This window comes from Rossellomorea pakistanensis, assembly GCF_016908495.1.
Classification (GTDB): Bacteria; Bacillota; Bacilli; order Bacillales; family Bacillaceae_B; genus Rossellomorea; species Rossellomorea pakistanensis.
Genome location: NZ_JAFBDZ010000002.1, coordinates 230,687 through 288,357 on the forward strand (window position 1 = coordinate 230,687; position 57,671 = coordinate 288,357).

57 protein-coding genes and 2 riboswitches (1 of these 59 cut by a window edge) are annotated in these 57,671 nt (G+C 38.7%); of the genes, 40 read left to right on the forward strand and 17 right to left on the reverse strand.

Annotated features, from left to right (window positions below):
* Positions 1–41: 41 nt before the first annotated feature.
* The 6 genes from tapA to JOC86_RS08935 all read left to right on the forward strand — a co-directional run bounded on the left by tapA (position 42) and on the right by JOC86_RS08935 (position 4,530).
* The gene (gene tapA, locus JOC86_RS08910) at positions 42–953 is read left to right on the forward strand and encodes an amyloid fiber anchoring/assembly protein TapA (protein WP_205170902.1); all 912 of its coding nucleotides are present in this window, start codon (positions 42–44) and stop codon (positions 951–953) included.
* A 34-nt stretch (positions 954–987) separates the two neighbouring features.
* Entirely contained in the window at positions 988–1,560 is a 573-nt protein-coding gene (gene sipW, locus JOC86_RS08915; RefSeq protein WP_205170904.1) for a signal peptidase I SipW, read from the forward strand.
* A gap of 86 nt (positions 1,561–1,646) precedes the next feature.
* On the forward strand, positions 1,647–2,243 hold the full coding sequence (locus tag JOC86_RS08920) for a CalY family protein (protein WP_205170906.1): 597 nt from the start codon (positions 1,647–1,649) through the stop codon (positions 2,241–2,243).
* 96 nt (positions 2,244–2,339) lie between these two features.
* A complete protein-coding gene (locus JOC86_RS08925; RefSeq protein WP_205170908.1) occupies positions 2,340–3,011 on the forward strand; it encodes an LPXTG cell wall anchor domain-containing protein in 672 nt (223 codons plus the stop codon).
* Positions 3,012–3,211: 200 nt separating this feature from the next.
* The gene (locus JOC86_RS08930) at positions 3,212–3,550 is read left to right on the forward strand and encodes a helix-turn-helix domain-containing protein (protein ID WP_205170910.1); all 339 of its coding nucleotides are present in this window, start codon (positions 3,212–3,214) and stop codon (positions 3,548–3,550) included.
* A gap of 717 nt (positions 3,551–4,267) precedes the next feature.
* A riboswitch (cyclic di-GMP riboswitch) is annotated at positions 4,268–4,361 on the forward strand.
* 34 nt (positions 4,362–4,395) lie between these two features.
* On the forward strand, positions 4,396–4,530 hold the full coding sequence (locus tag JOC86_RS08935) for a DNA-binding anti-repressor SinI (protein ID WP_205170913.1): 135 nt from the start codon (positions 4,396–4,398) through the stop codon (positions 4,528–4,530).
* A gap of 105 nt (positions 4,531–4,635) precedes the next feature.
* Here the strand turns inward: JOC86_RS08935 and JOC86_RS08940 are convergent, their stop codons facing one another.
* Together JOC86_RS08940 and JOC86_RS08945 are read right to left on the reverse strand one after the other, a co-directional pair.
* Positions 4,636–4,956, reverse strand: coding sequence for a helix-turn-helix domain-containing protein (locus tag JOC86_RS08940; protein WP_205170915.1), 321 nt, complete (start codon positions 4,954–4,956; stop codon positions 4,636–4,638).
* Between the two features lie 83 nt (positions 4,957–5,039).
* Positions 5,040–5,480, reverse strand: coding sequence for a YwpF-like family protein (locus tag JOC86_RS08945; protein WP_205170917.1), 441 nt, complete (start codon positions 5,478–5,480; stop codon positions 5,040–5,042).
* A gap of 261 nt (positions 5,481–5,741) precedes the next feature.
* On the opposite strand from JOC86_RS08945, the gene ssb reads away from it, so the two are divergent.
* Together ssb and JOC86_RS08955 are read left to right on the forward strand one after the other, a co-directional pair.
* Positions 5,742–6,110: a single-stranded DNA-binding protein gene (gene ssb / locus JOC86_RS08950; RefSeq protein WP_205170919.1), complete on the forward strand. Its 369-nt coding sequence runs from the start codon at positions 5,742–5,744 to the stop codon at positions 6,108–6,110.
* 17 nt (positions 6,111–6,127) lie between these two features.
* Complete coding sequence (locus tag JOC86_RS08955; RefSeq protein WP_205170922.1) at positions 6,128–6,316, forward strand: hypothetical protein; 189 nt, start codon at positions 6,128–6,130, stop codon at positions 6,314–6,316.
* Between the two features lie 185 nt (positions 6,317–6,501).
* On the opposite strand, the gene JOC86_RS08960 is transcribed toward JOC86_RS08955, so the two are convergent.
* Complete coding sequence (locus tag JOC86_RS08960) at positions 6,502–7,134, reverse strand: GGDEF domain-containing protein (protein ID WP_205170925.1); 633 nt, start codon at positions 7,132–7,134, stop codon at positions 6,502–6,504.
* 354 nt (positions 7,135–7,488) lie between these two features.
* Between JOC86_RS08960 and JOC86_RS08965 the strand changes: the two genes are divergently transcribed.
* Complete coding sequence (locus tag JOC86_RS08965; RefSeq protein ID WP_205173456.1) at positions 7,489–8,784, forward strand: glycosyltransferase family 2 protein; 1,296 nt, start codon at positions 7,489–7,491, stop codon at positions 8,782–8,784.
* 490 nt (positions 8,785–9,274) lie between these two features.
* On the opposite strand, the gene JOC86_RS08970 is transcribed toward JOC86_RS08965, so the two are convergent.
* The 4 genes from JOC86_RS08970 to JOC86_RS08985 form a co-directional block, all read right to left on the reverse strand.
* Positions 9,275–9,727, reverse strand: a complete 453-nt coding sequence (locus JOC86_RS08970) for an SRPBCC family protein (protein ID WP_205170928.1) — start codon at positions 9,725–9,727, stop codon at positions 9,275–9,277.
* Positions 9,728–9,867: 140 nt separating this feature from the next.
* Positions 9,868–12,696: a DEAD/DEAH box helicase gene (locus JOC86_RS08975; RefSeq protein WP_205170931.1), complete on the reverse strand. Its 2,829-nt coding sequence runs from the start codon at positions 12,694–12,696 to the stop codon at positions 9,868–9,870.
* Positions 12,689–14,332 (reverse strand): SWIM zinc finger family protein, encoded by a 1,644-nt coding sequence (locus tag JOC86_RS08980; protein ID WP_205170934.1) that lies wholly within the window; start codon positions 14,330–14,332, stop codon positions 12,689–12,691. Before JOC86_RS08980 ends, JOC86_RS08975 begins: the two co-directional genes overlap by 8 nt.
* A 264-nt stretch (positions 14,333–14,596) precedes the next feature.
* Positions 14,597–16,213: an alkaline phosphatase gene (locus tag JOC86_RS08985; protein ID WP_239587497.1), complete on the reverse strand. Its 1,617-nt coding sequence runs from the start codon at positions 16,211–16,213 to the stop codon at positions 14,597–14,599.
* A gap of 352 nt (positions 16,214–16,565) precedes the next feature.
* Between JOC86_RS08985 and JOC86_RS08990 the strand changes: the two genes are divergently transcribed.
* Positions 16,566–17,024 carry a GyrI-like domain-containing protein gene (locus JOC86_RS08990; RefSeq protein ID WP_205173458.1) on the forward strand — a complete coding sequence of 153 codons (459 nt, stop codon included), beginning with the start codon at positions 16,566–16,568 and terminating at the stop codon, positions 17,022–17,024.
* A 566-nt stretch (positions 17,025–17,590) separates the two neighbouring features.
* Here the strand turns inward: JOC86_RS08990 and JOC86_RS08995 are convergent.
* From JOC86_RS08995 to JOC86_RS24970, 4 genes are all read right to left on the reverse strand, one after another.
* Complete coding sequence (locus JOC86_RS08995; RefSeq protein ID WP_205170935.1) at positions 17,591–18,607, reverse strand: C40 family peptidase; 1,017 nt, start codon at positions 18,605–18,607, stop codon at positions 17,591–17,593.
* A 142-nt stretch (positions 18,608–18,749) separates the two neighbouring features.
* Positions 18,750–19,985, reverse strand: coding sequence for an efflux RND transporter periplasmic adaptor subunit (locus JOC86_RS09000; protein ID WP_205170938.1), 1,236 nt, complete (start codon positions 19,983–19,985; stop codon positions 18,750–18,752).
* Positions 19,986–20,009: 24 nt separating this feature from the next.
* Positions 20,010–20,672: a hypothetical protein gene (locus JOC86_RS09005; RefSeq protein WP_205170941.1), complete on the reverse strand. Its 663-nt coding sequence runs from the start codon at positions 20,670–20,672 to the stop codon at positions 20,010–20,012.
* A 287-nt stretch (positions 20,673–20,959) separates the two neighbouring features.
* Positions 20,960–21,088, reverse strand: coding sequence for a hypothetical protein (locus JOC86_RS24970; RefSeq protein WP_275583387.1), 129 nt, complete (start codon positions 21,086–21,088; stop codon positions 20,960–20,962).
* A 20-nt stretch (positions 21,089–21,108) separates the two neighbouring features.
* Positions 21,109–21,196: riboswitch (cyclic di-GMP riboswitch) on the reverse strand.
* A gap of 284 nt (positions 21,197–21,480) precedes the next feature.
* Between JOC86_RS24970 and JOC86_RS09010 the strand changes: the two genes are divergently transcribed.
* The 8 genes from JOC86_RS09010 to hutG all read left to right on the forward strand — a co-directional run bounded on the left by JOC86_RS09010 (position 21,481) and on the right by hutG (position 29,390).
* The gene (locus JOC86_RS09010) at positions 21,481–21,642 is read left to right on the forward strand and encodes a YwzD family small protein (protein ID WP_205170944.1); all 162 of its coding nucleotides are present in this window, start codon (positions 21,481–21,483) and stop codon (positions 21,640–21,642) included.
* Positions 21,643–21,896: 254 nt separating this feature from the next.
* Complete coding sequence (locus JOC86_RS09015) at positions 21,897–22,472, forward strand: transposase (RefSeq protein ID WP_205170954.1); 576 nt, start codon at positions 21,897–21,899, stop codon at positions 22,470–22,472.
* A gap of 134 nt (positions 22,473–22,606) precedes the next feature.
* Entirely contained in the window at positions 22,607–23,116 is a 510-nt protein-coding gene (locus JOC86_RS09020) for a hypothetical protein (protein WP_205170956.1), read from the forward strand.
* Positions 23,117–23,414: 298 nt separating this feature from the next.
* Positions 23,415–23,861, forward strand: a complete 447-nt coding sequence (gene hutP / locus JOC86_RS09025) for a hut operon transcriptional regulator HutP (RefSeq protein WP_275583388.1) — start codon at positions 23,415–23,417, stop codon at positions 23,859–23,861.
* 101 nt (positions 23,862–23,962) lie between these two features.
* Positions 23,963–25,501, forward strand: a complete 1,539-nt coding sequence (hutH, locus tag JOC86_RS09030) for a histidine ammonia-lyase (protein WP_205173459.1) — start codon at positions 23,963–23,965, stop codon at positions 25,499–25,501.
* Entirely contained in the window at positions 25,473–27,143 is a 1,671-nt protein-coding gene (gene hutU / locus JOC86_RS09035) for a urocanate hydratase (protein ID WP_205170969.1), read from the forward strand. The genes hutH and hutU overlap by 29 nt, the downstream gene beginning before the upstream one ends.
* Positions 27,140–28,420, forward strand: coding sequence for an imidazolonepropionase (gene hutI / locus JOC86_RS09040; protein WP_205170971.1), 1,281 nt, complete (start codon positions 27,140–27,142; stop codon positions 28,418–28,420). The genes hutU and hutI overlap by 4 nt, the downstream gene beginning before the upstream one ends.
* Positions 28,398–29,390, forward strand: coding sequence for a formimidoylglutamase (gene hutG / locus JOC86_RS09045; RefSeq protein WP_205170974.1), 993 nt, complete (start codon positions 28,398–28,400; stop codon positions 29,388–29,390). The genes hutI and hutG overlap by 23 nt, the downstream gene beginning before the upstream one ends.
* A gap of 128 nt (positions 29,391–29,518) precedes the next feature.
* On the opposite strand, the gene JOC86_RS09050 is transcribed toward hutG, so the two are convergent.
* Entirely contained in the window at positions 29,519–29,836 is a 318-nt protein-coding gene (locus JOC86_RS09050) for a hypothetical protein (protein ID WP_205170977.1), read from the reverse strand.
* Between the two features lie 589 nt (positions 29,837–30,425).
* Here JOC86_RS09050 and JOC86_RS09055 point away from each other — a divergent pair.
* From JOC86_RS09055 to JOC86_RS09115, 13 genes are all read left to right on the forward strand, one after another.
* Positions 30,426–31,298, forward strand: coding sequence for a helix-turn-helix domain-containing protein (locus JOC86_RS09055; protein ID WP_205170980.1), 873 nt, complete (start codon positions 30,426–30,428; stop codon positions 31,296–31,298).
* 295 nt (positions 31,299–31,593) lie between these two features.
* Positions 31,594–32,514 (forward strand): UTP--glucose-1-phosphate uridylyltransferase GalU, encoded by a 921-nt coding sequence (gene galU / locus JOC86_RS09060; protein ID WP_205173460.1) that lies wholly within the window; start codon positions 31,594–31,596, stop codon positions 32,512–32,514.
* Between the two features lie 15 nt (positions 32,515–32,529).
* Positions 32,530–33,894, forward strand: a complete 1,365-nt coding sequence (locus JOC86_RS09065; RefSeq protein ID WP_205170983.1) for a UDP-glucose dehydrogenase family protein — start codon at positions 32,530–32,532, stop codon at positions 33,892–33,894.
* A 162-nt stretch (positions 33,895–34,056) separates the two neighbouring features.
* Entirely contained in the window at positions 34,057–34,287 is a 231-nt protein-coding gene (locus JOC86_RS09070) for a DUF3953 domain-containing protein (RefSeq protein WP_205170986.1), read from the forward strand.
* Between the two features lie 84 nt (positions 34,288–34,371).
* Positions 34,372–34,761, forward strand: coding sequence for a DUF4181 domain-containing protein (locus JOC86_RS25310; RefSeq protein WP_205170990.1), 390 nt, complete (start codon positions 34,372–34,374; stop codon positions 34,759–34,761).
* A 47-nt stretch (positions 34,762–34,808) separates the two neighbouring features.
* Positions 34,809–35,462, forward strand: a complete 654-nt coding sequence (locus tag JOC86_RS09080) for a hypothetical protein (RefSeq protein ID WP_205170993.1) — start codon at positions 34,809–34,811, stop codon at positions 35,460–35,462.
* Between the two features lie 444 nt (positions 35,463–35,906).
* Positions 35,907–36,497, forward strand: a complete 591-nt coding sequence (locus JOC86_RS09085) for a TetR/AcrR family transcriptional regulator (RefSeq protein WP_205170997.1) — start codon at positions 35,907–35,909, stop codon at positions 36,495–36,497.
* A gap of 63 nt (positions 36,498–36,560) precedes the next feature.
* Positions 36,561–37,940 carry an MFS transporter gene (locus JOC86_RS09090; RefSeq protein WP_205171000.1) on the forward strand — a complete coding sequence of 460 codons (1,380 nt, stop codon included), beginning with the start codon at positions 36,561–36,563 and terminating at the stop codon, positions 37,938–37,940.
* 28 nt (positions 37,941–37,968) lie between these two features.
* The gene (locus tag JOC86_RS09095) at positions 37,969–38,583 is read left to right on the forward strand and encodes an FMN-dependent NADH-azoreductase (RefSeq protein WP_205171003.1); all 615 of its coding nucleotides are present in this window, start codon (positions 37,969–37,971) and stop codon (positions 38,581–38,583) included.
* 79 nt (positions 38,584–38,662) lie between these two features.
* Entirely contained in the window at positions 38,663–39,157 is a 495-nt protein-coding gene (locus tag JOC86_RS09100; RefSeq protein ID WP_205171004.1) for a DinB family protein, read from the forward strand.
* A gap of 83 nt (positions 39,158–39,240) precedes the next feature.
* Positions 39,241–39,381 carry a hypothetical protein gene (locus JOC86_RS09105; protein ID WP_205171008.1) on the forward strand — a complete coding sequence of 47 codons (141 nt, stop codon included), beginning with the start codon at positions 39,241–39,243 and terminating at the stop codon, positions 39,379–39,381.
* A gap of 231 nt (positions 39,382–39,612) precedes the next feature.
* Positions 39,613–41,031, forward strand: coding sequence for an alkaline phosphatase family protein (locus JOC86_RS09110; protein ID WP_205171011.1), 1,419 nt, complete (start codon positions 39,613–39,615; stop codon positions 41,029–41,031).
* An 82-nt stretch (positions 41,032–41,113) separates the two neighbouring features.
* Positions 41,114–41,833, forward strand: a complete 720-nt coding sequence (locus JOC86_RS09115; protein WP_205171014.1) for a DUF4352 domain-containing protein — start codon at positions 41,114–41,116, stop codon at positions 41,831–41,833.
* 162 nt (positions 41,834–41,995) lie between these two features.
* Here the strand turns inward: JOC86_RS09115 and JOC86_RS09120 are convergent, their stop codons facing one another.
* Together JOC86_RS09120 and JOC86_RS09125 are read right to left on the reverse strand one after the other, a co-directional pair.
* A complete protein-coding gene (locus JOC86_RS09120; protein WP_205171016.1) occupies positions 41,996–42,175 on the reverse strand; it encodes a hypothetical protein in 180 nt (59 codons plus the stop codon).
* Between the two features lie 81 nt (positions 42,176–42,256).
* Positions 42,257–42,463: a hypothetical protein gene (locus JOC86_RS09125; RefSeq protein ID WP_205171019.1), complete on the reverse strand. Its 207-nt coding sequence runs from the start codon at positions 42,461–42,463 to the stop codon at positions 42,257–42,259.
* Positions 42,464–42,519: 56 nt separating this feature from the next.
* Here JOC86_RS09125 and JOC86_RS09130 point away from each other — a divergent pair, with 56 nt between their 5' ends.
* Entirely contained in the window at positions 42,520–43,239 is a 720-nt protein-coding gene (locus JOC86_RS09130; RefSeq protein ID WP_205171022.1) for a YebC/PmpR family DNA-binding transcriptional regulator, read from the forward strand.
* Positions 43,240–43,990: 751 nt separating this feature from the next.
* Complete coding sequence (locus JOC86_RS09135; RefSeq protein WP_205171025.1) at positions 43,991–45,286, forward strand: hypothetical protein; 1,296 nt, start codon at positions 43,991–43,993, stop codon at positions 45,284–45,286.
* Positions 45,287–46,222: 936 nt separating this feature from the next.
* Here JOC86_RS09135 and JOC86_RS09140 read toward each other — a convergent pair.
* On the reverse strand, positions 46,223–47,557 hold the full coding sequence (locus tag JOC86_RS09140; protein ID WP_205171028.1) for an FAD-dependent oxidoreductase: 1,335 nt from the start codon (positions 47,555–47,557) through the stop codon (positions 46,223–46,225).
* Positions 47,558–47,767: 210 nt separating this feature from the next.
* On the opposite strand from JOC86_RS09140, the gene JOC86_RS09145 reads away from it, so the two are divergent.
* The 4 genes from JOC86_RS09145 (at position 47,768) to JOC86_RS09160 (ending at position 52,933) form a co-directional block, all read left to right on the forward strand.
* Positions 47,768–49,396, forward strand: a complete 1,629-nt coding sequence (locus tag JOC86_RS09145; protein ID WP_205171031.1) for a PTS transporter subunit EIIC — start codon at positions 47,768–47,770, stop codon at positions 49,394–49,396.
* 24 nt (positions 49,397–49,420) lie between these two features.
* Entirely contained in the window at positions 49,421–50,743 is a 1,323-nt protein-coding gene (locus tag JOC86_RS09150) for a 6-phospho-alpha-glucosidase (RefSeq protein WP_205171033.1), read from the forward strand.
* Positions 50,744–50,855: 112 nt separating this feature from the next.
* The gene (locus JOC86_RS09155) at positions 50,856–51,659 is read left to right on the forward strand and encodes a MurR/RpiR family transcriptional regulator (protein WP_205171035.1); all 804 of its coding nucleotides are present in this window, start codon (positions 50,856–50,858) and stop codon (positions 51,657–51,659) included.
* Between the two features lie 95 nt (positions 51,660–51,754).
* Complete coding sequence (locus tag JOC86_RS09160; protein ID WP_205171037.1) at positions 51,755–52,933, forward strand: hypothetical protein; 1,179 nt, start codon at positions 51,755–51,757, stop codon at positions 52,931–52,933.
* 920 nt (positions 52,934–53,853) lie between these two features.
* Here the strand turns inward: JOC86_RS09160 and hxlB are convergent.
* Both hxlB and hxlA read right to left on the reverse strand, forming a co-directional pair.
* Complete coding sequence (hxlB, locus tag JOC86_RS09165) at positions 53,854–54,411, reverse strand: 6-phospho-3-hexuloisomerase (RefSeq protein WP_205171039.1); 558 nt, start codon at positions 54,409–54,411, stop codon at positions 53,854–53,856.
* A 7-nt stretch (positions 54,412–54,418) separates the two neighbouring features.
* Positions 54,419–55,051: a 3-hexulose-6-phosphate synthase gene (gene hxlA, locus JOC86_RS09170; RefSeq protein WP_205171066.1), complete on the reverse strand. Its 633-nt coding sequence runs from the start codon at positions 55,049–55,051 to the stop codon at positions 54,419–54,421.
* A 172-nt stretch (positions 55,052–55,223) separates the two neighbouring features.
* Between hxlA and JOC86_RS09175 the strand changes: the two genes are divergently transcribed.
* The 3 genes from JOC86_RS09175 to gnd form a co-directional block, all read left to right on the forward strand.
* A complete protein-coding gene (locus tag JOC86_RS09175) occupies positions 55,224–55,586 on the forward strand; it encodes a winged helix-turn-helix transcriptional regulator (protein WP_205171069.1) in 363 nt (120 codons plus the stop codon).
* A 480-nt stretch (positions 55,587–56,066) separates the two neighbouring features.
* Positions 56,067–57,521, forward strand: coding sequence for a glucose-6-phosphate dehydrogenase (gene zwf, locus JOC86_RS09180; RefSeq protein WP_205171072.1), 1,455 nt, complete (start codon positions 56,067–56,069; stop codon positions 57,519–57,521).
* 67 nt (positions 57,522–57,588) lie between these two features.
* Positions 57,589–57,671, forward strand: the 5' end (the start) of a protein-coding gene (gene gnd, locus JOC86_RS09185) for a phosphogluconate dehydrogenase (NAD(+)-dependent, decarboxylating) (RefSeq protein ID WP_205171075.1). It continues 811 nt past the right edge of the window; the window shows 83 of its 894 coding nt (coding positions 1–83); it begins with the start codon at positions 57,589–57,591; its stop codon lies off the right edge, out of view.

Sequence of the window (57,671 nt, forward strand, 5' to 3'; positions counted from 1 at the left end):
GTTTTCATATAAAGTAGTCCGTTCTATAATAACAAATGTAGATGTTCTCAAAAAAGAACAAAACAATCAGTAAAAAGAACGTTTTAATCCTAATCTTCCTAGAAGGAGGGATCAACATTAGAACGAAACGCTTAAGGAAATTTAAGAACCATCATTGGCTTTACCTAATAACAATGAAAGTGGCCATTATTTTATATGCTTTATCGTTTACCTTAATGAACATACTGGGAAGTACGAATGCGTATTTCAGCGATAGCGACAGTGGAACAGGGAGGATCCAAGCTGGAACTTGGGAAGTGGATCCACCACCAGAAGAAGAATGGGACAGAAGCTCTTTATCCTTTACGGGTCCTATTTTAAATAACAAAGGCACGATTTCATCAACAATCATCAACAATGGAAGTGATATGGCGGGAACAGTCACTTATGAGGTGTGGTGGATCGAGAGGGGAAATCCGAAAAAAGGGGAAAAGCTTGCAGATGGAATTGTCCCTGCTCTAAAAAGTGGGCAATCAACAAATCTAAATTATAAAACTACTAAACCAGGAAACTATATGTTTAAAGCCTACCAACGTCCAAATCACGGCGACCCTAATAATAAAAAAGGCAATGGAAATGAAGAAGGGGCACTTTGGAGTGAATCCATCACTGTAACGGCTCAGGCACCTGCTCAAAAAATCGAAGAGGAAAAAGATCAAAAAGCTCCAGAGATGAAGAGTAGTCCTTCTGAAACCAAAGAAGAAACTCCAAAACCTCCAGTACAAAAAACGGAGCCAACCCTTGCACCTAAAGAAGAAGCACCAAAAGAAGAGACCAATCCTCCTGTAGAGGAACCACCACCTGCTTCACCACCAAAAGAAGAACCTAATCCAAAGGTGGAACCTAAGAAGCAACAGGCCGTTCAGGAATCAAACCAAGAGGAGCCCGAAAAGGACACTAATGAAACGAACTAATCCCTAAAAAGAACAAATCATTGAGGTGAATATTTTGATAAAAGCAAAAGTTTGGATAAGTAGAATTGTCAGCTTTATCCTACTCATTACTTTACTATTTATGCTATTCATTGTCATATCATCAAAAGCATCTGGCGGAGAACCAACCGTCTTTGGATACCAGCTTAAAACCGTTTTATCTGGATCAATGGAACCAGGGATTCAAACAGGCTCCATCATCGCCATTAAACCTGGCGGGGATATGACCCGCTTTGAAAAAGGTGATGTCATTACCTTCATGGAATCTGATGATAAGTTAATTACCCATAGAATTACAGAAGTAAAAGGTGAAGGTCAAAAAGTGCAATACATTACCAAAGGTGACAATAATGATGCGGCAGATTTAAATCCCGTTTTGCCGACAAATGTAGTCGGTGAATATAAAGACTTTACGGTCCCTTATCTCGGTTATTTCATGAATTTTGCTCAATCCAAAGAGGGAGCGACACTACTATTAATTCTCCCTGGCATTCTACTGCTTCTATACTCTGGATTTACGATTTGGAAGGCGATTCGAGAAATTGAAGATATCAAGAAAGAAGATACGAGCAACAAACAACTAACCTGATTGTGCTCTGCATGGGAATACCTGTGCAGGTTCAATATATAAAAAAATTACATACCCAATAGGCGGGGTACTGAGGAGGAAGCAAAATGAATTTGAAGAAGAAATTAGGTATGGGAGTAGCATCAGCAGCTTTAGGTTTATCTTTAGTGGGTGGAGGAACATATGCGTATTTTAGTGATACAGCAACATCTACTAATACGTTTGCAGCAGGGACACTTGATTTATCAGTTGATCCACAGGAAATTATCAATGTTGATAACATTAAACCTGGTGATACTATGCTTCGTTCCTTTGAACTAGTAAATGGTGGCACATTGGATATTAAGGATGTTGTTATAAATACTGATTACGCTGTAACTGACGCTAAAGGCGATAATGTAGGAGATTTCGGAGAACATATTAGAGTAAACTTTATGTTTAATGTGGATAAACTTGATGTTCCGGTTTGGTCAACTACTCTAGCGGATTTAAAAGGGATGTCTCCAGAAGCAGTAAAAGACCAATTTGAACATTTATTTGGAGATGAGTGGGGATCTGAAGGGCTTGTAGCTGGATCTAGTGATCTGCTATACGTTCAATTTGAATTTGATGATAACGGTGCAGACCAAAATGAATTCCAAGGTGACTCTTTAGAGCTTACGTGGAACTTCGTTGGTAGCCAAACTGAAGGCGAAGAAAGATAATCAATCATTCCAAGTACTAACACTTGAGGTGGGAATCACGGCTCCCACCTTTTTTTATAAAAAACCTCTAAAACTATCGATCATGAGAGGTGACTTATGAAACAGAGCTCAAAGCGTAAGATGTTAATGGGGATCTATTGTATGTTGCTGCTCACTACTGTGATTTTCTTTCCTATTGGAAAAACAGGTGCAGATACAAGTACTCCAGAAATTGATCTTTCCTTATCGCCAGGCAATTATCTTTTTACTATTGATCAGTTAAAACCAGGAGATTGGGCTAATAGAACCTTAACCATCCAGAATAAAGGAAATCAAAATTTCACATACAAAATGAACGCGAAACATGAATCAGGGTCAAAGAAGCTTTATGAAAACTTAAGGCTCATTGTGAAAAATTCAAAGGAGACATTATATAGTGGAACTTTAAGTGATTTTAAAGGAGTAGCTCCAAGGTACCTATCGCATTTTACTGAGGAAGACCTTAAATTTACGATCGAATTTCCGGCTCAATTGGGAAATGAATTTCAAGGGCTTGAGACAGAGGTAGCCTTTCAGTTTACAACCATTGGCACTGGGGTTGGAGCGGATGATCCCATCATTCCGAATGATTCACCAGGACAGTCCACTGGTAAACTCACAGGTTCACTGCCGAATACAGGGGAAGCATATCCACTACTGATAACAGTCATTGGATTCCTTATCATGACTACAGGTGTCATATTGATTGTTCGACATACAAAAATGAAATATCAGCTGAAAAGGGGTTAACCCATCAAGTTTACCTCTTTTCTTTTGAGTATAAATGGAATATATTAACTTCTGGATAAAACTGCGATGAACTGAAACAAGAAGGTTATTAGGGCATCAATATACCTTAGATTTCTAATCACTACGACTTAACCTATAAAACGTACCAATCAAGTAATCTAGAATAGTAACGACTGTTACACGAAAAGGATGTTAGAGCCATGTGTCAGGAACTTGGAAAACGAATTAAGAAGTTAAGAGAAGACAGTGGGTTAAGTATTACAAAACTAGCGGAAATGGCTGGAATATCGAAAGGCTTTTTAAGTAATATTGAAAGTTTAAAAACAAATCCCTCCATACAAGCAGTAGAAAAGATTTCTAGGGCTTTACAAGTCCCGATAGAGAATATCATAAATATGAAAGCGATTTCACAAGAGCTGGATAAAGAGTGGATCGAATTAATGATGAAGGCAAAAAGGATAGGCATCCAGAAGGAAGAAATTCGTGAATTTTTTCATTATGAGTTGTGGAAGCAGTCAAATAAAAACGATCTCTATTAAGTTTATAAACTTTTAACATTTAAATAGCCTACTTTTTTATGTTACATTATACTACCTCCTTAAACTCCAAATGCTTGATCCATATACCCCTACATAGTTATTTCATTATATGGAACAAAAAATTCCTTATTAAAAACAAAATAGTTAGATATTGTAAGAAAAACAGAGAGAATAGAAGTAAAATGTTCTTAATTACGAAGTTAATAAGAATTATAAGGTTTTAAAGTAAAGGGATATTAGCATATACTCAAATTAGACGTTCTTAAAAAAGAACAAATAACGTGTTATTTTACCTATTCCAGAATTCGATCGATTAAGTAAGGAGGACCTCCCATGTACAAAAAAACCTGTACCCGCTGCACCCGCTCATCATTCAGTAGCACCGAAATCGGAAAATGGCATTGTCCAATATGTGGAAATGACCTCACTGAAGCACCATTTTACCAGGCCAATAGTTATAAACAGATCAATGAGCTTGTGATTCCTCTAAAGAAAAAACTCAATACATATAATCGTAATCTTAAATAAAATTTGTTTTGTTTTTCGACAAAGTACGATAAAAATCTGGGTTGAAATCGTTTATACTGAATAATAAGTGTCACAAGTTGGATATATTTGTTAGAAAAAGCGGAAAAAATAATTACCAAAATAGACATATACTAACAAATATTGGTTTGCCAACTTAGTATAATAGGTATAGGACAAAGGAATAAAACAATCAGACAAAGGCAAACTTACTGAAAAGTGGGGACGCAAAGTCACGGGTCTACGGTATATCACTACATAATACTATGACGGCTGGATTGCCTAAAAAATACTGATGAGTATTTTGGGAGGTATTGTTTGTGGGAGAAAAGGAACTAGATCTAGAATGGGTGGCACTAATCAAGGAAGCATTACTAGAAGGAATTACGAAGGAAGAGATTAGAGAATATTTAGAGACTAAAAACCTACCAGAATATAAAATGGCATACAAATAAAAAAATAAGGCATTCCAAAACAAGGTGTCAGGAACCATTTTAAATAGTTAGAAGAAGCCTAAAATCATCTTCTGATATTTAAAATCCATGCGGTTCCAGGACCCTTTATTTTTTTTCTAAACGCCATTTATTAAATTCAATAAATTCACGGAATTGTTCTTTGGAAATGCCTGAATCCATTGCTTCTTCCACGATTTTGATCCATTCAGAGTCGATATGTTGTTCATCCGCGGAATCATGAAGCAGTGCATCTACTGGTACAGAAAGAGCCCCTGCAATTTTCTCAAGAAATAGAACAGACGGATTTTGTTGAAGGTTTCTTTCGATTGAGCTTAAATAGGACTTAGCTACTCCGGCTTTGTCCGCAAGTTCTGTCATGGACATCTTTCTTTCCTGTCTAAGCTTTTTCACTCTTTCCCCGATCATGTTTCACACACCCTTATAAAAAACAATAATAATGTTAACCTAAGTATATCATATGTTCACATTCGTTTCGTATTAAGAACAATTTAGGATCTGGATTTTGGAGCGGCAGCCAACCGAGGTTTTGATTTCATTTTTTTACGGAACTCTTGTGAAAGTGTTTCACCAATAAAGCCTTGTTGAATAAGATCATCCAATAAAAGCTCAGCGTATTCATTCCGTTGCTTTTTTAATTTTCCTTCAAATAGGATACTTAGATGCTCATCCATTTGTTTAATACATCGAATACTCGTCATAAAAGCAGCCGGGTCATTGGCTTTTTGAGAAATAACGACTTGAACTTCAATGTCATTCTCACTTTGTTGTGACTCACGGAAAAAGTCGTAGTAGGATTTTGGCATTAATGCTTCAATCAACCATGTACTTTTTTCATCTTCTTTATTAATAATTAAACCGTCCAGAATCTCAATGTCTTTTAATTCCTCATGATTTACAATTTGAAGAGTAATGACCTTAAATGTTTTCATGAACGATCCTCCATTTAATAGGTTATCAAAATTATACCATAGCCTGTCTATATGGCATAATAAGCGTTTTTATTTTTGCCGAAAAAAATTCATTTTGTTTAAAAAAAGTTATTCCTATCTTTAACAGAATGAAAATTTGGTTTTCACCAATAGACAAAGAAGTTTTAGGAGGGGGGGCAGGTGGGATAATATCATTCCCTTAATTTTACATCGTGGTTTTGAGCTATTAAGATAGGGTTAAGAAAGGAGGAGATACATTCATTGATTAATCAAGTCACTATCGTTGGACGTTTAACGAGAGATCCTGATCTGCGTCATACAACGGATGGAAAGCCCGTTCTTAATGTCACCCTTGCATTGAACCGCCGTTTTAAGAATCAAAATGGTCAATTTGATGCAGATTTTATTCTTTGTACATTATGGAGTAAGGCTGCTGAAAATACGGCAAAATTTTGCCAAAAGGGATCTGTCCTTGGAATCGTAGGTCGTATTCAGACACGCAACTATGATAACGAACAGGGAAAACGTGTTTACATCACAGAAGTTGTAGCAGAATCGGTTCGGTTCTTAGATGGAAAACCGCCGGAACAGCAAAAGAAGGAAAAAGAAATGGAAATTCCAATCTTCTAGTACATAGGAGGTGAACCATGTCATCTGTAGAAGAGCGTCTCGACCGTTTAGAGCGGTTAGGAGAAGATTTAATCAGAAAGCTGGCAAGAGCAAACGTTGAACTCTTATTTTTAGCTGAACGTGTTAAGCTCCTCGAAGAATCTTCGTCGTCCAATACCACTCACGGCTTAAAAAAAAGCCCAACCTTGAAACTTATTAATCATTAATTCCGTCAATGCTCGAATTACTCACACTTTTTGTACCAGCCTCGCTTTTGCCTCTGAAACCATTTATAAAAATAGAGTATGAATCCTCACATTTGACCTCGTAAGATTAACCTCTGCTTTCCGGCCGTTCCTTAGGCCGGAATTTTTTATTGGTAGGAGCTTTCATTTATTTTCGGATTTATTTCTTATCCCTTGTGTTTATACATATTTTCATCAGCAAGTTTTAACAATTCCTCCAGCTGCTGCCCTTCATCAGGATACCTGGAAAACCCGATAGAAATACTGATATTTTCCGTGCTGGTCTTATTTTGATCCTCCATGGCAACAAACATGTTCCGGACCATTTGTTCTACGTCTTTATGGTTACCAACCGATGGAGATAAAATGATGAACTCATCTCCACCCCATCTCGCAATAATATCCTCTTTCCCCGTTTTTTCTTTTAATACATTTGTAAGTACTTTTAAGGCTTTGTCCCCGTAAGCATGACCATAGGTATCATTGATATATTTGAAGTGATCAATATCAATCACCAGAAAATAGATAAACGCGTATCTCTTTTTTAATTTAGGAAAAATCGTATAAACATATCGTCTATTATATACTTCAGTTAAAAAATCTTGTTCTGCATAGAACTTCACTTTGTCATATTGATATCCTATAAACCAAGTAAGCAACAGGAATGGGATAAGGAGCAAACATTTTAGTGAAAATTCTTGGACATAGACTTCTCCAATAAAATAAAAACCGCCTAACTGAAAAATGAAAAATGAACTGAACCCAAATAGTATACAAAACCATCTGCCCTTATATTTCATGAGCTCCCACCTTACTTTTTTCCTATAAGTGAATCAATTATAACGTTATAAATCATTAAAAGTACAATGTTGTATTCATTATGCCCGAATTAGAAGGAGTCTTAATAGTTTTCCTATTTCTTTCGTAAAGGTGATTGTATAGCATGAATCAATGGCCCATTCCCTTATAAAAGAGTAGGGAAAACGGAGCCAATTCATATAGTAAAAAATATTCCAATATTTGATATAGACAATGAATCATTGGTATTAATATAATTTTCCTAGTAGCCATTATGTTAATAAGGAGATTAAAATTTGAAATTGGTATCCAGACATGTTCGTAGAATTCCTATACCACCAAGTCCAGAAAAATCAATGTATGTTTCCGTTCACCAAAAATTTTGGCTTAGCCATGGCGTGGCTATTCTTTGGTCACTGATAGCGATCTATTTATCGATTCCATGGGTGAACGATTTAAATAATATCGTGACGACACCAGGTGCCATTTTCATAATAGGAGGAATTTCTTATGTACCTGGTTACCTTAATGCTTTTTTAGTCATTAGTTTAATTTTTGACCGACAGCCAGAGTTTAAAAATAAGTGGCCGGAAATCCCGGTTTCAATCTTAATTGCCTGCCGTAATGAGGCTGATAATATTGCGAATACCTTAAAATATATATATCACCAAGATTACACTGTTCCTATTAAGGTTGTAGTTGTCGATAATGGTTCAACGGATGATACGGTTGAGGCTGCCTTAAGAGCAGGAGAGGAGCTAATGCTTGATCTCCGGGTGATACATGAAGGGAATCCCGGGAAATTCAATGCTTTAAACACAGGGATTAAACATGTGAGTACTGATTTCGTCATTACTTTAGATGCCGATACCCTACTACATCGATCAGCCGTTCGTTATCTGGTCGCACGAATGGAAAGTGCTCCCGAACAAGTATGTGCAGTCGCTGGCTCAGTACTGGTACGAAATAGTCGTCAAAATCTCCTCACAAGGATACAAGAATGGGACTATTTTTTAGGCATTGCATCGATTAAACGATTACAAGGGCTTTACCAAGGAACACTTGTCGCTCAAGGAGCTTATAGCATTTATAAAGTGCAGGCAGTTGAAGAGGTTGGAGGCTGGCCTGATGCTATTGGAGAGGATATTGTTCTAACATGGAAATTTCTTCAGAAAAATTGGAAGGTCTATTTCGAACCTTTGGCCGTAGCCTTTACAGATGTCCCAACGACACTGCCACATTTTATTAAGCAGCGATCAAGATGGGCAAGGGGGATGATAGAAGCGCTGAAACAAACAAAACCATGGCAGCAACCTGCTATTTTCTCCAAATATTTAACAGGGATCAATTTGATCATGCCTTATATGGATTTAACATACACATTTTCTTGGCTGCCGGGTCTGATTCTAGCGTTCTTTGGCTTTTACTGGATTGTCGGACCGATGACTTTGCTTGTGCTGCCATTAACTCTAATCAGCTACGGCATCCTTTACCGGTACCAAAAAAGCGTATTTAATGACCTCGATTTGCGAGTGCGGAAGAATACCATTGGTTTTTTTCTCTTTGTTCTTTGCTATCAAATGCTGATGGCACCTGTCTCGGTTTGGGGGTACCTGCAAGAAGCATTTAAGCTTCAACGAATATGGAAATAGGAAATATTTTAAAGAGGCCGTCCCAAAAGGGAACTGGAATCTTCATTGAGAGAAGATACGCCTTCTAGGACAGCCCTGGTTATTAGTAATATCATATGATATGTTCCTCAATCATTAACATGTTCATAAATTTGGAATCTTGTGCATTTTTTTCTAGAAGTTATGCATAAAATCAGATTCTCGTGCGTTTACTAGTCATTCTGATGCATATAATCAAAATGTTGTGCATTCCCCATTCAATTCAAGGAAAATGCTGAGCTGGGCTTAGCAGGAATGACTAATCGTATGAACAATAAAGGAAATCCAAAAAAGGAATAACAAATTCGCCGAAAACTATCGCAAAATACATTAATTAGGGTGATTTTTTTTTGGTGAAGTGCCGTCCGAATAGATTTGGAATTTGAATAATTTAAAAAAGAAACCTTATTTATAAGTAGAAATAGCCATCTGATAGTAAAAAATTTACTTATCAGACAGCCCTTTGGTTAAGTTATGAACCTTCAGCTATCTTCTTTAATTCTTTTGAACGAAATATAATAAACCTTTCCATATACTTCTCTAAAAACAGTTTATCAGCTAAAACCCCAATGGGTCCAAGTGGAGACTTATAATGGAAAATATCGACCATTAACGTACCATCCTGTTTTTTTACGAATTGATGGGTATGATGAAAAGAGTGGAAAGCTCCCTTCACCATAACATCAACAAAATAATCTGGCTTCTTCATCTCAATAATTTGAGCCGTCAGTCTCTGCTTAATCCCAAAATGTACAGCTTCCCAAGTAACGGTCTCTCTTTCCTCAATGAGTCCTGAAGTAACTCCGCCAATTGCTTTTTCCTTTGTATGCTGAACAGTCTGAGTATGAATATCGATATTTCTAGCAAGATCAAAACAATGTTCGATGGGGGCGTTAATGTAGATTTGATACTTAATTGTAGGCATTAGTATTCTCCTTTTAATGAGAAAAAGAGGCTGTTCCAACCAAGTTGTTCGGAAACACGGCTTCCATATATAGAAGAAACACTAAAACATCTTCTATATCATAGTGATTCCTGCCCCCTGGTGGGACTGCCCCTTAATCTTTACTCTAACGTCAACAAATGATGAAGCTCCTGATTCGAAAGCTCTGTTAGCCATTGGTCACTTTGAATGATTTCGTCGTTTAAGGCTTGTTTCTTCTCAAGCATAGCGTCAATTTTTTCTTCTAAAGTGCCAGAGGCGATGAGTTTATGCACATGAACAAAGCGTTTTTGCCCGATTCGGTATGCTCGATCTGTTGCTTGATTTTCAACTGCTGGATTCCACCAGCGGTCATAATGGATGACATGATTAGCGGCTGTGAGGTTTAGTCCCGTTCCACCCGCTTTCAAGGAAAGAAGGAAAACAGGGAACTCCCCAGCTTGGAATTGATCGACAAGTTCATCGCGCTTTTGCTTGGGCATACTACCGTTAAGAAATGGGACTTCGATGCCGAACTGTTCGCCAATAACCTTTTGAATCATTTCGCCCATTGAAAGGTATTGCGTGAAAATAAGACATGCTTCGTTTTCGGTTGTGACGGTATTCATAATCTCTAGAAGCTTTTTCATTTTCTCTGAACGCAGGGCGATATTAGGTGGCTCTGGTTCTTTTAAATAAAGAGCAGGGTGATTACAGAGCTGCTTTAATTTGTTTAACATTTGCAGGACTAATCCTTTTCGTTCAAAACCGGAAAGTTCTTCGATTTTTTCAAAGGTATCCATGATAAGCTGTTCGTATAGAGAAGCCTGCTCGGATGTTAACGCACAGTATTCTTTTTGTTCGATTTTATCAGGAAGATTCAGCTCAACTTCAGGGTCTTTTTTCGTTCTCCTTAAAAGAAATGGACGAATCTTGGCCTGAAGTTCTTTCACTTTATATTCCATTTCTTCTTTTTCAATTGGCACAATAAAATTCTTCTGAAACTGTGTAAAGCCACCAAGATAACCGTGATTTAAGAAATCAAAAATCGCCCATAGCTCGGATAGCCGGTTTTCCATCGGAGTCCCGGTTAAGGCGAGGTGATGTTGTCCTTTCAATTTCCGAATCGCCCGTGATTGTTTCGTATTTGCATTTTTGATGTTTTGCGCTTCATCTAAAGCAATCGTGCTCCATGTGACTTCTGAGAGGTCGTCAAAATCAATATGAGAAAGACCATAGGAAGTGAGAACAATATCGACTCCTTTATAGGCGTGATCAAAATGATTTCCTTTGCTTCGATTTGCCCCATAGTGGAGAGCGACCGTTAGCTCCGGTGCAAATTTTTCAATCTCCCGCTGCCAGTTTCCGAGAACAGAGGTCGGAGCAATAATAAGGGCAGGCTGACTAGGTTTTTCTTGTTTCTTTACATGAAGTAAATAGGTTATCAGCTGGATCGTTTTCCCTAAACCCATATCATCTGCCAGGCAGCCGCCAAAACCGTATTTTCTTAAAAACAGCATCCAGCTCATCCCTTGAAGCTGATAGGGTCTGAGTTCTCCAATAAATCCATCTGGTGCAGACCTCATGGGAATCTCCGATAGATTGGTTAACTGGTGGATAAATTTTTTCAAGGAACGATTAAGTTCAATTTGAATTTTTACATATGAAAACGGATCGTGATCTTCTTCAGAACCTTCTTGCTCCTCTTCGTTTGGAGGTGTGAGTTCTTGTTCGAGTAGATCCCTTAGGGAAAGACCTTCTTCTTTTGCTTGGTTCATTAATGCTTGCATTCGGCGAACCATAGCGGGGTCAAGCTTCATCCATTGACCACGGATTTTTACAAGTCGCCTTTGTTCATCCACTAATCGCTGAAAATCTTCCTCAGATAGTTCAGCCCCATTCATCGTTAGCCGCCAATCAAAATCGAGCATCGCATTTAACCCGACAAACGATGGGCGATAGCTTGTGTCATGAGATTTCACTTTTGCTTTCACTGTTAATTGGGCATCCTTCATCGCCTGCCACCATGTTGGTAAGTAGATATCAATATCGAGATCTACGAGCTTTTCACTCAGAATAGTCAGGAAATCCCAAGCATCATTTTCATTAAGTGATGTCCGAAAGCTTCCATCAACATCCTTAAAGAAAGGCATCATCTTCATAAGTCGCACTTGCTCATCTTCAACAGCAGTAAGGTGCTTTTTCCATTTAGGCGGAATCGTATCTTCTTGAAGAGAGTAGTAGTCAGAAGACCTTTTATCTCGTAAAATCGTTTCGAGCTTCCATGGTTCAGCATCATCCTGTGGTTCGGTGATACGCAATCCAACAGAAAAAGGCACATGACTTTCTTCAAGACCCGTCCATTTGCGCCAATGCTCCTCATCAAAGTATTCATGAAGTTCTTCTGATGTAAGGGAGCTGTTTTGAAGCTTCTGCAATTTTTTAAAGGTTTCATTGGATTCATTTGAACCTAAAAATTGATAGATGGCCGATTGAAACCAGCTATTAACAAAAGAGTGAAGAGATTCACCCGTATCAATGTTCTCACTCCAAAATTCGCTGTTAAAATTGTCCCAGACTTCATCAGGGACTTGAAAGGACATTCCACGATCGGTCAGGTCATCAAACCTTGGGATCCAGTTGCCTGAAAGGATACTGTCATGAAGAATGGGGGAAAGGGCAAAGCAATGCTGTGCCGCATCGTCCCATGACCATTCAATTAAATGACTGAAGGATTCTTTAGAAAAAAGAGTGACAAGCTCCCAGCTAGTCACGATGACTCCAGGGATGCGATCGATGTTTTTGACACTTGTGACAGTTGTTCCATAGTAACTTTCTTCATGCCAAATAAAGAGATGCTTGATCCACTCACTAGGAGGAGCGACATCCCCATTCTCATGTTCCCCCCACAGGAAAAAGGTAGTATCATCATTTTTTTTTACATGGATGGTTAAGGTTCTTGTCTTAAGCATCGATTAACTTACCCTTTCTGCACTCTTCGTGAAAGGCACGAAGACGCTTTGTTTTCTCAAGAATATGATTAAAGTACATTTCCCAACGTTCTTGTTTTTTTAGTTTTCGGTAGATGGTACGAAGTTTTTTGAGATACTTTACCGCATGTTTGTAGCTTTCTCGATTTTTTTGAGACAGGTAATGATCAATCCCTACATGATAGAGGGGAAGGGTATATTCTGGTGCTACTTTTGTTACCTCTTTTAACCCGAGACCATCTAAATCACGAAGATCGTACCCAATAAACTGCTGGAGCTCGACCCATTCTGCATAGGATTTCGAATCTAACAGCATTTCATTGAATGTATAGAAACTGAATGGCAAGAGGGCTAATAGGATTTCTTTTAATAAACGATTTTCATGCTCAATCATCCAATGTAGCGGGATGATTCTAAGGAACCATCGATTAAAGAGAGATTGCTCGTATTCGGATTGTTTGCTTAAATATCTCTTTAAGTGGGGAAGCAGCTGTTGAAGGAGCCACTTGCCCGTATCATTTCGTTTTGTTGAAAAAAGCTGTTCAATCCAAAAATCTGAATAGGAAATAAGCTTCTCGCCATGTGCTTTAATGATCGATTGAGCTGGTTCAAGCTGATCAAGCATGAGATATTGATGAAGAAGTGCGACATGATGGAATAGGTCATCCTGTGCTGCTTCTTCCAGACGTTTCATTTCCTCAAGTCTCCAAGCTTTCTTTTTAAAAAGATAGAACCAGAGAAAGCGATACATTTCTGCTTTTACATATGTACTGTTTTCTTCTGATGTAGAAAGGTCGCTGGTTTTATTTTTTAAGAAATCGACATAGGGGTCAAAGCTGAAAGGAAGCGCGTGAACAGAAAGCTGCTTCACCCCATCATAAATTTCATCGACCAATAGCTCATAAGCACCTTGTTGTTCTTTATTTAATGATCCTTGAAGGGAAAGCAGCAAACGATCAATTTCGACTAATAAAAAGAAGGACGCAAAAATCTGATAAAGAGGCTTCCATTCACGTTCAAAAGGGGCTTCTTTCATTAGCCGGCGATAAAAATTTTGAATATGTAGATCTAATAGGTTCGATTGACGATAGAAGTAGTCCTTATCCCACTCTTCAAAAAGCTGATGAAGAAAGCTCCACCACTCTTCCGGGGAATTCCCACGGCTTTTTTGGGTTTTTAGAAGATCACTGGCTTTTTTTAATGCACCGGTTTTAGTGTGTTTTTTTAATAGCTCTTGAAGATCATTGGGTTGTGTTGAATGGTCGTCAAGATTTTTTCGGCTGCGCCAGTCCTGTACCCAGTTACTGACACGATTAACCCGCTGATATAATGAGAAAAAGGTGGCCATTCGATGACGACACCATGGTATCCCTGGACAAGAACATTTGCTTAGGAGAGGAAAATGAAGATCAATTTTAACCTTCACTGTCGTCACATCCTGTACTTCAGCAAGTACGAGATCATCCTTGACCTTGACATTCCGGACTAGATTTTGACGAAAGAGAAGTAATCCCTTTTGAACAATCCTTTGGCCGTCCTCATCGCCAGGCATTTCCTTCATTAAATATTGATTAACCGGTTCAAGCTTACTCTCAAACTCTCTCATCATAGTCGTCATTTCATAACCCCCCTCTTCGGTAACCGTACTAAAAATGCTCATTCTATTATTATAACCCAAAACACAACCCAAGAGGAGAGCACCACCCATATCGACAAAAATCACCAAATTCCGGGTCGTGCCTGGCACGACCCGGAATTTGTCGAATGTTGACAAAGTGGAGGGTGTCCCGAACCACACCTTACATATTTAGAAGAGGCACTAAAACGCTACTTTATATATCGTATTCAACGTGATTCCGGACTCCGTCTAGGACGATCTTAACTAGTTTTCGATGATCCAGAAGGTGTCGCCGTTGAAAACGTTGACACCAGAAAGCTTGATTTTTTCTCCATTACGGAGCATGTAGTTTTTGTTCTCTGGGAATTCGAGTTTTTCGCCTTGTCGTTTTGCAATCAGGACAGGGTTGTGTGGATTTCGTTTATTGATTGCGACATGGTATCCTCGGGCTTTGTAGAGCTTCTTGCCATCAACATACTTTTTCTGTTCGGAAGGTATCTCTAAATACCTCTCGACCACTTTTGCAAGCTCAGTATTTTCCATAAGTCCTGTAGGTTTTCCTGGTCCATATGCATACAAAAATACATCCTCTCCAGTATGTCCATGTGTAGTGAAACCGAGATGTGCTCTCTCTGCCATCATCTGGACCATTTTGTTTTCTAAGTCCACTTTGTCCTTCTCATCTCTTAACGTGCAATAATCTTTATGTGAAATGTCCGCTAACCCATAGCTTTTCAAGACTTCTTTAAGATTGGAACGATCCTTTTTGAGCTGAGAAGTTGCTCCTTTAACTGTAAACTCAGCTTTTTTCAAAGGATCAATAATCTTTTTTACTGGCAGATCATAATATTTTTTGTTTGTGTTTTGACTTCCGATCGTCAGACCGCTGTTACCATGATCTGTCACTGCTACTACCATCGTATGGCCATCTTTTTTGGCAAAATCAACGGCTTCTTTCACGGCTTCATCAAAGCTTAACACTTCACTAATCATTCCAATGGGATCATTTTTGTGTGCTGCCCAATCAACTTTACTTCCTTCAACAAACAGGAAAAAACCGTTTTCTTTTTCTGACAGCTCCCCGATCGCTGCTTTAGTCATGTCAGCAAGGGAAGGTTCTTCAGGCTTTAAGACCTTGCGATCAAATTCAAATTCAATATCTTCTTCGGCAAAACTACCCCAAAGCTTTCCTGGAGCCTCTCGACCATTAGTGAGCTCTTCTTTCGTATTCACAAACCGATACCCTTCATCTTCAATGACCTTTAGCAAATTTTCACCGTCTTCACGACTTAACTCTTTCGTTTTCAGCATTCCATCATCATTTTTTACCCTTTCCTCATCCTTTGGTCGAAGCCACGCTTTCCCGCCACCTAGGATAACGTCCATTCCTTGATACACCTGCTGCTCAGCGATATCACTAAACTCATCACGATTCTTTACATGAGAAGAAAAGGCTGCAGGGGTCGCATGCTGAACAGGAGAGGTCGAGACAATCCCAGTCAACAACCCTTGCATTAGTGCCTTTTCTAAAACAGACAGTACAGGTCTTGAGCTTTTTCTTTCATGTGAAACCATTCCAATGAAATCAGCCATTGTTTTATGTCCTGTGGCCATCGCCGTTCCTGCAGCAGCAGAATCAGTAATTGACGACTGAGAGGAATAGGTTTTAACACCTCCAACGAGGATTTCATCAAGAGCAAGCGGCTGTCCTTTGTACCAACGAGACAATGTAACGACGTCTGAATTTGTTCCGTCCATGATCATGAATATGACATTTCTCGGCGTTCTGTTCTCAGCAAAAGTACAGGGCGTTTCTGTGAAGAGAAAGGAAACAACCACTCCGATTATAAGAAGGATGCCAAGCTTTTTTACAGATTTCAATTTGTTCACCTCACTCATTTGTTTCTTATTGTTCCAAGAGGAGGGGAGAACATAACAAAAAAACCTCTCTTCAATATGATAAAGTGTTCCGTCTTGAGGTGCTTTTCTAAAAAGTTGTGCTGAAGAGACAGTTGTTTTGACATTATTATTGGTAGATAAAAAAGCAAAACTCGCCACAGTATGGGCGAGTTTTCTTAATAAGTAATATCGGATCTATAATTGAACAAAAGCTACCCTTCGCCTGAAGAAGGGAAATTATTATGAAAATTTCAAAAATTAAATGTATATATTTTTAAAGCGTGTTACATTCCAAATGTAACGAACAACTATAAAGGAAGAAGGGATAAAAAGAATCTATGAAATTAAAGTCGAAATCCTTCCAAACTATCGCATTGCTTATGTGCGACGAGTTGGTCGATATGGTCCTGCAAATATTAAAGTAATGGAGAAGTTAAAAAAATGGGCTAAGGAGAAAAATCTTCTTAAATCGGCAATCCTATTTGAAATACCGCAAGATAACCCTAAGACGACACTTTCAGAAAACTGTAGATTTGATGATGCTTGTATTGTGATTTCAAAGGATGATCAATTGGACGATTCAATTTGCGAAAGTGAACTTTCTGGTGGAAAACACCTTATTTACGAATTCAAACATACAACAGATGATATTCAAAAAGCATACACTGACATTTTTTCATCTCTACAAAGTAATGGATATCAAATTGATAACAAACCCATTTTGGAAAGATACAATGGTGATAGAATTAACAACCCTTATTGCGAAATATGTGTACCTGTAAAACCGCTATAGTTGAATTAGCATTTTTACTTGTTTAATACGTGATCATCAACAAAAAATAGAAAAAGAAGAACAAGTGTCATATCAATCCTGATAACTTCTTGTTCTTCTTTCATTAATCTGCCCGAAGAAGGATTTCATAATACCGGCATACCAAACGACACTAAAATTGACAGTAGTTTTGGCCTTCTTTCTTAATAGAACAATACTTATTGTCCAACATAAAAATGATGTCGATTGATAGGTCAAAATCCATATAACCTACAAAAAGTCTTGATAAATAAAAAAAATGACGTATGCCAATTCATACGTCATTTCTTAAGAAAGCACCAGAAAACGGAAGCTTTATCAATATAAAGATAGGTTTTTGTTATGTATAAAAACTCTATTTACCTGTAGTCAAAAAGACCAATCATCCTTTATAGGAAGACGATCATTCATAAAGTTTTTTTCGCATAGTTTGTTGCTTTTCGAACAAAAATAGAACCCCTTAATGAAATTTCGTCAAAGAAAGGTTTCATTAGTATGATTTAAGATGTTTATGGTTGACTAAAAGCAACAAATTGCGGAAAGAACCCTTAATAAAAACGCTTGTATCCGTCAAATTTTGATTTCCAGTAAGAGTTGCTTAAACTTGAAATCTGAACGCCATCATTTCCAGAATGGATAAATTGTCCTCCGCCTAAGTAGATACCCATATGGGAGATTCCACGTTTATATGTATTTTCGAAAAACACTAAGTCTCCAGGTTTTGGGGAGTTAACATAGAATGAACGGTTATAATAGCCTTCGCTGCTTGTACGTGTAATGGATTTACCGGCTTTATTGAATACATAATAGATGTATCCACTACAATCAAACCCAGAAGGGGAACTACCGCCCCATGCATAAGGCACACCCAAATGTTTTTTCGCTTCTGTGACGACATTTCCAGAAGATGTTCCTTCATCAGGATTCGTAACTTCAGGAGTAGATTCGTTTGGAGTTGAGCTTCCTTTCTTAACAGAAAGCTTTTGTCCAATATAAATCAAGTCACTTTTTAATGAGTTCCACTGCTTTAATTCTCTTACTGAAACGCCGAATTGGACCCCAATACCAGATAAGGTATCACCTGGCTTCACAGTATAGCTTGTTGCTGACGGACTTGGGTCAGGGGTTGGAGCTGGATTATTCTCAACTGGATTGTTTGAGGACCCTTTAGAAACGATAAATTTTTGACCAGGATAGATCAAGTAGCTGTTAATATTGTTCCAAGACTTTAATTCGCCAAGGGTGATATTATGTGCATTAGCAATTCCGATTAAAGTATCCCCAGATTTAACTATGTAGGTTTTTGAACTGGAACTTGGCTTGGAGGTTTCAGGCTTAGGCTGTGTACCAGTATTCCCGCCGACTTGGAGAATTTGGTTTGGATAAATCACATCACTTGTTAAGTTATTCCATTCCTTAAGCTTGCTGACTTGGGTGTTATATTGATTAGCGATTAACCAAAGAGAATCTCCTCGTTCAACCTTATATGTATTAGCAGATGCTTCTGCAACAAAAACAGTAGACAAAGCGGCAGTTGCGACAACAGAAACCATCGTTTTCTTCATAAATAGTGTTCTCCTATCAAATTAATTTATAAAATACAAAGAATTTACTTTATTCTACCAAAATAGGTAATAAAAAAGTAGAATAATAGACAAAAAATTAGGTAAAAAATATTACATTTATATTACAAAAGAATTATAGGAGCTATTCTAAAATACCTAATAGAAGATTTTCTAGGACTATGGGCTTATCTACTTTGTTCATGTTTTTTTTGTTCACAACATCCGGATCGAGGGGAGTGATGAATCTAGATCCACTTTCACTAACTTGATAAGGCTTTTCGATAATCGTATCTCCAAGCTTCAATCCTTTCTTTATCTCATGCTGACCATTCGCTTTAATACCGAGACTTAGTTCTCTCTTTTCAATTTCACCTGAAGAGTTAATCACCCAAACATAAGGCTTGTCTCCACTTTTGCTAATATATTCAATAGGAAGTGCTAGAACATCTTTCACTTCTTCGGTAATGATTGAAACAGATACATGATAACCATTCATGAGATTTTGTTTGGCATCGTTCAACTTAATTTGAATTGGGTAAAGGCTTTCCTCGTCAAGATTTACTTCCTTTTCCGGCAATGGAGAGATTTTAAGGACTTCTCCTTGTATGGATTTATCCTGAACATCAGTGAAAACCTTAGCATTAAGGCCTTCTTTTACCTGCGTTGTCTCTTTTTCTGTAAGGTTACTGTTAACGATTGGCGTATCAGAGGAAATCGTCACGATCGGGTTGCCTAAATCTTTCGAAATGTCCTTAACAATTCCAGATATTTCGCTTTTAACTGTTACGGTTTCGGAGAGGGAAGACAAGCTGGATAATTGCTCTTCAAGATTGGATTGTCTACTTTCAAGTCTGCTAATTTCTAACTCCGAATTATAGATGTTTTGATCAATCGAATATTCAATTCCAAGAGTATTATAGCTTTGCTTCTCTTTATCCGTATCTTTATCAATGATTAGAGATGGTGTTGGCTTAACCGAACTCTTCATTTTTTCCAGGTTGCTGATATAATCTTCAAGACTGTTTATTTCATCTTCAATTTGATCGATCTCTGCTTGGAGGGCCACTTTTTGCTCTTCAATATTTTCTGCCTTATACTCGAAAAGCGGTGTCCCTTCTTCAACAGTATCACCTTCTCCTACAAGGAACTTTTGAAAAATCCCATTTTCTTCATGAAAATAGACAGAGTGTTCCTCAGAAGAGCCAACAACTCCTTGTTTCTCAATGGTTTTCTTTAGATCCTTTTGTTTGGCTTGGGACCATTCATCTATATAGGAGATTCTTTGAATTTTACTATCTGCTTTTTCAATAAGGAATATATTGATAGAAACAAAAATGGCACAAAAAACTAGAAATAAATAGAATAATTTCTTTTTCAAAATGGATCAGTCCTTATCGCTGTCTTAGATTAGTTTTGAAAAATCAATGAAAATAAGTGTTGCGTAAATACACCAATAAACTATGTTAACGCTTAACACAATGATCAAGAGGTTTCTCGTCCTTATTTCTGTAAGTCGTTTTAGGCCTTTAATTTGGATAACGATCGCCCAAATTTTAAACAAGCTGACACAACCGAAGAAGTAAATCATCCATTTCTTAGTCGTTAGGAGTTGAGTGATGACTCCAAGGGACAATGGCGATGAATACCAGTCTAGTGAATAGTTTATTGCTAAAATCGTGAACAGCAATTTCTCTACCAATAGAATGATGAGTGTGACTCCTTGAAGTAGGACTAATTTCGGATAGTCGGCTTCAGAAATAGTCCAAAATATAAGTGAAGGAAGAAAGAGTATAACAGCTGCATATAGAAGCCCCTGCACCATTCTACCAAGTAAGAAAAATAGCTTATTTAATTCAAACTCAGTCGGATTTAGAGTTGTTAATTCTTTAGAAATCGGAAATGTGCCTACGCCAAAGAAAGCGGAGATGGCAAATATGAGGATAGAAAGAGCAATCAGCATGAAAATTTTTCTTTTAAACCCTCTAAGAGTCTCTGACTGTTGGACTTGATAAAAGTAGGTTGATGGCTGTTGCATACCTTTGATGAACTTGACTTCATTATACATAGATGAGTCCTCCGAATTTTTTGACAAAATATCTTATTCTATTCTATCGAATATTGAAACAGATTTCCATTAATTGTCGAACAGTAGTAAAAAAATTAGGAGAATTGAATTAGTGGGGGGGAGAGGCGAGAAAAAATGTCCAGAAAAGTGTCCAAAACTAAGGTTTTAGAAGCCACAATAGTAATTAAAACATAGCAGAAACTTCAAATATCTCTACTATATTTTGATAAAAATGTAGTTCTGAATTCCTTATTGGACAGCCATTCTGGACATTTTTTGGGTGAATTTTAAAAAGTATACACTAAGTAGGTTATTCCAACTGAAACCGCTACAGTGACAATGAAGAATAACCCATACATTAATTTCTTTTGTTGTTCTTTACGATCTCTCATTTCTTCTGGAGTTAAAAATCTCATAAAATTGATCCTCCTTGGTATTGGATAGCTGGCTGGCATGATGCATGCAAACACTTAGCCCCTCTAGCTTTGCGTAGTTATCTTTCAATAACTTTGCCTTTTTCATACTACTTCCGTACATAATATCGTAATAAATAATAGAATATACATAGGTCTAAAGTCGTGTATTGTCGAAATGTGTTGAAAAATAGTTTATTTTCATATTTTTGTAAACAAAACCTGATATTACAAGGTTTGTTCCACTTTAAAATAAGGTATAAACCTTCTATAATGGTGGGAAAGCATTTACAACATTTGTAAGAGTGGGGTAAAATGAGTTTATTAATAAATGAAGAACGTAAAAACATATGCGTAATATACTATAGTAGAATGGAAGTTTAGGAGGTTTTGAATTGCAACGAAATCAGAAAAGTGAGCAGCAGGAATTGCTGGCACTCATGAAAAAAGCGCATGACCGCGCAAACCATGGTAACATGGACGCATCCAAAATGGTCGCTTGGCTAACAAATGAAATGAAATCACAATATAAAAATAAACAATCAAAAGCACTGTAGACCCAAGGTCTAGAGTGCTTTTTTAATCCAAGCTCAGAGTGCCAGCAAGTGGCATCCCGCATAAAAACATCCACCACTTTAACACGTCACCCCCCTCGGGGACGGTTCTCGACCGCGGTAATACGTTAAAGCATCGCGGGACGGTTCTCGAGTCATTTAAAGCGCTAAAGCATAAAAAATTCAAATAATGCAGGATTCTATCAATAATTGTCGAAGTTAGATAGTGAGTGTCAAAATTGAAAAGGAGTGATGGAATGCCAAGAAAGTCTAGATATTGGTTCCCTGGTGCCACTTACCACGTTTATGCTCGAGGGAATCGAAAGGAAGATATCTTCAGGGATGATCATGACAGAAGGAAATACTTATATTATTTAAATGATACTCGCCACAAACTCCCCTTTATTCTTCATGCGTACTGTCTCATGTCTAACCATGTTCATTTACTACTTCAAACAGAAAAAGTCCCAACCGAACAGATTTTTCGACTCCTTCACACACGTTATGCCATGTATTTTAACAATCGGCATGAGCTAGTAGGCCACGTTTTTCAAGATCGCTATAATGCTATTCTTCTAGATACACCTTCAGCGTTCATTAAACTCAGTCGATACATTCATTTCAATCCAGTGGAAGCAAACCTTGTCGAATCCCCAGAACAATATCCGTGGAGTAGTTTTTCCTCAATCATTGCTTCAAAAAATGATCCCTATATATCAAAAGAAAGAACCTTGTCCTTTTTTACGGAAGCCAAATTATCTCCAGAAAAACAATATAAAAATTATGTAGAACAATGGAATGAACAGAAAGAAATAAAAGAAAGCATAAGGTAAAAATGATCATTTTTATAAAGCTCTTACCTTGATATATTAAGAAAATGTAAATTTTTGGTTTAAATATACAATTATAATAAAAATTGTCGTATTATGGAAATAGTAAAAATATAATAGGTACTAAGGAGGAAATAATGAAGAATATTTCTTTAGTTTTTGAAAAAACAAATGAAATATCAGAATACTCAGCGATTCAAAGAACCCCATTGTTAGTGTTCCAAGGAGAACTAGAGGGTAACGAAATGCATGTCAATTCAATGGCCGATTTTGGAATTTCTCTTCAGACCCTCATGTTATCAGACTGGATGTTGAGGATCAGTGGCTACCCAAAATTATTTGCCATTCCTCTCACTCCTAATAAAGTGATTCCATTTACCCTCGTTTATAAAAAAATCTATAAAGAAAAGCTTCTGATGTATTATCAAAGCGAATCGCATGGTCTTGATATTGTATCAAATCTATCCCTCAACTCTGAAATGACAACAAAAATAAAAGAAAGAATTCTATCTCATTTTATAGTGAAACCCTACGTGAACCAGAGTAAATTCATAAGTATTAAACCTAAACCTAATCGAAAACTTCCAAAACCTAATGATACGAAAAAAAGAACTACAAACAATAACAAAAACAATAAAGATAAATAACCCTTCAATCAATTAAAACATCACCTCACTAGGGGACGGTTCTCGACATTGGTACTGCGTTAAAGCATTACCTAGTTCGAGAACCGTCCCCTTCGTCTTACCGCGGTAAAGCGGTCGAGAACCGTCCCGCAGGACTTCACCGCATCACAGCGACCTAGAACCGTCCCGCAGTGCTTTACTACACTAATTCGTTACCTCTATAAGTTTTTAAAGGGTTTCGGTTTTTGTTTGACCTCTTTGATGAAAACCCATACAATGATAATAGTTATTAGTATTTTTAGAATATTAGGTGTTAATGATGCTACAGATTGATCAACAGCGAATTGGAAAAAGTGCTCTCATGCTTCTCCTAATTGAAAGAGAAGAAGAGGAGTGGAATCGTCAATTTAATGAGTTGAATTGGCAGTATTGTACAGGGAAAGTCGGATCAATGGATACGCAGAAAATCGTTTCTTCCATTGAAACCGCCGCAAAGAGAAGCGGGATCGTGGATGAGAAACTTTACCGTGATATGCACGCACTCTACCACGCTATCATGGAAGCTATCACAGGTGTCACAAGAGGTCAAACACAGCTAGGTGAAATTTTAAGAACCGTTGGCCTAAGATTCTCAGTTGTTAGAGGAACGCCGTACGAAAATCCTGATGAAGGTGAATGGGTTGCCGTTGCCCTTTACGGCACGATTGGTGCACCCATCAAAGGCCTTGAGCATGAAACCATTGGCCTTGGCATAAACCATATGTAATAAGAGCCTAAAGCCATTAGTGAATAGGAGGCTCGATGACAAAGCTTATTTGTCGTCGAGTCTCCTTTTTATATGGAAAAAACAGAAGAGGTGAAGACGAAATGATTGAATTAACAGGGCATACCCTAAGTCTCCAAGAAATTCAAAAAGTTTTATACGATAACGAAAAAGTTACGATATCGAAAGAGAGCTTAGCAAAAGCAACACAAAGCCGTGCAGCAGTAGAAAATATCGTAAAGCAAAATAAAGTTGTCTACGGAATTAACACAGGTTTTGGAAAATTCAGCGATGTCCTCATTGAACAAGAGGATGTTGAAGAATTACAACTCAATCTCATCCATTCCCATGCATGTGGAGTAGGCGATCCTTTCCCAGAAAAAGTCTCAAGAGCGATGCTTCTACTCAGAGCAAACGCGCTATTAAAAGGATTCAGCGGCATCCGTCCCTTGGTTATTGAAAAATTAATCGAGCTACTTAACCGCCAAATCCACCCAGTCATTCCACAACAAGGATCACTGGGCGCTAGCGGAGATCTCGCCCCTTTATCCCATCTTGCCCTAGCACTCATGGGGGAAGGAGAAGTATTTTACAACGGGAAAATTGAACAAACACCGATCATCTTTAGTCAACAAAATATTGATCCTATTCAACTCCAGGCTAAAGAAGGACTTGCGCTGATCAACGGAACTCAAGCCATGACAGCCATGGGTGTTGTTGGCTATCTTGAAGCAGAAAATCTTGCTTATCAAAGTGAAATGATCGCATCGCTAACCATTGAAGGATTAAACGGAATCATGGACGCTTTTGATGAAGACATCCACCTTGCTCGAGGCTACTCACAGCAAGTGGATACCGCAAGACGCCTGAGAGAATACCTTGAAGGCAGCCAGCTCACAACGACTCAAGGTGAGATCAGAGTTCAGGATGCTTACTCCCTTCGTTGCATCCCGCAGGTTCACGGTGCATCCTGGCAAGCTCTAGATTATGTAAAAGAAAAACTTGAAATCGAAATGAATGCAGCTACAGATAATCCGCTCATTTTTGATAATGGCAACAAGGTGATTTCAGGAGGAAACTTCCACGGCCAGCCTATCGCATTTGCCATGGATTTTATGAAAATTGCCGTAGCAGAACTAGCGAATATTTCAGAGCGCCGCGTTGAACGATTGGTGAATCCGCAGCTAAATGATCTCCCAGCATTCTTAAGCCCACAACCGGGATTACAATCAGGTGCGATGATCATGCAGTATGCAGCCGCATCACTCGTTTCAGAAAATAAAACACTCGCTCACCCAGCAAGTGTCGATTCGATTCCTTCCTCTGCCAACCAGGAAGATCACGTAAGTATGGGAACAATTGGTTCAAGACATGCTTATCAAATTTTACAAAATACTAGACGCGTGTTAGCAATCGAATTGATTTGTGCTCTTCAAGCTGTTGAACACAGAGGAATTGAAAAAATGGCACCGAAGACGAAGGAATTTTATGAAGAAGCAAGAACTGTAGTACCAAGTATTAAAAAAGATCGCGTATTTGCTAAAGACATTGAAAGATTGTCTTCTTGGCTTACATCATACAACTTTTCAAACAAACAAAAGGGAGGAAACACGAATGCAAAAAGCACAACCACGTCAAATTAATGCGAAAAAAGGTCTTGAATTGGAATGTAAAGGATGGGAGCAAGAGGCAGTCCTAAGAATGCTCTACAACAACCTCGACCCGAAAGTTGCAGAAATACCGGAAGACCTAGTCGTTTACGGCGGTATCGGAAAAGCGGCACGTAACTGGGAATCCTTTGATGCAATTGTGAAAACACTAAGAAACCTTGAAAAAGATGAAACCATGCTTGTCCAATCTGGTAAGCCAGTCGGTGTTTTCAAAACTCACGAAGCAGCACCACGAGTCCTGCTATCAAATTCAGTCCTTGTACCAAAATGGGCGAACTGGGAGCATTTCCATGAGCTTGATAAACAAGGCCTGATGATGTACGGGCAAATGACGGCTGGAAGCTGGATCTATATTGGAACACAAGGTATTTTACAAGGAACCTATGAAACGTTCGCGGCGCTTGCGAAAAAACACTACAATGGCACCCTTAAAGGAACGATCACGCTTACAGCAGGTCTAGGCGGAATGGGTGGCGCTCAGCCACTAGCCGTTACAATGAACGAAGGGGTTGTCATTGCAGTTGATGTAGACCCAGAACGAATTGAAAAACGACTTCAGACAAGATATTGTGATGTGAAAACAGACTCCATCGACGAAGCACTCATGATGGCAACAGACGCTAAGGAAAAAGGGAAACCACTTTCGATCGCACTTCTTGGAAACGCAGCAGAAGTTCATCATGAACTTTTACAAAGAGGAGTTAAAATCGATATCGTGACAGACCAAACATCGGCACATGACCCATTAAACGGCTATGTTCCAGACGGCTACACACTTGAACAAGCGGATCAATTACGAAAAGAAAACCCAGATCAATATACGACTTTATCTAAGAAAAGCATGGCAAAGCATGTGGAAGCTATGCTTGAGTTCCAAGCGCGCGGTTCGATTGTGTTTGACTACGGAAACAATATCCGTCAGGTAGCAAAGGATGAAGGCGTAGACAACGCATTCGATTTCCCTGGCTTTGTTCCAGCTTACATCAGACCACTATTCTGTGAAGGAAAAGGACCGTTCCGCTGGGCAGCACTTTCTGGTGACCCTGAGGACATCTACCGTACAGATCGTTTAATTAAAGAGCTTTTCCCTGAAAATGAAGCGTTAAATCGCTGGATTGACATGGCTCAGGAAAAAATCGCGTTCCAAGGTCTGCCATCACGTATTTGCTGGTTAGGATATGGCGAGCGTGTCAAAATGGGTCTTGCCATCAATGAACTTGTGAAGAACGGCGAGCTAAAGGCACCGATCGTCATCGGGCGTGACCATCTTGACTGCGGTTCTGTTGCTTCTCCAAACCGCGAAACAGAAGCCATGAAGGATGGAAGTGACGCAGTAGGGGATTGGGCGATTCTAAACGCTCTCGTTAACACGGCAGCAGGCGGCTCATGGATTTCCTTCCATCACGGTGGCGGTGTAGGAATGGGCTACTCCCTACATGCAGGAATGGTGGCCGTTGCAGATGGAACAGATTTGGCTAAAGAGCGCTTAAATCGTGTATTAACAACGGATCCAGGAATGGGTGTTATCCGCCATGTTGATGCAGGATATGATATTGCAGAAGAAACAGCAGATAAATGGGGAATTCATGTCCCAATGAAAGGAGAAGGAAAATGAGTCAGACATTTGACATCATCATCGAGAATATCGGACAGCTACTGACCATGGACCACGAAGAAGGCCCGTTAAAAGGCGAAAAAATGAAAGAGCTGCCGCTGATTGAGAATGCGGCAGTGGGAATAAAAAACGGAATAGTCGAATGGGTTGGAAAGCATGAGGAAGCAACGAACTTTTCCGCAGGCGAACGAGTAGATGCTAAAGGTCAACTCGTTTCACCTGGCCTTGTCGACCCGCACACACACCTTGTTTTTGGAGGATCACGTGAACACGAAATGGCGTTGAAGCAGCAAGGTGTTCCGTATCTAGAAATTTTAAAACAAGGTGGCGGGATTCTGTCCACGGTTAAATCAACGCGTGAAACATCCGAAGAAGATTTATACCAAAAGGCTAAATTCCATCTCGATCGAATTTTATCGTACGGTGTAACCACTGTCGAAGCGAAAAGCGGCTACGGATTGGATCGTGAAACAGAGCTAAAGCAGCTGCGTGTAGCCAAAAAATTAAACGAAAATCACGTTGCTGATGTTGTCTCCACATTCCTTGGCGCACATGCGATTCCGCCAGAATTCAAAGGACGTTCAGATGAATTTTTACAAGAAATGCTTGGCATGCTTGATCAGATTGAAAAAGAAGAATTAGCCGAGTTTGTCGATATTTTCTGTGAAACAGGTGTCTTCACGGTTGAACAGTCTCGTCAATTTTTACTAAAAGCAAAAGAAAAAGGTTTTGACGTCAAAATTCATGCCGATGAAATCGATCCACTTGGTGGAACAGAGATGGCAGCAGAAATCGGGGCCGTAAGTGGGGAGCATCTTGTAGGGGCTTCTGACGAAGGAATTAAAAAGCTTTCTCAATCCGATACAATCGCAGTTTTACTTCCAGGTACTTGTTTTTATCTAGCGAAAGGAAAATACGCGAAAGCACGACAAATGTTAGAAGAAGGGGTAGCCGTTGCCCTTTCAACAGATTTCAACCCAGGAAGCTCACCGACAGAAAACATTCAGCTCATTATGAATCTAGCGGCACTACAATTAAAAATGACACCTGAGGAAATTTGGAACAGTGTCACTGTTAACTCTGCGTACGCGATTAATCGTGGAGACGTTGCAGGTAAAATCGCTGTTGGCCGTAAAGCAGATCTTGTTCTATGGGATGCTCCAAACTATCACTATCTTCCATATCATTATGGGGTCAACCATGTGAACACGGTCTGGAAAGCTGGAAAAGTGGCATTCCGAAAGGGGAAAGAGCATGAACAACTCTTTACATCTTAAACCTGCAGGAAAAGCTATTTTCCAAGATCGCTATACCAAAAAAGCTGGAGAACTGCTGACGCCTTGGGAAGAGGGGGTAAAAGGGGAGGTCGCCATTATGGGGGCGCCCCTTTCAAAGTCCTCTATCAGTCATTCTGGGGCATTATTTGCTCCCGATGTCATTAGGAAATGTCTTCAATCCTATACAACGTATTCAATTGAACAAGATGAAGACTATCGTGACATGACATTTGTGGACTTTGGCGATGTTTTAATGCATCCAACAAGCATCGTAGAATCACAGAATCGAATCTATGAGTCTGTGAAAACAGTGGTAGATACAGGAGCAGCACCTTTTACAATCGTATTAGGGGGCGATCACTCCATCAGTACGTCTTCTATTGAGGCTTTTGCGGAGTCAAAAGGGAAAATAGGCGTCATCCAATTTGATGCCCACCACGACCTTCGTAATGTCGAGGATGGTGGACCGACCAATGGTACGCCGTTTCGCAGATTGCTAGAGCGAGGTGTGATCGACGGAGAGAACCTAGTACAAATCGGTATTCGTGACTATTCAAATAGTCGCACTTATTATGAGTATGCAGTCGAGCAGGGTGTCACCGTTCATACGATGAAAGACGTGAGGGAAAAGGGAATGAGCACCCTTATAGACGAGGCTATACAATGGCTAGAGGACAAAGTAGATCTAATCTATTTATCCGTTGATATGGACGTCCTGGACCAAGCCTTTGCTCCTGGGTGTCCAGCCATCGGACCTGGAGGCATGGACAGCTACACCCTAATGGATGCCGTCTACACAGCCAGCAAGCACCCGAAAGTCCAAGCCATGGACATCGTCGAAATCGACCCAACCCTAGACATCCGTGACATGACCAGCAGAATCGCCGCACACCTGCTGCTAAAGGTACTCAACTCGGTACCTGCACTCGTGCCAGGCACCACCCGAAACATATCGAATCAACAAGAATAACTTTAACACACTAAACCACCGCGGGACGGTTCTCGAGCGCAGTAATGCGTTAAACAATTAGGGGACGGTTCTCGACCGCTTTAAAGCGGTCGAGAACCGTCCCCTAGTACATTACAGTGATAAAGCCCTTAAAGGGCAGATACGTTCGAAAGTTTCGTTGCTTGATCTATGTTTGAGATTCCGATTATTTTTAAGAAGTGGCGCATTTTGTTCATTGTGATTTGTGAGTATTCTTCGATGACATTGAATTCTTTAAGAACTCCATATTTCTGGTTAGCTGAGCCTGCTGCCGTTCGAGAAGAGCTTTCTCCCACTTTGCCATGGTTATAGGTGTAAACCTTGGCTTCTCCGATCTTCTGAGAATACTGGGTGAACTCAATATGGAACACAATCGCTAGCTCATCATCTACATAAGAAGGGACGATATTCATTTCAATATTATTCATTTTCCACTACCTCCCTTAACTATTGTACTTTTATACTATCAGAAGAATAAAAAAGGGGTATTTGGTCTTGTGAAAGATATTGACGTGATTTTCTTTAATTAGGGGTTAAAATCCCTTTGTTTTGGGGTATTATATAACTTCGTGAATATTCTCAAAAGAATAACTCCAGTATTAACCAGAGTACATAAAAATACGGTATAATAGAAGAAAGCACTTCCAAAATAGAAGTGCTTAATAAAGGTAATGTTTTAAGTAAGGTAGACTCAAAAAATTAATGAATATCTGGAAGTTCACTTTGAAGTGAAGGAGAGCTGGTTGCTACACCAAATGCTCCAACTAGACCAAATACTAGAAAGGATGCTGCAATTACTGCATATAATTTCTTCTTCATAGGTATTTCCTCCCTTTATTCGATTACTAATAACTAGATATGATAAATGTATCATTATTACTAATATTAAATCATATTTAAAAAATATTAACATTCATTTTCTCAGGGAATTTTCAGAAAGATTTATTAATTTATATTAGCCAAGCTAACTATTTCATAAAAAAATATAATTATAGGAATATTTTTAGGGGGAACACAATGGATTTCTCTGCTGTAGGTAAAAAAATTAAAGAGCTTAGAAAAAATGTTGGCCTTTCACAAGAGGATTTAGCAGAAGGTATTTGTACACAAGCACAAATCAGTAAAATTGAAAAGGGCATTGTTTACCCATATGCATCAACACTTTATTTAATTTCGCAAAAATTAGGAGTCGATGTTAACTATTTCTTTGATATAGGGATGACACCAAGATTGGACTATGTGCAAGAAGTCGAGTACCAATTAAAGGTAGCTCGCAGGACTTTTGACTATCAAGGTTTAAAACAAATTGTCCAAGCAGAGGAAAATAATCCTTTATTCTTTCAAAATAAAGTAAATTTACAACTGCTATTATGGCACAAAGGAATTTATATTTATGAATTAGAAAAAGACATTGAAAAAACTATAAAAACCTTAAAATCAGCTGTTGAACTTACAAGGCAAAAAACGAAAGTATTTTCAGAGCGTGAAATAGAAATTCAAATTTCTTTAGGCATAATTTATTTTAGATACGATATCGAAAAAGCAGTAGAAACTTACATGAAAATTAACGACGAACTTCAAATGCTTCCTACTTTAAATGATTACACCATAAAAACACGTCTCTACTACAATTATGCTAGAGCTCTAACTAGATTAAGTAAGTTAGAAGAATCCATAAGATACTGTGAGCAAGCAATCAATTGGTGTATCGAAAAGGAGAACATGTTTTTACTTGGAGAACTACATTATCACATTGGATATAACTATGAGCTGCAAGGGGATTTAGATAAAGCGATAACATACATGAAGAAAGCACTAACTGTTTTCGAGCTTCAGAGAGATGATAAATATATCAAATTTATAAGTGAAAAAATAAAAGAGATGAGTTAGAAGGAGTGTTTCGAGAGAGGCGCTCCTTTTGTATTTCCAATCCATGCAATTATACAAAAGCAACATAAACTAAATAAACCTTTAAATAAGGAAACGTCTCTCTACTGCTTTAAAGCACCCAAGAACCGTCCCGCACCACTTCACCGCGTTACCCTGAATGTAAATAATTTCTAAAGTTTTTGTGGATTTTGTGATAACCGCCAATTCCCTTTGATAAAATGACAGTAGAAGAAAGATTTTATCGGAGGTGGACGTTTTGTCGGAGTCTCAAATTTCGTTAAAATTCTCTCGTTTCTTGCATCCTTTAGACGCCCCAAAAAAAGTGAAGAAAGCCATTATTCCTGCAGCCGGATTGGGCACTCGTTTCTTGCCAGCGACAAAAGCTCAGCCAAAGGAAATGCTTCCCATCGTAGACAAACCAACCATCCAGTACATTATTGAAGAAGCGGTCTCATCAGGCATCGAAGATATCATTATCGTGACAGGCCGTGGGAAACGGGCCATCGAGGATCACTTTGACAAATCCTACGAGCTTGAAGAAGTCCTAGCGAAAAAAGAAAAATGGTCTGCCCTTGAAGAAGTGCAGGACATTACCAATCTCGCAAACATCCATTACATCAGGCAAAAAGAACCACTCGGACTTGGCCACGCTGTTCTTTGTGCACGCAGCTTCATCGGAAACGAACCGTTCGCTGTCATGCTGGGAGATGACATTATCCAATCCGAGAAGCCATGCCTGAAGCAGCTTCTAGAAGTCTATGAAAAACACCACGCTTCCATTATCGGCGTACAAGAGGTGCCACCCGAGGACGTCTCGAAATATGGAATCATCGACCCGGTAAAAAGCGGACTATTCCCACCAAATAATAAAACACAATGTACATTTACGGTTCAAGGACTAGTCGAAAAGCCTTCAATCGAAGAAGCCCCTTCTCAGCTAGCCATTATTGGCCGTTACGTACTAACCCCTGAAATCTTTGATATTCTTGAAACCCTGACACCAGGAGCCGGTGGAGAATACCAGCTAACAGACGCCATCAATATCTATAATCAAACCTATCCTGTCTGCGCAAATATATTCAACGGAAAGCGATATGACATCGGCGACAAGCTTGGATTTATAAAAGCAACCATCGATTTTTCTCTGAAAAGAAATGATTTACAAGATGAAGTAGAACAGTACTTACGACAAATACTCCAGATAATGAATCATTAAGGGGGATCCGCTGGCATGAAAGTATCGGTTATTGGAACGGGATATGTAGGTCTTGTGACAGGCGTTTGTTTGGCAGAAGTAGGGAACAATGTGACCTGTCTCGATATAGATGAAGAAAAAATCAATATGCTACAACTTGGAAAATCCCCCATTTATGAATCAGGTATTGAAGAAATGATGGAGAAAAATCTCCATGAAAATCGCTTAAGCTTTACAACAAGCTATTCAACAGCATGTGAAAGGGCAGACGTCATCATACTAGCGGTTGGAACTCCATCAAACCCTAATGGATCCGCAAACCTTTTATACCTTCAAAAAGCTGCAGAAAACATCGGAAAGCATTTAATTAAAGACGGGACTATCATCGTCACCAAAAGCACGGTACCCGTTGGAACAAACAACAAGGTAAAACAATGGATTCAGCAAAGCCTTACAGAGCCTATCTTTTTTGAAGTGGCATCAAACCCGGAATTCCTGAGAGAAGGATCCGCCATTCAAGATACATTTGAAGCCGATCGAATTGTGATTGGAACAGAATCAAGATACGGGACACATGTTCTCAAAGAATTATATAGTCCATTCCAAATACCAACACTACAAACCTCTTTAGAAAGTGCCGAGATGATAAAATATGCATCTAACGCTTTCCTTGCGACGAAAATAAGCTTCATCAACGAAATTGCCAATCTGTGTGAAAAATTAGACGCAGACATTGAAGACGTGGCAAAAGGGATGGGGATGGACCAACGGATTGGACCGCAATTTTTAAAAGCCGGAATTGGCTATGGAGGCTCATGTTTTCCTAAAGACACCAATGCTTTAGTGCAAATCGCTGGCGATATCGAGCATCGCTTCGAGCTATTAGAATCCGTTATTAGAGTGAACTCCAGTCAACAAATCAAGCTAATCGGAAAAGCATTAGACCATTTCGGCTCACTAAAAGGAAAAAAAGCTGCCATCCTAGGTCTCGCATTCAAACCAAACACCGATGATATTCGAGAATCAGCCGCAATCGAAGTGATCAAAACACTCCTACACTACGGAGCAACCGTGAACGCCTACGATCCAGTAGCGATACCAAACATGAAAAGATTATATCCAGAATCTGCTGAAATTCAATACACATCGACTGCTTACGAGGCCATAGCCAATGCAGACATGATCTTCATCCTAACCGACTGGGAAGAAATCAAAGAATTAAACCTACCAACCATCGCGGAACTAGAAAAGAAACCCGTCCTCTTCGACGGCCGAAACTGCTTCGACCTCCGAACCATCCAAAAATCAGGCCTCACCTACCACTCCATCGGCCGACAAATTCTGACAGGTGCCAGGCAGGACCCGAAGTTTGTCGAATATGGTGATGGGTTTGAGAACTAGTAATGATTTCTTATTAATCGAATAAAAAGTTGGTGCGATTCTTATCAACTAAAGGATCGCACTTTTTCTAGTAGAGGTGAACATTGAAGAAGACCATAAATGGATTTTATGGTAAAATTTTGATGATGAGGTGTTTTGTGTAGAATTTTGGGAGGTTGTTTTTTGTTAAAAAAGTTGAAAGTTTTATTTGGAGTCATTTCATCAATTTTAGCCATCTATTCTTTCATAACGGATAGATTTTCAGTAATGCCTTATATGCTTTTTTTCTTGGCAGCAATGATGTTAGTAATGGGAATGATTGAACTGCAAGAAAATCGAAAGTCTTCGGCTATTGCCTTTTTTTTAGTGTTTGGATTTAACCTGTTTGTTTCGGTTTATGTTTTCATCGGCTAATGTTTTAGATGTAAAAAAGAACTGCTCTTTAGCTTTATTTTAAAAGAGAGGATAAATTTCATGCATAGTTCTGGCTTGGATTCTATGTTTTGGCCAAAGTTAATAGCCATCCTATTGGCGTACCTTATTCTACATTTATTGTTAAATAAGGCAATGAGAAATTGGCTTCATTTAGAGAGGAAAAAATTCTTTTCCTATAACTTTGTAAATGATGTGCATAAGAAGGGTGAATGGCTGATAAGGATCACTTTTGTATGTATATACATACTTATGTTCTTCCTAAGTATTTCTGATCCGACCCCTAATCTACTTCTGCCATCAATTATACTGATCTTTTCCATTATTTCTACTGATCTTTTCCGAGCAGTTATAGAGTGGAAATATTCATCAAATCCAAAAGATTATATCCTAACCTTTAGCCAATTAGGATTAAACATAGTATTTTTATTTATAGTTTACAATTGGTTTGTTTAGTTAAAAGAAAGCGTTTCTAAACTTGCCTAATGGAAGTGGTTTTCACAATGATAAAAAATACAAAGCTTTTCTGTTTGGCTCTCCTATTTCTAATCGCAACAATGATAGTAAAGTTTCCTTTTCCACATGAAGCCCCTTTTAGTGATAGGATTGCAGGTGTTTTGAATATCCCTAATAAATCAATAAATGGACTAAATTATGGTGGGATTGCAGCGGTTCTTTTATTGATAACGAGTTTATTTCTTCTTGTAAAATCAATAGAAAAATACCATGGTCGCTTTGTTTTACTTGCTATTATCATAGTCTTATTTTTTCCTTCGTTTATCGTAAATACATATCAAAAGACAATGGCAAAAGGTATTTATGCTGTTTCCTATGAGCGCGATCTCAGTAAATGTCATTTTAAGCTGTCCAACGAGTCTACCTTGCATGGGGTGTGTGAGCTTTCATTTGTTAATCACAGCAAAGATGATGTCCAATTTGCCATTGAGTTTTATGAAAAATATGACGAACGCATCGCAATGGAAACACTAATGAATAACAATGGGTCATCTGTGATCAAACTCAGAGGAAATGAGAGAAAAAATGTGAAGATCGAGAAGCAAATTGATGTGTCTCAAATGGAAAATTACATTGAAAGTGGCAGTACAACCGATGTGAACATTAAAATGAAGTCGGGTAAAAAAAGTAGAAAATTATAAGCCATTAAAAAAGGAGTTTCTAGATTGGAACTATCATTTTTTAATATTCTCATAGGATTCATCCTGCCATTATTACTCATAATAAGTTCCGTTTAGTGGACGGAAGCCAAGCTTCTCATGAACTTAATAAAGGATAATAAATTCGAGCTGATTAAGCAATCAACGGCACATAGGGAAATTTTATTGAGGGAGTTCATTTGAATTCTTAAACCATTGTGGAGGGGTCTTTTCATTGTCGGTCCCGCCATTGCTCTTGCATACGGGATGATCCTCTTGATCAATAGTTGGTTATCTGCCTGACAAAAGCGATATAGCGTCGCTTTTTTTAGTTAGTTAAAAAAATCCGCCCAAAATGAAAATCACCCTTGACATTTTTATGAAACAGGAATATTATGGTCTTAAATAACAGTCAGTACTGACAGTCAATCAAAAAGGGTGTAAAAAATGAGTAGCAGCAAAAATTTGAGCAGCAAAGATAAGTTGTTGATGGCAGCCATCGATCTAATCGCAGCAAGAGGGTACAATGGTGTCACCACAAATGAAATCGCAGTGGCAGCAGGGTTAAGTGAAAAGACTTTGTTTCGGCACTTCGGTAGTAAACAAAATCTTCTCGAATCCGCTTTTGACCGCTTTCATTATATTGAAGAGATGAAAAAGCTTTTTAACGAGAAGCTTGTGTGGGATTTAGAAACCGATTTGCTCCTAATTAGCCGAACGTACCACGAAATTATGAACCGTAACCGGAAAATGATTCAGATCAGCATTAAGGAAGAAGGCAATATGCCAGGATTCAGGGAAAGAACCCAGCAACAGCCTCAACAGCTAATGGACATTTTATCAGAATATTTCACGGAAATGTCGGAGAAAGGGAAACTCATTCAGACGAATCCCGAAGTGCAGGCACTGTCGTTTATGATGATGAATTTTGGAGCATTCATGAACGACCTGGAGTCCAATGATAACTTTCCAACTGTCTCATTAGAAGAGTTTATCTCGGAAAGTGTGCAAATTTTTACTAGGGCTTTAACCCCCTAGTATTTTTTCAAAGCTGTATGTCAGTCAGTACAGACAGTCATTCAAACGAAGGGAGTGAAAAAAATGGAAAAAGAAATACCGAAGAAAACAGGAGAAAAATTGATGCTCATTCTCATGTTCACCCTGATCATATCAGCAATGAGCGGATTAATGTTTAACATCGTCCTCCCTGAAATTAGTGAAGAGTTTACCCTTTCCATCTCTCAAGTAAGCTGGTTCTCTTCTGCCTATGCGCTGATTTATGCGATTGGAACAATGACCTACGGAAAATTAGCTGATCGTTACAAGCTTAAAAATTTGTTGACGTTCGGATTGGTTCTTTTTGCGATCGGGTCATTAGTCGGCCTGGTTTCACAAACCTTCTGGCTGGCGCTTGTGGGAAGATGCCTGCAGGCTGCAGGGGCAGCTGCGATCCCGGCAACAGCCATGATCATCCCGGTGCGTTACTTTGCTCCAGAACGCAGAGGTTCAGCTATCAGTATGGCGGCGGTAGGTTTGGCAATCGGAAGTGCACTTGGGCCGATTATTTCCGCGTTAATTGTCGCGGTTGCCCATTGGCGCTGGTTGTTCTGTATCCCTCTCCTGATTTTACTCACACTGCCTTTTTACCGTAAATATTTGCAGGATGAGGAGCAAGTTGCATCTGGAAAATTTGATTGGGTTGGAGGAGGGTTGCTTGCTGGTACCATATCTTTGCTTCTTCTTGGTGTGACGAATGGTACTTGGTGGTTTATGATTGGCGGTTTCCTCACGCTGGTATTTTTCGTAGTACGAATCCGTTCCGTTTCCGAGCCCTTTGTTCAGCCAAAGCTCTTTGAAAATAAGGAGTACACCCTTATTCTAACGCTTGCTTTTTTAATCAATGGGATTGGCTTTTCTCTCTATTTTGTGAGTCCCTTGCTTCTGGCAGATGTTCAACAGCTATCTTCAAGTTGGATTGGGTTTGCTATGGTTCCTGCCGCAGTAGCTTCAGCGATTTTAGGAAGGAAAGGCGGCAAACTAGCTGATTTGAAAGGGAACGCGCATCTATTCTTTTTGGCATCCGGATTGTTAGTGACATGCTTTGTATTGCTTTCAACCTTTACGGGTAGCGCTCCGATCTTCATTGCCATGTTTCTGGTTTTCGGGAATGTCGGGCAATCCTTTATGCTCATTGCCATGTCTAATTCGATTTCGCGTACATTACCAAAGGAACAGGTTGGAGTTGGAATGGGCCTCTTTTCAATGCTGAATTTTATTGCGGGAGGAATGGCTACAGGGGTTTACAGCCTGGTGGTGGATACCGGTTCTAATGGGCACTGGAATCCGCTGACCATCAATCCAAATGGTTTTATTTACAGTAATATTTTCTTCGTGCTTGCTGCTTTACATGTGCTCATTCTACTGTTTTACTTTTTTCAGTTTGGCAGAGCAAGGAGAAAAAACATTCAATTGGAAGGCTAAAATCAGACAAATTTGGAGGAGATTAAAAATGACAACAGCTTTATTTGTAAAAGCAAACAATCGCTTGGAATCGGTAAGTGGAAAATTATATGAGGCCTTTTTAGAAAGCTATAAAGCCTCAAATCCGCATGACACAGTGGTTGAGCTCGATCTATTTCAAGAACACTTGCCCTATTTAGGTGATGTGATGATCAATGGAAATTTTAAATCCGCCCAAGGAATGGAACTCAATCTTGAAGAAAAGTCTGAGCATGATATCGTCGCAAGACACCTAGACCAGTTTATAGCAGCGGATAAAGTGGTCATGGCATTCCCGCTTTGGAACTTAACCGTTCCAGCCGTGCTACACACATACCTTGATTATATGCATCACCCTCGCAAAACCTTTAAATATACAGCAGAAGGCTTAGTAGGTCTGTTACCGGATAAAAAAGTGGCCTTATTAAACGCGAGGGGCGGGGTATATGCAGAAGGAGACTCTTCTGAAATGGCGGTAAGCTTTGTAAAAAATCACTTGAATGTTTTTGGAATTACAGACATCAAAACCGTAGTTATTGAGGGGCATAATCAATTTCCGGATCAAAGGGAAGCGATTATTGAAAAGGGTCTCCTACAAGCAACTCAAACGGCAAGATCTTTCTGATGATCAAAAGCTAATGATTACCATCTACTCCTTACTTTGATATTCTATTAATAGGATTAGCGCATAGGAGGAATATCAGATGGAACAGTATTTAGAGCATAATAAAAGGATTAGAGCAGAATTGTTAAATAGTGTAAACACCTTGTCAGATGAACAGTTGAATAGAAAAGTAGAAGAAGACAGCTGGACGGTTATGCAGATTCTCCACCACTTGTATTTAATGGAGGGAAGCATAGCGAAAACGATCCAATCAACTTTGGAAAAAGGAGAAAAGCAAACGGTTGATTCCAAGCCAATCGAATTAACGGTAAACCGCTCCAAAAAAGTAGAAGCTCCTTCATTTGTTGAACCATCCTTAGAATTTATTACATTGGAGGAAATAAAAGAGAAGCTGAAACAGTCCCGAAACGCCCTTCTTCAGGTTGTCTCAAGCAGCAACAGCGAAGAACTGAAGAAAAAAGCCTTCCCGCATCCCGTCTTCGGATTAGTGAGCTTAGAGCAATGGGTTCCCTTCATCGGCTACCACGAAAAAAGACATTTAGAACAAATGGAAGAATTGAAAGCGAAGCTATAAATCCAGTATTTTATTCTCGCCCTTAAGCTTGGCAAAAAGAAGGAGACTCTTTTTGCCAAGCTTCTTTTAGTTGTATTTATGGGTTGGTAGCAACGGGGTCGCGGGCGAATTTTGTATTAATTTGTCGAACGGTCAATATATTGCTTACAACGGACAAATTAATGCTGATAACGGTTGAATTATTAGAGGAAACGGACAAATTAACTGCGTTAACAGACAAATAAACCGGACCCAAGTTAATTTTAGCTTTTACGAAGTTTCACAGCGTCATTACCCGGTCCAACACGATCTGACTGGTATCCATGATTCGCACCACAAAAATTAGGTGAACGACTCAAAAAAAGAAAAGTCCGACACAAATTTACAATTAATTTACATAGAGTTAATGCTAGATAAATAGTTTCCTATCATACTTGTTCTAGAAATATAGAATATGTTCTAAGGAGGACAACATCATGTTCAGTAAAAAATCTATGAAAAAGCTATTGCCAATCGCAGTGCTTTCCTCTCTAGCTATTGGTAGTATGATAGGAACACAGCAGCCTTCTATTGAAGCAAAAGGCCCTAAACATGAAGAAAAAGAAGTCTCTAAACATAAAAATAACGCTAAAATTAAAAACGTCATTGTCTTAATTGGGGATGGAATGGGAGTTTCCTATACTTCTGCTTATCGTTACTTAAAAGATGATCCATCGACAAAGGTAAAGGAACGTACGGCTTATGACCCTTATCTTGTTGGTCAGCAAATGACGTATCCAGAAGATCCCGAACAAAATGTAACGGACTCTGCGTCTGCTGCAACGGCAATGTCAGCGGGGATTAAAACCTATAACAATGCAATCGGTGTAGACAATGACGGTTCAGAAGTGAAGACCGTTCTTGAAGCCGCTAAAGAAAAAGGGAAAGCGACAGGACTTGTTGCGACTTCTGAAATTACCCATGCGACTCCGGCTTCTTTCGGCGCCCATGACCACAGCCGTAAGAATATGGATTCCATTGCCGATGATTATTTTGATGAAATGATTAACGGGGAACATAAAGTAGACGTTCTTCTTGGTGGAGGAAAAAGTAACTTCATTCGCAATGACCGCAATCTAGTAGAAGAGTTCAAGAAAGATGGATATGCGTATGTGGATAGCAAAAATGAAATGTTAAACAACAAAGATGAACGGTTACTCGGATTATTTGCAGATGGCGGATTACCCAAAATGATCGACCGTGAAAAAGAAACTCCATCACTAGAAGAAATGACCAATACGGCTCTTAAGAAATTAAACAAAGATAAAGACGGGTTCTTCCTTATGGTAGAAGGAAGCCAAATTGACTGGGCTGGTCATGATAACGACATCGTTGGCGCAATGAGTGAAATGGAAGACTTCGAAAAAGCATTCCAAGCAGCGATTGAATTTGCCAAAAAAGACAAACATACACTAGTAGTGGCAACAGCTGACCACTCTACAGGAGGATACTCCATCGGTGCAGATGGAATTTACAATTGGTTCAGTGAGCCAATTAAAGCAGCTGAACGTACACCTGACTTCATGGCAGAAGAAATTGCGAATGGTGCAAAAGTTGAAGAAACATTGAAAAAGTATATTGACCAAGAGAAGCTGCAATTAACAGCAGATGAGATTCAATCCGTTGAAAAAGCGGCTAAAACAAAAGAAACGCTAGAAATTGACAATGCTATTGAAAATATCTTTAACAAGCGCTCACATACTGGGTGGACAACAGGCGGACACACAGGTGAAGACGTTCCGGTATATGCATTCGGACCGTCAAGCGAGAATTTCGCAGGACAAATCAACAACACGGATATTGCTAAGAGTGTTTTCGATGCTTTGAAATATAAGATTGAAATCAACGATAAGTAAAAAGGACAAAATAAAAGGATCCCGTCGTCACTCTAGTCGACGGGAACTTTTTTACAAGGGACATAATGAGGGAGGAATCACCATGAAACAGGCACTTTCAATCCTACTAGTACTCTTCCTAATGGCTGGCTGTTCGGCCAATGCATCTCCAGAAAACAAGGAAACATCAAAAGAAAGCGAGACCCAATCAGCAAATGAAAAGAAGAATGAAGAAAAGCAGAAGCAAACAGGGGAATATCAACCCAATCCACAAGTAACGGATGATCGCTCCTTACAAAAGGTTGGCCAAACCTACAAGGATCGAAAAGGGGAAGCGACGTTAAAGTCGATTAAAAAAGTCAACAAAACATATAAAGTGGGACCTGTCGAAGTAACCGTAAAAGAAATGAAACTCATTCATTTAAGACCAGATTACAGCATGATCGACTATTTTCACGTGTTAACACATGCGGAAGAATTTGACTTTGTAAAGGTATTTGTCGAGGTTAAAAACACCTCTTCGGAAAAAGTAAACTTCGCCCCAATCGCCCTTCTTAAAACAAGCTCAGGCGAAACCTTTACATGGGAAAAGGATATCTACCTGGAAGAACTGAATGGTGAATTGAAAGGCAACGCCACCAAAGCAGGTAACCTTGGCTTCATCGTGAATGCTGAAAAAGCTCATGAAGGCAACAAAAAAGAGGGCGCCGACCATGATCATAAAGAAGAGGATATCAAGTGGGTCGAAATCACAACGAGTGATGTATTTGATCAAAACGAGAAAAAAATTGCCGACTCGCAAAAAATTAAAATTGAGTTTTAATGAAATAGAAAGGTTCCGACAACGGAGCCTTTCCTTTTTTTAATGATTTATGAAGTTTCACATGACAGTGTAACAAGAAAAAAGAAATGGTCGATATCCGAATCAAACCGACTGATAAAAATAGAAACTCGACCGATATCCTCAGCCTCTCAATCAATAGAGTCAAACCCCAGCCCGATAAACCATCTCTTCCCGTTTATAATCCGAAACATATCTAATGACCGCCGCTAACAGCGCCGGTAAAGTCCAGCCAAGGACATTTTCGAGGTTTTTCACGTCATCAAAAGCACTATTCATATCATTATTTTCACTTTTCCGGTTTTTGACGGCATAAAAGAGCATTCATATCGTTGTTATTCAGTTCAAACATCCTGTTAGGATTAGCACTGAAAAATGTTTTTGACTATTCGATGTTAGTAGGAGTTAGTTTAGGTACCATTTTCTTACTTTACTTAGCGGCTTTTTTAGGTCAACAGCAGAACCGTCATTAACACCGCCATTTTTAATAATCGCTGTGTTTTTTATGAAGCAATGAAAGCTTGTCTCCAACGCGAGGCTGTTAAGGTAGCCTTTTTCTGCTATAATAAAATAGTAAAAAACAACATCTTCAATCGTTTTGCTTACCAGCAATATGAACTTATATAGTTATTCTGTTTTAGATTCAAAGGGAAAGAGAGTGAACCAATATGGGCCGTAAGTGGAATAATATCAAAGAGAAAAAAGCGTCAAAGGATGCCAATACAAGCCGGATTTATGCGAAGTTTGGACGTGAAATTTATGTAGCAGCCAAGCAGGGTGAACCCGATCCAGAATCCAATCAAGCGCTAAAAGTCGTCCTTGAGCGTGCGAAAACATACAGCGTACCAAAAACGATTATTGACCGTGCGATTGAAAAAGCAAAAGGCGGTTCAGAAGAAAGCTATGACGAACTTCGTTACGAGGGCTTCGGACCCAATGGATCAATGGTCATCGTCGATGCACTGACCAATAACGTCAACCGTACAGCTTCAGAAGTGCGTGCAGCGTTTGGGAAAAACGGTGGGAACATGGGTGTAAGTGGATCTGTAGCCTATATGTTCGATGCCACAGCGGTTATCGGACTAGAAGGAAAAACAGCCGATGAAGTTCTTGAAATTTTGATGGAAGCGGATGTCGATGCACGTGACATTTTAGAAGAGGATGAAGCGGTCATCGTCTATGCTGAGCCAGACCAATTCCATGCTGTACAAGAAGCCTTCAAAAATGCTGGAGTAACGGATTTCACTGTAGCAGAACTAACGATGCTTGCCCAAAGTGACGTAACCCTTCCAGAAGATGCACAAGCACAATTTGAAAAAATGATTGATGCGATTGAAGACCTAGAAGATGTTCAGCAAGTGTACCATAATGTGGATTTAGGTGAGTAAAATAGGAAAGCAGACCTTTGTTTATGAACAAAAGGTCTGCTTTTTTATGCAAACAAAAACCGGATGGCGTCAACCGGTTTTTATTAAGTCTCCTTCAAATCCCACAAAACAAAAAACTTACTTCTCCACAAAATACCCGATCAAAGCATCCGCTCAAACCTCAACACCAGCCTCATTCGGGTCACTTTGCTCATCCAACATATTCCTTTAACACTTCATCCTCACCATCCGGCCAGCTCGTCCAGTGATCAACATAAGGAATCACATTTTCCTCTGAAATTCTGTTAATAACCACTTATCTAGTATCAATAAATCAATTTTTTGTATTTTTTGATTACAGCCACTGAAATGTACCACCAATGACATTCTTCTTACCACCTAATGACAGGCTGTTTTCCACTTTACAGGCATATACTGAACTTCATCATTTGTTAGTAGACTTGAAATTCCTTGGTGAGGATGTTATCTCCTGTATTCTCACTACAGCGATTAAATGATCTCAAAATGCCAGTTAATGTATAGGTTTTTTCTAATAAAGAATAAGAGGAGAGTAGGGATGCAGGTATTACAAATACCAAGAAATATGGTCAAGTCTAGAATTTTTAAATGTATTAGAGGGTTTTTGGGAGTTAGCAGGTTTTGTTGTTTTTCTGTGGTATCCCTCTCTAATGACAAGCTCATTTTAAGATAGTCATATGCTATGCTAAAGGAACAGAGTACAGGAAATGATTAGAGAAGGGACGTATACATTGTGAAGCAAGGTTTTCTTTTAATGATGACAATAGTGCTTTTGGGGGCTTGTTCTCCAACAGTGGGTCAAGAGGAAGTGTCTAAGCCGCAGGGAAAGATTGACGAAGAATACATTCTTAAAGACGACTATACATTCATCGAGTTCATGGAAGATAGGTCTTTAGGTACAATGGATATTCCCTATCGAGTGGAAGAAGAATTTGTAGGCGAGCGGTTTGCGTTGAAGGGTAAAGCTCAGCTTAGTCGTTATTATAATTATGGTTACAAGGATTTGGAAGCGACACACTTTGTGATCAAGGTTGTTAAGGAGGGGTCCCTGCATTGGTATTTGTATGTATCTAGACAGGAGTTTCCGGAACTCTTTCAAGAATTAAAGAAAGGTCCTGTGGACATATATGCTGATGCCTCTATTCCGGCTGACTATTTTGAAGTAGGTCAAGGACATTTGGCGATGGCTGAAGAAATCTTTTTTAAAGAAAGTGAAGCGCAAAAGCAGCCGCTGGATGAAGAGTTGTCACGCTATATGAAAAACCATTCTATTGAACTGAATGCAAGTGATGTCGTGTTTGATATGAAGGGTATGTCAGATCAGCCGTTTGCCTTAAGTGGGAATGCTCAGCTTGTGACGTATGGTTATATCAATCGTGAATATAGGGATTTGGAACCAACTCATTTTGTCTTAGAAGTAAGAGATACAAGTGTTAAGGATGAGCAACTTTGGAGTGTCGCTTTAGACAGGGAGAAATATCGTGATCTGTATGAACAGGCCCTTGAGGGAATGGTTCATGTAACCCTCACTGCTATTATACCTGGGGATCGTTTCACGCCATGGTCAAGTCTTGCAGCAATTGGCCAAGACGCTGAATACGAACCACTGCCTGAAAAGTATGAGTCGCCGTCGGACCGCGCTCAGGCATATATGAAGGAGAGGGGCGTATCGTTAACGGGCATGGAAGTGTTGTATGATATGTCTTCTCATGCGGGAGAGGCTTTTATAATAGAAGGAACGGCTAAGTTACGTACTTCTTTTACAGAAGGGTATGAAGATTTGCAAGATCATTACTTTGGAATCGAAATCGTCGAAGATCCGTATGGTGATCAGCCTGTCCTCTACCCGAGGGCTCTTGAAGGCTGGACTCTAATACTTCATCGTCAGAAGTATCCTCACATCTATAAGCGATTAAGCAGCGAAGAATACCTGGAAGTCATGGTCACCGCCCGTGTCGTTGCGGACCGGTATGAGCCGGGGCAGGGCGGCAAAGCGTTTGTTGAAGATATTGTTATAATTAATCCATAATAGATTTTAACCCTTTAAAGCACGAAAAGGAACTATCCCTTTTCGTGCTTTGAAGTGGTTTATTGCTTTGGTTATAAATATTTTTTGCATAGAGTTAAATGTTTTCCTTATCTGGTACAACAAACTTTTCCTTTTTGTTCTGTTGTCTATTTTAAGAATCTCACTTTATCTAAGATTTTACTTTTATAAGAATAAAAACAAGAACCCAAACACACCAAAAAATGTATATATTTTAAGTTTCTTAATGCACGAGACTTCACAGACAGAGAAGCTAGCCTTACATATTTTCATTGAAAAAGTTTGAGCGTCGTTACATAAAAAATGAAACTAAACGTTCAAACGATATTGAAAACCAATTAAAAGAATGATGCCGAGTAAGAATTGTAACGGAAAACGGAAATCAACAAAAATAATTAGGATACAAAAGCTGGGTTCCTTTTCCCGAGGAACTAAAAGAAAAACTGTTAGATGTATACGGGTTGTACCTCTTCCATATAACTGGACTGAGCAGGATATTTATGAAGGGTCTAGAATGTTAATCTGTAGGGCTTTTTTTATCTATTGGTAATTGTATTGGCGTAGCCTGGTAAATTCCTTGGCATTCGCTGGTAAAAAACATGGCGAAGGTGGTAAAATCTATTGGCCGTAAATCAAAGTGCGCTCTAATTCAAGTAACAATGTACTTTTTTCAGCTTTCTTTTCGCTAGTTATATAGAGAAAAGTAGGATGAAGTGGACACCCTAAATTTAAATATTTAAAAATTTTTTTATATAGAATAGGATAGCTCAAAAACTATTTATTTAGGGTATTAAGGATGAAAGAGGATGGGAATGGTTAGGGTGATGTACTGGGGATCACGTTAAACAAACGTTTAATTAGCAATAGCCAATAGTCAAAAAAAGAACCCGAAAATTCCCGGGTTCTTTCCTATTATCTTCACAACACCATCTCATCCTCCACCAACTGCCTCTGCAATTCCCTCACATCAATACTAGAAGGACTAGCATTCGTTTCCAACGCAAGAGCTGCCGCCGTTCCAGCTGCTTGTCCAACCGCCATAGCACTAGGTGTTAAGCGCGTAGTCGCGAGTGCTTCGTGGGAGGTAGAGATGCAGCGTCCTGCTACCAATAGATTGGTGATTTTCTTTGGAACTAGTGTACGGTAGGGGATGTCGAACGAGCCGTCTCCCTCTACCCAAGCGATGTCCATTCCTTTTCCGCTTGGAGCGTGGATGTCAATGGGGTACCCGCTTTTGGCAATGACGTCTTCAAATGGTCTACCTGCGATGACATCTTCTTTTGATAAGATATACTCTCCTTGTATTCTTCTTGATTCACGAATCCCGATTTGAGCACCGGTACTGGAGATCGAAGCATTTTCGAAACCAGGGATCCAGTTTATTAAAAAGTCTGCCACCATTAATACTTGTTTTCTGCCTTCGTATTCGGCTTTGGTTAGATCCTCTATTTGTGTTCCATCTAAATCTTGAACCCTCGTCATATTGACCAGCACTTCATCTTTGGCAGGACCAGCGAAGAAGAGAACTTGGTCACGGTTGATGGGGAGGTTGGCCTCTTTCCATTCTTTATAGAACCCTTGTACTGCGGTTAATGGGAGATCCGGGAGCTCTTCGAAAGGAGTTTTTCTGAAGAAGTTGTCCGGATGTTGGATCATATGCTCTTTGATCTTCTCGAGATTGACTCCCCTCATTCGAAATTTCATTGTTAGTGGCTGGGTTTTTTGATCTTCATCACGGCCCTTTAAGGTTGGGGCACCTGATAGATAGGCAAGATCGGCATCCCCCGATGTATCGATGAACATGTCGGCATACACTTTTTGTCTGCCCGATTTCGATGTGATTTCTACGTATTGAATCGTGTTATCCTTCACTTCAAGATGATCGACAAAACTATGAGCTAATAAATTTACCCCTGCTTCCTGAAGCATTTCAACCGCTAGGACCTTATAAACCTCTGGATCATAAGGCGTTACGCTATACACAAATCCGCATGTATCTCGGAGATGTCCAGGAGATGCACCTCGTTCCTTTAATCGTTGAACAATTTCTTCTGCAATCCCTTTGATCACTTGCTTTCCGCTTTCTGTATGGAAGGTCATCCAAGGGTATACACTTGCAATCGTGGACATGCCCCCCAAGAAACCATGTCTTTCTACTAGTAGTACTTTCTTATTTTTACGGCCAGCGGCAATCGCTGCGTTGATGCCAGCAGGTCCTCCGCCTACCACTATAATGTCATATTGATTATCCAATGGTCTTTCCTCCTTATAAAGGATCTATATTCTGTCTTCATCGTAACGCAATAGTGGGAGGCAATCTATAAATCTTGGAAGGTTAGAACATGTTTCAGAATAAGCGCTTTCATAAAAACATGTTTCAAGAATGGAAGATGAACAGAATCGGTGTGGTATCATACTGAAAACGAATTCATTCACCGTTTTGAACAAAAGGGGGCGTGACAGATGAAAAAGAATGTACAAAGTTATTTTTCCAAACTGGGGAGATCTTTTTTAATGGCTGTAGCCGTTATGTCATTCTTTGTTTTGCTTTTGACATTAGGGGCAGTACTAAAAAATCCTCATTTTATTGAAGCTATTCCATTCTTGGGCAGCAGCTGGATTCAATTTATCGCTAATGCTTTAAGTGAATCTGGATTGGTCGTTATTCGATTTATGCCGATTGTCTTCGCTGTATCGATTGCGATTGGAATGTCGGAGAAGGGGAATAAGGAGCTGGCTGCTTTTTCTGCGGTGGTTGGTTACTTATTTATGATTACCTTCTCGAGCTTGGCCATTAATCATTTTGGAATGGCGATTCGTCCTGAGGTAGCGATTGGAGAAAATAATATGGTCAGTCTTTCTCAGACATTGGATATGAGAAAGGCAATGCAAACGTTCGTACTAGGGATTCAAACGATTGATACCGGGGTATTAGGCGGCGTGATTGTGGGAACCGTATCGGCTTGGGCGACGAAGAAATACCGAAATAAATCCCTGCCGATGATCTTTAGCTTTTATCAAGGGAAGCACTTTCCACCGATTGTCACCGGACTTATTTTTATGGTTGTAGGACTTGCTATTCCGTTCGTGTGGCCCTATATTGGCGGGGGAATTTATAGTGTGGCCGAACTCGTTACGGGCGCTGGGGTTGTCGGCTCATTCCTATTTGGTTTTATTGAAAGAATTTTGATTCCGACAGGGCTTCATCATGTTTGGTACTCGTTGGCCCATTTTACTCCAGTCGGCGGAACGAAAGAAATTTGTGGGGAAGTGTTCACAGGTACGAAAGCGATTACCACTTCTGCACTGGGGTGCGGGAATTTTTCAGGGGATCTTTCTGATATTACCCGCGTGTGGCTCGGTCAAGGGGCTACTCCTATTAAGGTCTTCGGAGTCCCTGGTGCCTTGATTGGGATTTACCTTGCTGCAAGGAACAAGCCGCGTGCCAAGGTCATCGCCATCTCAGCGGCAAGTGCTTCGATCTTTGCAGGTGTAACCGAGCCTTTTGAATTCTTATTTATGTTCTTGGCTCCAGGTCTGTTTGTCATCCATGCTGCGTTAACCGGTGTATCGTTCGCCATTCTTGATTTAGTGAACGCTTCTTATATAGGTGGAAATAACATTATTGAACTCATTTTTAACGGCGTCTTGCAAGGACATAAATCAACCTGGATTCCTGTCACCCTTGTCGGGATTGTGATGTTCTTCATTTACTTGTTTGTCTTTAAATGGTATATCGAAAAATTCAATATCATGACTCCTGGAAGAGAACCAGAGGAAGATGATTCAGAGGATGTTTTACAAGCAGAGGTGGCAGCTTCCAAACTTCTGAAACAGAAGACCGATAAAAACGAAGTCATCGAATTAGTCATCGCGTTTTTAGGAGGAAAGGACAATATTAAAGAATATACCAACTGTATTTCCAGGTTAAGAATCTATGTCCATGATTCGTCGCTTGTGAATAAAGAGGGGCTGAAAAAGGTTCCAGATGCTCTTGGAATGTCACAGCCGTCCGATGAAGAAATCCATCTTGTTTTTGGTATGAAAGTATCGGAATACAGAAATGTCATGGACCAACAGATGGGTGAATAAAAACAGCTAAAGAGGTGTTAAAACATGAAGACATTTAAAATCGCAATTGCAGGCGGCGGTTCAACATATACCCCTGGAATTGCCAAAGCGTTAATGCTGAAGCGTGAGGAATTTCCTGTTAGTGAAATCCGTCTTTACGATATTAATGAAGAACGACAGAACCAGGTGGCACTTATTACAGAAAAGGTCGTAAATGAATTTGATTCCAATGTGAAAATTGCGGCTACAACTGATCCTGAAAAAGCGTTTTCCGGAGCCGATTTCATTTTTGCCCAGCTTCGGGTTGGTGGAAACGTGATGAGGGAGAAGGATGAGAAGATTCCTTTTAGCCACGGGATTGTGGGACAAGAAACGTGCGGACCAGGCGGGATGGCGTACGGACTTCGTACCATTACCCCAATGATCGAGCTTTGTGATTTTGCCGAGCAATATGCACCAAGTGCCTGGATTATCAACTATTCAAATCCAGCAGCCATTGTCGCCGAAGCCCTTCGAAAAATGAGACCGAACGCACAGATTTTAAATATCTGTGACATGCCAATTGGAATGATGTTGCGAATGGCAGAAATTCTAGGCTGTGAAAAGGATGAAATTGAAGTCGATTACTTCGGCCTAAACCATTTTGGCTGGTTTACAGATGTCTATGTCAAAGGGGAAAGCCGGATGAAAGAGTTAAGGGAGTATATGAGTGAGCATGGGCTAGTCACTCCTGAACAATCGAAGGATTTACAACATTCTGACGCGGACTGGATTAAAGCCCATCGGAATGTAGCGAAAATGCTTCAGCTTTTCCCGCAATATCTACCAAGCTCTTATTTACAATATTACTTGATTCCACAAACCGTTGTGGATCAAACGGACCCGGCTTATACAAGAGCAAACCGTGTCATGGACAATCGAGAGAAAAATCTCTTTGATTCTATTAAACACTTAGAACAAACAGGAGAATTCATGGAAGGCTTTAATGTCGGAGTCCATGGTACGTTCATTGTCGATGTGGCGATGTCTTTAGCATTTGACCGTCGCGAGCGCTTCTTACTTATAGTTGAAAATAATGGAGCTATCCCGAATCTACCGGCAGATGCCATGGTAGAGATCCCAGCCTATGTTACGAGCAGGGGGCCAGAGCCTATCAGAATGGAATCTATCGAATTATTCTACAAGGGATTGATTGAACAACAGCTTGCCTCTGAAAAACTATTAGTTGAAGCAGCGTTGGAAGGATCTTATCAAAAGGCATTACAAGCCTTCTCGTTAAACAAAACATTCCCTTCTGCCGAAGTAGCGAAAACCGTATTAGATGAGCTAATCGAAGCGAATAAAGATTATTGGCCAGCATTGGCTTAAGGATTGGGATCCGGACATGATGTTCGGGTCTTTTTTCTTTATAGGGCTCAACTTTTTCGCTTCCTTCTTCTAGTTTATAATAGGAATATGAATAGAAAGGGTGTTAGCGGGGATGAAACGACTATTATTAAATAAAGTCTTAGGCACTGTAGGCGATTCCATCAATGATACCGAATATGCGGTACTGATGGATTTAATCGAACATATCGAAGAATTACAAAACTATAGTATTAGAGAAGCCGCAAAGAATAACTTCGTATCCACCTCTAGCATTTCAAGATTATGCGGAAAGTTAGGAATGAGCGGTTACAGTGAATTAAAGTTCCACTTAAAAAACCAATATGAATTTTTACTCGCCAATCAAGACAACGACTATTCCTCTATGAAACAAACCGCCCATCAACTAAAAGTTCTATTTCAGGAAAATTACAGTAAAACCATAGAGAGTCTGGATGAAAAAAGTTTGGATACATTCATAGGCTATTTAAAGGAATCCACTCATATGATGGTCTGCGGTTCAGGGATTTCTGAAATTATTGCCAATTACTTTACCCAACGATTTCAAATCATTGGGAAGGATGCATGGCTCGTAGATCTTAGCGCACCTGGGGGGATTTACATGAACCATCTCTCTAAAAGTGATTTAATGGTGGTCTTCTCAAGATCCGGGGAATCCTCCTATATCCTAAAAAAAGCAAAAATTGCGAAAAGACAAGAAATCAGAATTATCGCGATCACAAGTAGTAAAGAAAGTGCTCTTGGCGAGATTGCCGATGAGATCCTGCCTATTTACGGATCAAAGGAACCGCTGGACGTTTCGTTTAATATTACCACGTATAATTCAATTGCGATTATGTTTGTAGACCTTCTTCTTCAGCTTTATATGGAGGGGATGACGCATAGGTTGAAGGGTTGAGCTTTAAAAAGGATGACTCAAAGTTGCGAATTAGTTTCTTTGGGTCATTTTGTAAGAGGAGAAGATGAATAAATTTTAAACGCTTGGAGGTCTCTATGAACAAATCAACAAGTATTTTAGGCAAAACTTTAGAAACTTCATTATCTATTTATCAAAAGATTGGGCTTATTACCTTGGCTATTGGATTTTTTTCTACAGTATCTTATTTAACATCATATAATTTTTTATTCGGATATTACTTTGGAGGGGAGCTGAACAATTCCTTTTCCAACTTTGAGCTTTTCCGGAGGTTTGTTCCCTTTCATATTAATACACTAGCTTTTACTTGGTTAATGATCACCTTATCTACGTCAGTAATTATATATACAATAAAAGTTTGGCAAGAGAAAAGGGCTATAAATAAAATCATGGCAGCAGTATGTTTTGTTATTTTCCATGTAATCATTACACAATTCTTCTCTAAAGACATTTCTGCAGAAATCGTTTTTCAGTTTGGGATCATTTGGTTATTCCCGTTGTTTATTGCCATTATGAGTTATTTTATGGTTTATGGCAGTAGGGTAATATTTAAATCCTTGACTGGTGTATTATTCGCTTTTGTAATCCTAACAATTGGAATGATTTTAACTCCAAATAGTTCCCATTCAGAGGAATTAATAATAATTTTAACTTATCTTATGTTGTTTAGCTTCGGATCATTATTTTCTCGGATCCCTTATAAAAAGCATCTGAATTTTATTTTTGTCTTTCCTTATATAACTATAATTGAAATACTTCTTATCATTAGTGTAAACCCATTTCGTGAATATTTTAATGAACAAACCATTATCTATAAAACAATGGTTATATTCATCATCCCATTAATAGTTAGCTACTTCCTAGCATTATTTGTTGAAGATAAGTTTAAAGAAAAAATTACAAACTCCTCCTCAGAAAGGGGAGCAGTTTTTGAAGTAGTATATGATGTCGTGAATGGCATAAGACGTCCCAATACTCAGACTGGTATGCTAATGTTTGTTATATTGCTTCTGTTAGGGGCATTTGTGATGACACCAAGAGTATCGGTTGCAACAGCCAAAATGATTAGGATCTTTACACCAGCTAGTGAATATCAACATAATTCAATAATCGTAAAGGATATTGAAGGGAATAAAATGATTATAAATGGGAGAATTGTTGCCGAACACGATAATGTCATTTTTATTTCAAATGAAAAGTGGGAGTTAGAACAAATCAAAACAGATAAATATTTTGTTGAGAATGCTATTGACTAATAATTTTCTAGTTCTTCAAAGGGCTAACTCCAGTATTCTTTTTAAATGCAGTTCGTCCTTCAAATATAGATGAATTTAAAATATGATTGTCCGTTATGTAGGGGCTTGTGTTAGATGAAGTTGAAAAAGCAAATAAATGGTCCTAGAATGTGAATTAACTTTCGAGATAAATTCTAATGTTATCTCTCTGCGCACTACAAATTTTGTAATATTTTTCTTGCTTGGACATAAACCTAAGCAAACACTTTTGAATAGAACAATCAAAGTTACAAACACGCAAACAATTTCATGTTTAGTGGAAGAAAAAATTATATTAAATTATTAAAGAATTTTAAATAAAGGGAGATAACAGAGATGAATTTTAAGGAACTACAAAACGAATTAGAATCTTATTTAGAAAAAGATTGTCTAAACACGATAATCCTTACTACAAAGAATCCTTAGAGGTTTTTAAGTATCTAAGGATAAAAAGGGTACAGAACTAGTAGGCCTAGTGACAGGGTAGCTGTTCTAGTACGAAGGATATTCAAATTTACTAATGAATTTTTTATAAATAAATGTTGGTGTGAAATAAAGTTTTATCAAAAACACCTCACAAACCCGTATTTTATGGTAAATAAAGAGAATCCATTTTAAAAAAAGATTGATCAAAATGAATTCTACAGTTTTGAGTAAGATGGAATTTTTATAAAAAAGTTTGATCATTTTCTACTATGTTGTTTCGCAATCACCCTATTTCTGAATACTGGATAATGCAAGTATGAGTATTCCATGATTTTTATTGTTAATTGATCATTAAAGTAATAATGGATTTTTTATCTTTTGTCTTCAAATCTGTTTTAACTTACATTATAAAATAAATGGTAATATACAGAAAAAGCCACAAATTAAAAAATGTGGCCTTTTCTGTATATTTTACTCTATTCGAGATTAGCATGTTTACCATACATTTTATTAGAATCTAAGTTTTTTTTCTCCATAAAACGCAAGATTAAGGCATCATAAAATAACAACATCGTTTGCTCAAATAGAGATCCCATTGGTTGAATGGTCCTGTAATCACCTTCAGATTGATCTTTCGTGACTCCTGGTAATTTAACAATAATATCAGCTAACTCTCCAACGGTTGATTCAGGAGAAATGGTTATAGCTGCGACTGTACCTCCTAAGCTTTTAGCTTTTTCAGCAATGGCAACTAAGGTTTTGGTTTCTCCTGATCCTGAACCAATGATTAATAAATCGTCCTTTTCTAAATTAGCTGTTACTGTTTCCCCAACTACATAGGCATCAATCCCCATGTGCATCATTCGCATCACAAAAGATTTACCCATCAATCCAGATCTGCCTGCACCAGCCACAAAGATTTTCTTGGATTCTAAAATCTGGTTTATTAACTTCTCTGCATCTGAATCACGAATTAAGTGGACCGTTTGACTTAATTCTTGAACGACTTCGGCTAAATATTGAGTAGTCTTCATAGTTGAATTAACCTTGTTTAATTAATTTTTGCATTTCGCGTGCTGTAGCTTTTTTATCTTCTTTATTCGTAATTCCCCCACCTACGATAACTAAATCTGGGTGTTGTTTAATTACTTCAGGAAGTGTTTCTAATTTGATTCCACCTGCAATGGCAGTTTGCGTATTTTTAACAACGCTTTTGATGGTTGAAAGGTCTTCGAAAGAATTCTTTCCAACAGCTTGAAGATCGTAACCTGTGTGAACGCAGATATAATCAACACCAAGTTCATCTAGTTCTTTTGCACGGGTTTCAATATCCTTCACGGCGATCATATCAGCAAGGATTTGTTTACCTTGTTTTTTAGCTTCTTCTACTGCGCCTTTAATTGACTCGTCTTCTGCAGTGCCAAGAATCGTAATGATGTCAGCACCTGCAGCAGATGCTTGGCTTACTTCATATCCGGCTGCATCCATAATTTTTAAGTCTGCTAATACGGTTAAGTTAGGAAATGCAGCTTTTACTTCTTTCACTGCTTTAAGACCTTCATTTATCACCACAGGCGTACCAATTTCTACAACATCAATATGCTCTTCTACCTCTTTCACTAATTGAATAGCTCCCTGAATATCGACAAGATCTAATGCTAATTGTAATTTCATTTTTATTCGCTCCTTATAATTTTATATTGTGCTAAGAGGCTTTGAAAAGCTATTTACTTGCTAGCACGTTCCTTAGTATACTGAGTATGTTATTGAATTAAAAGTACGCACTTTTACCGCATATAGTGCAAAAAAATATACTATTGGGTAAAATAAGGGGGAGGTGAATTAAGTGCCAAATTTAGGGGAGAAAACATTTAACTGTGAAAAAGAATTGACACTTTCAGTAATTGGCGGTAAATGGAAAATGTTAATATTATGGCATCTAGGCAAAGAAGGAACTAAACGATTTGGTGAATTAAAATCCCTTATGCCGGGTATTACCCAAAGAATGCTTGTTAATCAATTACGCGAACTTGAAGATCATTTAATAGTACATCGAGAAGTTTATCCTGTAGTTCCACCTAAAGTTGAATATTCATTGACTGAGTATGGAAAAAGTCTTATACCGATTTTAGATGCTATGTATGAATGGGGCAAAGATTATATTGAGAATGTATTGGAAAAGGAAACTGAAGATAAATCAGCCACTTAGTAGAAAAAAGTTTCTTTTCATGCTTTAAGACAATATTAACTTACCACGGTTAGCCATTATTAACCGTGTTTTTTTACTGTGTATTTAAAGAGCAGAAATTACACTATCTTATAGAAATAGTATTAAAAAGCCTTGAACAGTGATGTTTATATACTCGCTGTTCAAGGCTTTTTGACTTTAATATTTATAGTATTAATTTTCACACTATCTTACTTCAATATAACTATATGCAAATAAAGTGCGTACTTTTAAAGATGAAATATACGTAATATACTGTTTTGGCAAAGCAATATGACTCTAAGAAAGCAAGCTTCTTGTATGAAAGGAGAGGTTCTAATGAAAAGTCACAAAGGGAAAATACAGTGGCTTTGTGAAAGGTGTTTAACTTTTACCCACAATAATAAACAATGTCCAACATGTGGATATACCATAAATGAAAAGTCGTTAATATACACAAAAAAATCAAAGGAGTAATTCTAAATGGATTCTATGACGTTTGTATTATTTGGGGCGACAGGGGATTTAGCTAAAAGAAAAATCTATCCTGCCTTGTTTAATTTATATCTGAATCAAAAATTACCAAAGTCTTTTTCAGTTATTGGTGTAGGAAGAGGCGAAAGTTCTGATGATGAATTTCAATCAAGGGTAATCGATTCCTTGCATACATTTTCTAGACATTTGCTGAATGATAAATCCAAAAAAGAAGAATTCGTCAAGGCATTTCGTTACTGCCAGTTAGATGTTACTGATACTGCAGGCTATAAGAAGCTGCTAGAACTCGTTCAACAAAATGAAAAAGAAAAGAACATGGCAGAGAATCGAATGTTCTATTTATCAGTCACTCCTGAATTTTTTGACGTCATCGCCATGAACATTAAGGATAGTGGATTGGGCTCAACGAATGGATGGAAACGATTGATTATCGAGAAACCCTTTGGGCATGATCTAAAATCTGCCCAAGAATTAAACGAAAAGCTAAGCAAAGCTTTTGAAGAAGACGAAATTTATCGTATCGATCATTATCTAGGAAAACCAATGGTTCAGAACCTTGAAGCCTTGACCTTTGCTAACCCTGTACTGCAATCATTGTGGAACAATCGATTTATTGCCAATGTCCAAATTACGGCAAATGAAATCGTTGGGGTGGAAGAAAGAGCTGGTTATTATGACAAAGCAGGAGCCATTCGCGATATGGTTCAAAATCACATGCTGCAGTTATTAATGATGACAGCCATGCATGTACCAAAACGAATTAGTGAAAATGAGATTCGTAATGAGAAAAGAAAAGTAATGGAATCTTTACGTCCATTACAAAGGGATACTGTAGGTGTTCATGTTGTTCGTGGCCAATATGAGCACGGAGAAATAAGCGGAGAACCTGTAGTGGCATATGGGGAAGAGCCCGGAGTGGAGGCTTCTTCACAAAATGATACATTTGTTGCGGCTCGTCTATGGATTGATAATTCCTTCTGGGATGGGGTTCCATTTTATATTCGCACGGGAAAAAGAATGGCAGAAAAAGCAACAAAGATTGTCATTGAATTTAAAAACCCGTTAAAAGATTTGTATAATTCCGAAATGGAACAGGTTGAACCTAATCTATTAACAATAAATATCAATCCAAATGAAGGTGTATCGCTACAGTTAAATAGCAAAAATCCAATAAACGGAGAAATGGAACCTATCACAGTAGACTTTTCTGCGAGTAAACAAGACGTACCCGAAGCGTATGAACTATTGTTATTTGATGCTCTCGTTGGGGATTCAACATTTTTTACTCATTGGAATGAAGTAGAACTATCTTGGAATTGGGTAGAACCTATTTTAGAGGCATTTAAAGAAAATAGAGTTCCCCTTCACTCCTATTCATCTGGATCAATGGGACCAGAGGCTGCTCATCAATTATTAATAGAAGATGGATATAAGTGGTGGTAAAGTTACTAAAAATGTAATGCAAATCAGAAAACAATTTAAATAAATGTATATTTTTAGGAGGGTCACTATGAAGGTTGGATTAATTGGATTAGGAAAAATGGGATTAAATTTAGGAAAAAATTTAATCGACCATAAACACGAGGTAGTCGC

Coding starts and splice junctions, on each gene's coding strand:
- zwf (WP_205171072.1), top strand. CDS start 56,067: ATGGATTCTATGACGTTTGTATTATTTGGGGCGACAGGGGATTTAGCT.
- hutG (WP_205170974.1), top strand. CDS start 28,398: ATGAACAACTCTTTACATCTTAAACCTGCAGGAAAAGCTATTTTCCAA.
- JOC86_RS09015 (WP_205170954.1), top strand. CDS start 21,897: ATGCCAAGAAAGTCTAGATATTGGTTCCCTGGTGCCACTTACCACGTT.
- JOC86_RS08945 (WP_205170917.1), bottom strand. CDS start 5,480: ATGAAAACATTTAAGGTCATTACTCTTCAAATTGTAAATCATGAGGAA.
- JOC86_RS25310 (WP_205170990.1), top strand. CDS start 34,372: ATGTTTTGGCCAAAGTTAATAGCCATCCTATTGGCGTACCTTATTCTA.
- JOC86_RS24970 (WP_275583387.1), bottom strand. CDS start 21,088: ATGAGATTTTTAACTCCAGAAGAAATGAGAGATCGTAAAGAACAACAA.
- JOC86_RS09090 (WP_205171000.1), top strand. CDS start 36,561: ATGGAAAAAGAAATACCGAAGAAAACAGGAGAAAAATTGATGCTCATT.
- hxlB (WP_205171039.1), bottom strand. CDS start 54,411: ATGAAGACTACTCAATATTTAGCCGAAGTCGTTCAAGAATTAAGTCAA.
- JOC86_RS09130 (WP_205171022.1), top strand. CDS start 42,520: ATGGGCCGTAAGTGGAATAATATCAAAGAGAAAAAAGCGTCAAAGGAT.
- JOC86_RS09120 (WP_205171016.1), bottom strand. CDS start 42,175: ATGCTCTTTTATGCCGTCAAAAACCGGAAAAGTGAAAATAATGATATG.
- JOC86_RS09020 (WP_205170956.1), top strand. CDS start 22,607: ATGAAGAATATTTCTTTAGTTTTTGAAAAAACAAATGAAATATCAGAA.
- hutI (WP_205170971.1), top strand. CDS start 27,140: ATGAGTCAGACATTTGACATCATCATCGAGAATATCGGACAGCTACTG.
- JOC86_RS09085 (WP_205170997.1), top strand. CDS start 35,907: ATGAGTAGCAGCAAAAATTTGAGCAGCAAAGATAAGTTGTTGATGGCA.
- JOC86_RS09065 (WP_205170983.1), top strand. CDS start 32,530: ATGAAAGTATCGGTTATTGGAACGGGATATGTAGGTCTTGTGACAGGC.
- JOC86_RS08970 (WP_205170928.1), bottom strand. CDS start 9,727: ATGCCTACAATTAAGTATCAAATCTACATTAACGCCCCCATCGAACAT.
- JOC86_RS09160 (WP_205171037.1), top strand. CDS start 51,755: ATGAACAAATCAACAAGTATTTTAGGCAAAACTTTAGAAACTTCATTA.
- hxlA (WP_205171066.1), bottom strand. CDS start 55,051: ATGAAATTACAATTAGCATTAGATCTTGTCGATATTCAGGGAGCTATT.
- JOC86_RS08925 (WP_205170908.1), top strand. CDS start 2,340: ATGAAACAGAGCTCAAAGCGTAAGATGTTAATGGGGATCTATTGTATG.
- hutP (WP_275583388.1), top strand. CDS start 23,415: ATGCTACAGATTGATCAACAGCGAATTGGAAAAAGTGCTCTCATGCTT.
- JOC86_RS09110 (WP_205171011.1), top strand. CDS start 39,613: ATGTTCAGTAAAAAATCTATGAAAAAGCTATTGCCAATCGCAGTGCTT.
- hutU (WP_205170969.1), top strand. CDS start 25,473: ATGCAAAAAGCACAACCACGTCAAATTAATGCGAAAAAAGGTCTTGAA.
- JOC86_RS09115 (WP_205171014.1), top strand. CDS start 41,114: ATGAAACAGGCACTTTCAATCCTACTAGTACTCTTCCTAATGGCTGGC.
- JOC86_RS09095 (WP_205171003.1), top strand. CDS start 37,969: ATGACAACAGCTTTATTTGTAAAAGCAAACAATCGCTTGGAATCGGTA.
- JOC86_RS08975 (WP_205170931.1), bottom strand. CDS start 12,696: ATGCTTAAGACAAGAACCTTAACCATCCATGTAAAAAAAAATGATGAT.
- JOC86_RS09080 (WP_205170993.1), top strand. CDS start 34,809: ATGATAAAAAATACAAAGCTTTTCTGTTTGGCTCTCCTATTTCTAATC.
- JOC86_RS09155 (WP_205171035.1), top strand. CDS start 50,856: ATGAAACGACTATTATTAAATAAAGTCTTAGGCACTGTAGGCGATTCC.
- JOC86_RS09150 (WP_205171033.1), top strand. CDS start 49,421: ATGAAGACATTTAAAATCGCAATTGCAGGCGGCGGTTCAACATATACC.
- JOC86_RS08995 (WP_205170935.1), bottom strand. CDS start 18,607: ATGAAGAAAACGATGGTTTCTGTTGTCGCAACTGCCGCTTTGTCTACT.
- JOC86_RS08930 (WP_205170910.1), top strand. CDS start 3,212: ATGTGTCAGGAACTTGGAAAACGAATTAAGAAGTTAAGAGAAGACAGT.
- JOC86_RS08980 (WP_205170934.1), bottom strand. CDS start 14,332: ATGACGACTATGATGAGAGAGTTTGAGAGTAAGCTTGAACCGGTTAAT.
- JOC86_RS09050 (WP_205170977.1), bottom strand. CDS start 29,836: ATGAATAATATTGAAATGAATATCGTCCCTTCTTATGTAGATGATGAG.
- JOC86_RS08920 (WP_205170906.1), top strand. CDS start 1,647: ATGAATTTGAAGAAGAAATTAGGTATGGGAGTAGCATCAGCAGCTTTA.
- JOC86_RS09055 (WP_205170980.1), top strand. CDS start 30,426: ATGGATTTCTCTGCTGTAGGTAAAAAAATTAAAGAGCTTAGAAAAAAT.
- JOC86_RS08960 (WP_205170925.1), bottom strand. CDS start 7,134: ATGAAATATAAGGGCAGATGGTTTTGTATACTATTTGGGTTCAGTTCA.
- JOC86_RS08955 (WP_205170922.1), top strand. CDS start 6,128: ATGTCATCTGTAGAAGAGCGTCTCGACCGTTTAGAGCGGTTAGGAGAA.
- tapA (WP_205170902.1), top strand. CDS start 42: ATGTTCTCAAAAAAGAACAAAACAATCAGTAAAAAGAACGTTTTAATC.
- JOC86_RS08965 (WP_205173456.1), top strand. CDS start 7,489: ATGTATGTTTCCGTTCACCAAAAATTTTGGCTTAGCCATGGCGTGGCT.
- JOC86_RS09100 (WP_205171004.1), top strand. CDS start 38,663: ATGGAACAGTATTTAGAGCATAATAAAAGGATTAGAGCAGAATTGTTA.
- JOC86_RS08940 (WP_205170915.1), bottom strand. CDS start 4,956: ATGATCGGGGAAAGAGTGAAAAAGCTTAGACAGGAAAGAAAGATGTCC.
- JOC86_RS09005 (WP_205170941.1), bottom strand. CDS start 20,672: ATGTATAATGAAGTCAAGTTCATCAAAGGTATGCAACAGCCATCAACC.
- JOC86_RS09145 (WP_205171031.1), top strand. CDS start 47,768: ATGAAAAAGAATGTACAAAGTTATTTTTCCAAACTGGGGAGATCTTTT.
- hutH (WP_205173459.1), top strand. CDS start 23,963: ATGATTGAATTAACAGGGCATACCCTAAGTCTCCAAGAAATTCAAAAA.